The following is a 55,778-nucleotide window of genomic DNA, read 5'->3' as shown; positions in this document are numbered from 1 at the left end:
AAAATCAATCCTACATTGTAGCAGAAGATTCTTATATTGCCGGTGGCCTGATGGATTCTCGGGTCAAGGCTGGGTCGCGACCCGGCTCTGGGGCGACCTCCTTGACCGCTATGTTGAGGGCGAATCCGGGCGCTTCAAGCCCCGGCGGCGCTATTTGGGCAGGTCGAACCGCTGCAACTGCTGGGTAAGACGGGCGAGCTCGGCGCGTTGTTCCGTTCCGAGTTCGGAACCGGGGCGAGTCAGTTCACGAATTCGCAATCGATAGTGCTGACGCAGGAGCTGGCGGGCGCAGTCCAGCGCCGTCTGGCGGGTGACCGCTAGCTCGCCGTCGTTGAGCTCCTGGTGGGCCAGGGCCATGAGTCGCTGAAAGTGGCGCTGGTCGCGAAAGCGCTCCAGCAGGCCGGCCGTGTGGCGTCCAGGGCTCTCGTCCAGGGCCGCGAGGACATTGCGCAGGGTCTCGGCGGCCGCTCCGGGCAGCTCGACGACCTGGCGGAACTCGGGCTGTGACCAGTCCAGTTCGGGGTGTTGCAGGACGCGGGCGAGCAGGGCACCCCACAAGGCCGGGGCGCTCTCGCCGCGCGCGGGCGCACGGCCGCCGGGGGTGTCGGGGAGCTCGTGACCCGGGCCCGGTTCAGGGTTGCGGGCAGGCTGGGTTGGCTGTTCCGCCAGGACCTGTTCCAGTCGCTCCTGGCTGAGCCCCGTCTCCTGTCCGATGCGTTCGACCAGCTGGTCACGAAACAGCGGATCGCGGGCGGTGGCGACCAGCTTCATCGCCGCGTGGGCGAAGCGGGTGCGGCCTTCGGCGGTGTCGGTGGGGTGCTCCTCGCGTTGCAGGCGCATCAGGGTCTCGGACAAGGGCAGGGCGCCGGCGAGGCGCTCCTCCCAGCCGGCCAGGCCGTCGCGCAGGACCAGGCTGTCCGGGTCGTCGCCCTCCGGCAGGAACAGCACGCGCACCTCGCGCAGGCCCTGGATCGCGGGCAGCGCCTCGCCCAGCGAGCGCCAGGCGGCGCGGCGGCCGGCGGCATCGCCATCGAAGCACAGGGTGATGCGCGAGACCTGGCGGAACAGGCTGTCCAGGTGGGCGCGGGTGAGCGCGGTGCCCATGCAGGCCACCGCGCGGTGAAAGCCGGCGCGGGCCAGGCCGACCACGTCCATGTAGCCCTCGACCACCACGATGTCGTCCAGCCGGGTGCCGGCCTTGCGCGCCTCGAACAGGCCATAGATCACCTGGCCCTTGTGGAAGACCTCACTTTCCGGACTGTTCAGGTATTTCGGTTCGCCGTCCTCGATCAGGCGCCCGCCGAAGCCGGTGATGCGCCCGCGCCGGTCGCGGATCGGGAACATGATGCGCGCGCGGAAGCGCTCGCGGATACCGCCGTCGTCGCGCCGCGCGGCCAGGCCGGCATCGACCAGTTGCTGCGGAGTGAAACGTGGCTTGAGCGCCTCGATCAGCCCCGCGGGCGGGGCCCAGCCGATCTGGTAGTTGCGTGCAGTGGCGCCGTCGATACCACGGTTTTTCAGGTACTCGACTGCCCTGGGGGTCTGGCGCAGTTGCTGCACGTACCATTCGGCGGCCGCGTCCAGCGCGTCATACAGCGGGGCATGGGCCTCGCGGCGGTCGTCGTCCCCGGCCTCGCGCGGAACCTCGAGCCCGGCCTGTTCGGCCAGCTGCTCGATCGCCTCGGGAAAGCTCAGGTTCTCGTACTCCATCAGGAAGCTGATGGCCGTGCCATGCGCCCCGCAGCCGAAGCAGTGATAGAACTGCTTTTGCGGGGAGACGTAGAACGACGGCGTCTTCTCGCCGTGGAACGGGCAGCAGGCCGCGAACTCGCGCCCGGCCTTCTTCAGGCTGACGCGGCGCTGAATGATCTCGACGATGTCACTGCGTTCGAGCAGATCGTCGATGAACGCCTGGGGGATGAGGCCTGCCATGGGGTCGCTGCGTGTTCCTCGGAGTCGTGCCGGTGGTTGGGTTCGCATGATAGCCCAGCGTCGGGCCGCAACACGTCATTGCGGCACGCCTTGGCCGACGGGGCAAGACCCGGCGGTTTCCAAGGCGGACGCCGGGGTTGCCCGTGGAGATCGCCACGTCGCTTCGCTCCTCGCGATGACGGTGTTTCGCTCTCCCGTCATTGCGAGGAGCCGGAGGCGACGAAGCAATCGTTATCTATGGCCCCCGATTCCGGTGCGGGACGCGGGACTGGATATTACGCGCTGCTCCTTTGCCACGGTCCCTGTTGGGTCCTGTAATGACGGACTTTTACGCGCGCAAACAAAACGGGCCCCGTGAGGGGCCCGAATCGTAGTGCTGCCGGATGGCGGGTCAGGCGGCCTGGCGCAGGTTGGCCAGCAGGCCTCGGAGTTCCGAGGCCTTGGGCTTCACCAGCCAGAACGAGCCCTGGTAGTCGTCGAAGCGTTCCAGGATTTCGCGGCCCCAGGCGCTGTCGGTCTCGTGCACGAATTCCGTGACGAGTTCCTCCAGGTAGTTCCGGTGCGCCTCCATCTCCTCGGTGTCGAGGCGGTGCAGGTCGATCAGCTCGTTGTTGATGCGGTCCGGGAAGTCGTTCTCCCGATCCAGCACGAATGCGAAGCCGCCGGTCATGCCCGCGCCGAAGTTGATGCCGGTATTGCCCAGCACCACCATCACGCCGCCGGTCATGTACTCGCAGCCGTGGTCGCCGATGCCTTCCACCACGGCGATCGCGCCGGAGTTGCGCACGCCGAAGCGCTCGCCACACTGGCCGGCCGCGAACAGCTTGCCGCCGGTCGCCCCATACAGGCAGGTGTTGCCCATGATGGTGGTGTCCTGGCTGGCGAAGCTGGAGCCCTCCGGCGGCCGGATCACCAGCTTGCCGCCGGTCATGCCCTTGCCGACGTAGTCATTGGCATCGCCTTCCAGGTACAGGTGAAGGCCGCCGGCATTCCACACGCCGAAGCTCTGCCCGGCCGTGCCCTTCATGCGCACGGTGATCGCGGCGTCCGCCATGCCCTGATTGCCGTGGCGCTTGGCAATCTCTCCGGACAGCCGCGCGCCGATCGAGCGGTCGGTGTTGGCCACGTCGAAGTGGTATTCGCCACCCGCCTTGCTCTCGATGGCCTGGAGCATCTCCGCGACCATCTTCTCGGCGAGCTCGCCCTTGTCGAACGGTTCGTTCTTCGGCGCCTTGCAGAAACGCGGCTTGTCGGCCAGGTCGCCGCTGGCCAGCAGGCCGTTCAGGTCCAGGTGCTGCTGCTTGGGCGTCTCGCCAGGCAGGATCTCCAGCAGGTCGGTGCGGCCGATCAGGTCGGTCAAGCTGCGCACGCCCAGCTTCGCCATCCATTCGCGGGTCTCGCGGGCGACGAACTGGAAGTAGTGCATGACCATCTCGGGCAGCCCGATGAAGTGGTTCATGCGCAGCACCTTGTCCTGCGTGGCCACACCCGTTGCGCAGTTGTTCAGGTGGCAGATGCGCAGGTACTTGCAGCCCAGCGCGACCATCGGGCCGGTGCCGAAGCCGAAGCTCTCGGCGCCCAGGATGGCCGCCTTGATCACGTCCAGGCCGGTCTTCAGGCCACCGTCGGTCTGCAGGCGCACCTTGTCGCGCAGGTCGTTGCCGCGCAGGGTCGCGTGGGTCTCGGACAGGCCCAGCTCCCACGGGGTGCCGGCGTACTTCACCGAGGTCAGCGGGCTGGCGCCAGTGCCGCCGTCGTAACCGGAGATGGTGATCAGGTCGGCGTAGGCCTTGGCCACGCCGGCGGCGATGGTGCCGACCCCGGCCTCGGAGACCAGCTTCACCGAGACCAGGGCATCCGGGTTGACCTGCTTGAGGTCGAAGATCAGCTGTGCCAGGTCCTCGATAGAGTAGATGTCGTGGTGCGGCGGCGGCGAGATCAGGGCGACGCCCGCATTCGAGAAGCGCAGCTCCGCGATCATCTTGTTGACCTTGTGGCCCGGCAGCTGGCCACCCTCGCCGGGCTTGGCGCCCTGGGCGACCTTGATCTGCAGGACCTCGGCGTTGACCAGATAGTGCGGGGTCACGCCGAAGCGGCCGGAGGCCACCTGCTTGATCTTGGACATGCGCTCGGTGCCGTAGCGGGAGACGGCCTCGCCGCCTTCGCCGGAGTTGGAGCGCCCGCCGAGGCGGTTCATCGCGGTGGCCAAGGCCTCGTGGGCCTCCGGCGACAGCGCACCCAGGCTCATCCCGGCGGAGTCGAAGCGCGGCAGGATGTCGGCCTCGGGCTCGACCGCGTCAAGCTCGATCGGCTCGATGTCGTCGCGCACCTTGAGCAGGTCGCGCAGCACGGTCACCGGGCGTTCGTTCACCAGGTCCGCGTATTCCTTGTAGATCCCGTAGTCGCCGGACTGCACCGCGCGGTGCAGGGTCTGGATCACGTCCGGGTTGTAGGCGTGGTACTCGCCCCCGTGGACGTATTTCAGCAGACCGCCCTGGCCGGCGCTCTTGCGCGGGTTCCAGGCCCGCTTCGACAGCGTCTCCAGATCCGCCTGAATGTCGGCGAAGCGGGTGCCCTGGATGCGGCTGGTGGTGCCCTTGAAGCAGGTCTCCACAATCTCGTCGGACAGGCCGACGATCTCGAACAGCTGCGCGCCGCGGTAGCTGGCAATGGTGGAGATGCCCATCTTGGACAGGATCTTGAACAGGCCCTTGTTGATGCCGCGGCGATAGTTCTGCGCCAGGGTCAGCGGGTCCGCGTTCGGGATCTCGCCGGACTGGCACATGCCGTGCAGCGCGGAGTAGGCCAGGTACGGATAGATCGCGGTGGCGCCGTAGCCCAGCAGCACCGCGAAGTGGTGCGGATCACGCACGGTGGCGGTTTCGGCGACGATGTTCGCGTCGGTGCGCAGCTTGGCGCCGATCAGGGCATGGTGAACCGCGCCCACGGCCAGCGCGGCCGGGATCGGGCGGCGTTCCGGGTCGATGCCGCGATCCGACAGGACCAGCACCACGGCACCGTCGCGCACGGCCTCGACCGCGTGCTCGGTCAGGGCCTTCACGGCGTCCTCCAGCGAGCCGGAATGGACGTCGTAGTTGAGATCCATGCGCTCGATGCGGAAGGCATCCTCGGTCTGGTTGCACAGCTCGCGGAACTTGGCCTCGGACAGCACGGGGGAGTCGGACACCAGGCGGTGGGCGTGGTCCGGGGTCTCCTCGAACAGGTTCTGTTCGCGGCCGAAGCAGGTCTCCAGTGACATCACGATGCTTTCGCGCAGCGGGTCGATCGCCGGGTTGGTCACCTGGGCGAACTGCTGGCGGAAGTAGTCGAACAGCGAACGGGTGTGGCTGGAGAGCACCGCGAACGGGGTGTCGTCGCCCATGGAGCCCACGGCCTCCTGCCCGGCCTCGGCCAGCACGCGCAGGATCTGGTCGCGTTCCTCGAAGGTCACGTCGAACAGTTTCTCGTAGGTCTCCAGGCGCTCGGGCGGCATCGGCTCGCCGGAGAACAGCTGGTTGTCGTCCAGCTGGCTCTTCAGGTGCTTCACGTGCGCGCGCAGCCACTGGCGGTAGGGCTGGCGGGTGCGGTTGATGCGGTCGACGTCCTCGGGCTGCAGCAGCTCGCCGGACTCGGTGTCCACGGCGAGCATCTGGCCGGGCTTCAGGCGCCCCTTGGCGACCACGTCCTCGGGGGCGTAGTCGTACACGCCGATCTCCGAGGCCAGGGTGATGTGGCGGTCCTTGGTAATCACGTAGCGCGCCGGGCGCAGGCCGTTGCGGTCCAGGGTGCAGGCGGCATAGCGGCCATCGGTCAGCACGATGCCGGCCGGGCCATCCCAGGGCTCCATGTGCATGGAATTGTATTCGTAGAACGCGCGCAGGTCGGAGTCCATGTGCGCGACGTTCTGCCACGCCGGCGGGACCAGCAGACGCATTGCGCGGAACAGATCCATGCCGCCGGCGAGCAGGACCTCCAGCATGTTGTCCAGGCTCTGCGAGTCGGAGCCCTCCAGGTTGACCAGCGGTTCCAGCTCGGCCAGTTCCGGCAGCTTCTCGGTGGCGAACTTGTGCTGGCGCGCGACCGCCCAGTTGCGGTTGCCCTGCACGGTGTTGATCTCGCCGTTGTGGGCGAGGAAGCGGAACGGCTGCGCCAGGCCCCACTGCGGGAAGGTGTTGGTGGAGAAGCGCTGGTGGAACACGCAGATTGCCGTCTCCAGTTCCGGGCGCTTCAGGTCCGGGTAGAACACCGGCAGGTTGGCCGGCATCACCAGACCCTTGTAGGAGAGTACGTGCGCCGACAGGCTGGGCACGTAGAACACCGGGTCGTCGCCCATCGCGATCTCGGCGCGGCGGCGCACCACGAACAGCGCGCGTTCGAAGTCGGCCGCGTCCATCTCCGCCGGGGCATTGATGAACACCTGCAGGATGTGCGGCTGGCTCTTCATCGCCTCGGCGCCGCAGGCCTCTTCCGGATTGACCGGCACTTCGCGCCAGCCGGCAAGCCGGAGCGGGCCGCGCTCGATGGCGCTCTCCACGGCGGCGCGGGTTTCGGCGATCTTGGCCGGGTTGATGAACACGATGCCGGCGGCGAAGCGCTCGGCCAGTTCAATCTTCGACTCGGAGGCGAGGGTGCGCAGGAAGGCCTCGGGGGTCTTCATCAGGAGCCCGCAGCCGTCGCCGGTCTTGCCGTCGGCGGCGATCGCGCCGCGGTGGGTCATGCGTTCCAGGGCCTTGATCGCGGTGTCGACCACCCAGTGGCTGGCTACGCCGTCCATGTGCGCAATGAGGCCGAAGCCGCAGTTGTCGCGCTCGAATTCGGGGCGGTAGAGGGTGCCGTTCAGTTGGTTCTGTCGCATTGGTCAACTCCGGTCGCAGCGCGCGGGGCCGTACGCGGGCGCGGTACGTTGGTCAGGGCCGTCCCTGGAAAAAGAACACGGAAAAAGGCGCAGGAATATAGCCGAACCGTCATTCTCCCGGCAAACCGGGGCCGGTCAAGAAGACACGACATCGACGCAGGTTAAGTCGTGGTGACCAAGCAGCGCGGGGATCAGTCGCGCACGGCGTTCTGGACCGAGCCGATGGAGCGGATCCAGGGTTCGTCGCGGCGCACGGCGGCGGGCAGGTCCTCCGCGGCGCGCTGGGCGGCGGCCCGGTCGGGGAAGACCCCGGCCAGGATGACCACGAATTCGCGGTTGTTGACGCGCGTTGGGATATAGCGGATCCCGCCCAGGTCGTGCTGATCGGCATAGGCCCGTGCGGCCCCCATGTTCGGCGCGGCCAGCAGCTGGATGGTCGTGGCGCCTCCGTCCTGGTCGTTCAGCCAGGCGCGGTCGTTGCGCAGGCGCTCGGCGTCGGCATCCTCTGCGGCCGGTTCTTCGGTGGCGAGTTCCGGTTCGGGCGTGGGCTCGGGCGTGGGTTCGGGTGCCGGTTCAGGCTCCGGCTCCGGAGTGCTTTCTGGCTCGGCCGGCGGTTCGGATGCGGGCGCCTGCTCCGCGGGTTCCGCCGCCGTCTCGGGTTCGGGCTCGTCCGCGGCCGGGTCCTGGGGGGCGGTCTCCCGCTCGGTCGGTTCGGCTTCGGCCGGAGGGGGCAGGTCCAGTGGGTCGGCCACGACGACCTCGTCGTCGGTGGTGGCTGCCGGCCCCTCGGGCGCGGGTTCCGGCTCGGCCTCGGTGATGCGCGGCTCGGGCAGGGGTAGTTCGATGATCTCGCTATCGGTCGGCGCGGATTCCGTCTCCAGCAGTTGCCAGGCGACCGGGGCGGCGATGCCCAAGGCCACGGTGATGGCTACCGCCGGGACGAACCAGCGCTGGTTCCAGAAGGCGACGTTCTCCGCCGCCGGCGGCTCCGGGATGCGGTGATCGGCGTCGATGCCGCCCGGCTCGCCCGGCGGCGCCTCGGGGGCTGTCTCGCGGGGCGGGTCGGGGCGCGGAGTGGACGCGGCAAGAGCCTCGGCCGCCGGGGTGAAGCGGTCGTCGTCCGGGTCGCGGCTGGCGCGGATCGTCGTCTCCGAGGGCATCTCGCTCACCGGCTCGGCCTCGCGGGTGGAGGGGGTGATCGCGGGCTCCCCGTCTTGCGGTTCGATGTCGGTGTCTGTCTCGGCCGCCTCGCCCGCGGCCACCCCCGGGGCAGTGCTGCCGGCGGCTGTGGCTGTGGCACCGGTCCGGCGCTCGCTGCGGCACTGGCGTTCGAGGAAGCTGTTGGCTTCGCGGTTGAGGTTGCCGGGCAGGCCCTGACTGGTGGTCTGCAGGTGATGGATGGCGTCTGCATCCAGCAGGCGATCGGGGTCGGCCAGGCCGGCGGCCTGCAGGCGGTGGCGCAGGTAGGCCGCGGTCTGCTCCAGGTTGAACGCGCGCAGGCTGACGCGAGTGACCTGGTCCTCGTCGGAGGGGTCGGGCAGGTATAGGCGGCGGCGCAGTAGCCCACTGGAACCGACCAGGATGATGCGCGGGGCGCGGCCCTGCCTGGCAAGGATCTCGCTGCGCATGCGCATCAGGTTGTTGACGATGTCGGTGCCGACCAGGTGCGCGTCATCCATCGCGATAACCGGGTCGACGCCTTCGGCGACGCGGTCGCCGAGGAGTTCGGTCAGTGGGCGGTCGGGATCGTCCGCGTTCTGCGAGCGCAGGTAATTGCGGATGGTGTTGTCCACCGACTCGAACTGGGTGTTGATGCGCGCACGGAAGGCGATCAGCTCGAACGGGTCGGGCAGCATCGCCAGCAGTCGCATCAGCTGGAGGCTGCGGCCGGAACCGTTCTCGCCGGTCATCAGCACGACTGCGCCGGGGCCGTTCAGGGCAGCCCGCGCGGACTCGAGCAGGCCATCCAGCAGCGGGTCGCTGTAGATGAAGGTCTCGTCGGGCGCGTCGTCAAACGGCGGCGCGTGCAGGCCGAGGTGTTCCAGGCATTGTTCGGAAAGCGCCATCGAATTCCTTTTCAGGTCAGCGTGCCCAGGTCGAACAGGCGGTGGTGTTCACGGATGGCGTGGCGGTCGGTCATGCCGGCGATGTAGTCGGCGATGGCGCGTTGCGGCCCGTGCGCGTCGTGGGTGGCCATCTCGTCGGCATGCCGCTGGTAGTGCTCGGGCATCAGGCGTGGCTCCGACTCGAACGCGGCAAACAGATCGTGGATCAGCTGGCGGGCCTTGTGCATTACCCCGTGGACCTGGTGGTGATGGTAGAGGTTCTCGCGCAGGAAGCCCTTGAGCTCGCGCGCCTGTTCCGCCATCTGCGGGCTGAAGCGGATCAGTGCCTCGTCGGCGCGGCGTACGTCGTCGGGGGTTTGCGGGCGCTCGTGGTCGATCGCGGCCTGGCTGGTCTCGATCAGGTCGCCGACCAGGGCGTCGATCATGCGCCGGACGGTCTCGTGCTGGATGCGACGGGGGTCCAGGTTCGGGTACCGGGCCTGGACCGTCTCGCGGCAGTCGCGGAACAGGGTGACCTCGGCGAGGCGGTCCATGGTGAGCAGCCCGGAGCGCAGGCCGTCATCGACGTCGTGATTGTTGTAGGCGATTTCGTCGGCGACGTTCGCGAGCTGGGCCTCGAGGCTCGGCTGTTCCTTCTGCAGGAAGCGCACCCCGATCTCGCCCAGCTGGCGCGCCTTCTCGGGTGCGCAGTGCTTGAGGATGCCCTCGCGGGTCTCGTAGGTGAGGTTGAGGCCGTCGAAGTCGGCGTAGTGGCGCTCCAGCAGGTCGACGATGCGCAGCGACTGCAGATTGTGCTCGAAGCCGCCGTGCTCGCGCATGCAGGCATTCAGCGCGTGCTGTCCGGCATGCCCGAAGGGGGTGTGGCCGAGATCGTGCGCCAGCGCGACGGCCTCGGTCAGGTCCTCGTTCAGTTGCAGGGCGCGCGCGATGGAGCGCCCGATCTGCGCGACCTCCAGCGAGTGGGTCAGGCGGTTGCGGAACAGGTCGCCCTCGTGGCTGATGAAGACCTGGGTCTTGTACTCCAGCCGGCGAAAGGCGCTGGAATGCACGATGCGGTCGCGGTCGCGCTGGAAATCGCTGCGGTGACGCGGCGCGGCCTCGGCCTGGGCGCGGCCGCGCGAACGTGCGGGGTCGCAGGCGTAGGGCGCCAGGCCCGGTGCGGCAGCGCTGGGGGTGGCCATGGTTTCAGGCGACACGGGCATGCTCGTGCAGGGTGTCGTCCAGGGCGTCCTGATCGAACGCGTCGGTGAGGACGGCTTCGCCAATGCCGCGCAGCAGTACCAGGCGCAGGCGGCCGCTGGCCACCTTCTTGTCGATCGCCATCAGCTCGCGGAAGCGGTCCGGGGTCACCGCCCCCGGCGGTTCCAGGGCCAGGCCGGCGCGCTGGATCAGGGCCTCGGCGCGTTCACGACCAGCGGTATCCAGCCAGCCCATGCGTTCGGACATGCGTGCGGCCATGGCCATCCCGGTGCCCACGGCCTCGCCATGCAGCCAGGCGCCGTAGCCCATGCCGGCCTCGATCGCGTGGCCGAAGGTGTGGCCCAGGTTGAGCAGGGCGCGAATGCCGCCCTCGCGCTCGTCGGCGGCGACGATCTCGGCCTTGCAGGCGCAGGAGCGACGGATGGCGTAGGCCAGTGGCTCGGGTTCCAGTGCGCGCAGGGCGTCGATGTGTTCCTCCAGCCAGGCGAAGAACTCGGCGTCGCGGATCAGGCCGTACTTGATCACCTCGGCCAGGCCCGCCTGGAGCTCGCGCTGGGGCAGGGTCTTCAGCGTGTCGGTGTCGATGACGACGGCGCGGGGTTGATGGAAGGCGCCGATCATGTTCTTGCCCAGCGGGTGATTGACACCGGTCTTGCCGCCAACCGAGGAGTCGACCTGGGCGAGCAGGGTGGTTGGGACCTGAACGAAGTCGATACCGCGCTGGTAGATCGCGGCGGCAAACCCGGCGATATCACCGACCACCCCGCCGCCCAGGGCGACGATGCGGCTGCCGCGATCCAGGCGCGCCTCCAGCAGCCGGGTCAGGATGGTCTCTACCGTCGCGAGGGTCTTGTGCTGTTCGCCGTCGGGCAGTTCGATCCATAGCGGGTCGCTGCTGATGTCGCAGGCGGCGAGGTTCCGGCGCAGGGCGTCGCCATACAGCGGCCCGACCGTGGTGTTGGTCACCACGGCGACGCGCCGGCCGTGCAGCGCCGGCCGGAGCCGCTCCGGTTCGCCCAGCATGCCCGGCCCGATGTGGATCGGGTAGCCGCGTTCGCCCAGTTCTACGTTGAGACTTTCCATGCCCGTCATCATAGCGTGCGGGCCGACGGCGGCGTAAGCCGGGCATTCCGCATGGTGCGGATCGCTTCACGGACTTTTGCAATTGGCGCCGGTTGGATTACCATAGGGAGTTCTGCATGGTCGCCCGGAGTGTTTGGCGGCCGGTTTTGTTATTTTTGATCGAGATGATCCTGCATCCGTTTCGGAGATTGTATGCCGCACGTACGAATTCGTGAGAACGAGCCCTTCGAGGTCGCCCTGCGCCGTTTCAAGCGCACCTGCGAGAAAGCCGGCGTGGTCGCGGAAGTCCGCCGCCGTGAGTACTACGAGAAGCCGACCACCGAGCGCAAGCGCAAGGCCGCTGCCGCGGTGAAGCGTCAGCTGAAGAAGAATTCCCGCGACATGACTCGTCGGGTGCGTTTGTACTGAACCCCGTCCGGGTGGCTGCCCGGACCCGAGGACCCAAAGATGTCGCTCAAGGCCCGGTTGCAGGATGACGTCAAGCAGGCCATGCGGGCCCGGGCCAAGGACCGCCTGGCTGCATTGCGCATGATTCAGGCCGAGGTATCGCAGTTCGAGGTGGACGAGCGGCGCGAGGCCGACGACGACACCGTGCTGGCGATCCTCAATCGCATGCTCAAGCAGCGGCGTGATTCCATCGATCAGTATCAGAAGGGCGGTCGCGAAGACCTCGCCGAGCGCGAGGCCGCCGAGGTCGTCATCATCGAGGAATACATGCCCGAGCCGCTGGACGCCGCCGCGCTGGACCAGTTGGTGAGCGAGGCGATTGCCGAGACCGGAGCCAGTGCCCCGGGTGATATGGGTCGCGTAATGGGGGTCCTGAAACCCCGGGTCTTCGGGCGTGCGGACATGGGCCAGGTGAGCCAGAAGGTCCGCGCCGCCCTGCAGGGCTGACTACGGGCCGGATCCCGGCCGAACTCCCCGGGCCCATCGCGGCCCCTATCCCGATTTCGTCGGAGCGAGTGTTCCATGGCTTCCAATCCGATGCAGTTCCTGGACCTCCCGCGCCAGGACCCCCAGAAGACCCCCGCCGAGATCCGGATCCACGAATTCGGCGAGATCATTGGTCAGTTCGATCCCGCCACGGCCGGTCAGCAGGCCGGCCGTTGCCTGGCCTGTGGCAATCCCTATTGCGAATGGAAGTGCCCGGTCCACAACTTCATTCCCAATTGGTTGAAGCTGGTGGAGGAAGGCAATCTGTTCGCGGCCGCCGAGCTCTCGCACAAGACCAACTCGTTGCCCGAAGTGTGTGGCCGCGTATGCCCGCAGGATCGTCTGTGCGAGGGGGCCTGCACCCTGAACGACGGCTTCGGCGCGGTCACCATCGGCTCGGTCGAGAAGTACATCACCGACGAGGCCCTGAAGGCCGGCTGGCGCCCGGATCTGTCGGATGTCACCCCGACCGGCAAGCGTGTCGCGGTGATCGGCGCCGGGCCCGCGGGATTGGGCTGCGCGGACATCCTGGCGCGCAATGGCGTGCAGGCGGTGGTGTATGACCGCTATCCGGAGATCGGCGGCCTGCTGACCTTCGGCATCCCGCCGTTCAAGCTGGAAAAGCACGTGATCCGCACTCGCCGCGAGATCCTCGAGGGCATGGGCGTCGAATTCCGTCTGAATATCGAGATCGGCCGCGACATCGCGATGGATGCGCTGCTGGAGGAATACGACGCCGTGTTCCTCGGCATGGGCACCTACACCGCGATGCAGGGCGGCTTCCCCGGCGAGGACCTGCCGGGCGTTTATCCCGCCCTGCCGTTCCTGATCTCCAATATCCGCCAGGTGATGAACTGGCCGCAGGAAGAAGGCCACGAGTTCATCGACATGGCCGACCAGCGGGTGGTCGTGCTGGGTGGCGGCGACACCGCGATGGACTGCAACCGCACCTCGATCCGCCAGGGCGCGGCATCGGTAACCTGCGCCTACCGCCGCGACGAAGACAACATGCCCGGTTCGCGCAAGGAGGTGGTGCATGCGCGCGAAGAGGGCGTGCATTTCGAGTTCAACGTGCAGCCGGTGGAGATCGTCGGCGACGGCAAGGTCGAGGGTGTGAAGGTCGTGCGTACCCAGATGGGTGCCCCGGACGAACGGGGCCGCCGCCGTCCCGAGCCGGTCCCCGGCTCCGAACACGTAATCCCGGCCGACCGGGTGCTGATCGCCTTTGGCTTCCGTCCGTCTCCCTCCGACTGGTTTGCCGACTACAAGATCGGCATCGACGAGGGCGGCCGCGTGCAGACCGCGGGCGAGCATGCCTTCCAGACCGGCAACCCGAAGGTCTTTGCCGGCGGCGACATGGTGCGCGGCTCCGATCTGGTGGTTACCGCCGTCTTCGAGGGCCGCGAGGCCGCCGAAGGCATCCTTGAATACCTCGGCGTTTGAGCCTTTCGATGTCCCAGAACCTGAAGAACGACCTCCTGCTGCGAGCCCAGCTGCGCGAACCGGTGGAGCGTCCGCCGATCTGGATCATGCGCCAGGCCGGGCGCTACCTGCCGGAGTATCGCGAGACCCGCGCCCAGGCCGGCAGCTTCATGAGCCTGTGCCAGAACCCGGAGCTGGCCTGCGAAGTCACCATGCAGCCACTGCGCCGGTTTCCTCTCGATGCGGCGATCCTGTTCTCCGACATCCTCACCATCCCCGACGCGATGGGGCTGGGTCTGTATTTCGAGACGGGCGAGGGCCCACGTTTCCGCGAGCCGGTGCGTACGCTGGAGGCGATCGAGAACCTGCCGGTGCCGGATCCGGAGCAGGAGCTACGCTACGTGATGGACGCGGTGCGCCTGATCCGCCGCGAGCTGGACGGCCAGGTCCCGCTGATTGGTTTTGCCGGCAGCCCATGGACCCTGGCGACCTACATGGTCGAGGGCCAGGGCTCGCGCGACTTCGCCGAGACCAAGCGTCTGATGTACGGCGAGCCGCAGGCGATGCACGCCCTGCTGCAAAAGGTCGCCACCGCGGTGACCGATTATCTGAACGCGCAGATCCGCGCCGGCGCCCAGTCGGTGATGATCTTCGACACCTGGGGCGGTTCGCTTACTCCGCGGGCCTATCGCGAGTTCTCGCTGGCCTACATGCAGCGCATCGTCGACGGGCTGATCCGTGAAAACGATGGCCGCCGCGTCCCGGTGACGCTGTTCACCAAGGGTGGCGGCGCCTGGCTGGAAATGATGGCGGATACCGGGGCGGATGCCCTGGGGCTGGACTGGACCATCGAGATCGCCGAGGCCAGCCGCCGGGTCGGCGATCGCGTTGCGCTGCAGGGCAACCTCGATCCGTCGGTGCTGTACGCACCCGAGGCGGTAGTCCGCGAAGAGACCCAGCGGGTGCTGGATGGTTTCGACCGCGAAACCGGTCATGTCTTCAATCTTGGCCACGGGATTCATCCGGGGATCGATCCGGAGCGGGTCGCCGCGATGGTGGACACCGTCACCAACTACCGACGCTAGTCCGCCCGGCGCGAGCGTACGGCCCGGTTATTATTCCGCCGTGGCCGCCGCCTCTTCGGCGCCGGCCTCCGCCAGCATCCTCTCTACGTCCGCGCGGGTTGCGCGTTGCATCGGGCGCCCGTCCACCGGCGACGGTGGCGCCTGGCGCAGGCCGTCCAGCGGGAAGACCGTGAGCTCAACATCGGTGTCGTCCGGTCCGCGGAAGGCGAGGAAGGGGATGCGCTGTTCGCGCCCCTGCCGGCTGCGGTAACGGCGCTCGCCGGTCTCGCAGTGAATCCCCCGGTCCCCCATCTCCAGGATGACCTCTTCCACTGTCTCGGCGAAGGCATGCAGGTTGATCAGCGGTTGCGATTCCACTAGCCCTTGAAGGAGTGGGCCGACCAGCCGCGGTTCCAGGTGCTCCAGGCGTTCCATCACGACCAGCGCCGCTTCCAGGCGGCCGCGGTAGGCGGCGCGGCTGGCGGGGCTGGCAAACAGCCGGCTGCGTTCGATGGCGGCGTCCTGGATCTCCAGGTTGCCGGGCATGTCGTGGCGGGCGTCCACGCCCAGGTGTTCCGCGGCTTTCCGCTTGGCCAGGCCGAAGTCCCGGATGCCGTCGTCGAGCATGATGCGAGCGGCTTCCTGGGCCAGCTCCTGGCGCGCGCGCGAGGGGCTGGCCATTTAAAAGACCAGTTCGGGTTGCTGGTTCCCGCTGCTGCCGTTCTCGCCGTTCCCCGGAATGACGTGTCCGCGTTCCGGGATCTGGTGGGGTAGCAGCCACTGGTTGCGCGCGCCCGGGGCGTCGTCGCTGGGGGCGCGCTGGCCGTTCGGCAGGATGGCGACCCGCACCAGGTCGTTGGGGCGCTCCACCGGCCGTTCCGGCTGGTCGGCCAGCACGCTGCCCATGAAGCGGGTCCAGATTGGCAGGGCCGCGCGACCGCCACTTTCGCGTCGGCCCAGCTCGCGGTTGTCGTCGAAGCCGATCCAGGCGGTTGCGACCAGCTCCGCGTTGAACCCGGCGAACCAGGCATCGCGGTAGTCATTGGTGGTCCCGGTCTTGCCGGCCAGGTCGGACCGGCCCAGTTCCATGGCCCGCCGTCCGGTTCCGGATGTGATGACGCTGCGCAGCATGTCGCTCATCTGCCAGGCGACACCGGGATCCAGGACCGGTACCGGATCGGTGTACTGCAACGGGCCACTGCTGGCGACCAGCGGCAGATCCTGGCCCTTCGGGTTTGTGCAGGGCGCCGGGCAGGCTCGTTCGGTCGGTGCCTCGTACAGGGTCTCGCCGTCCGCCGTCTCGATGCGGGCGATGATCCAGGGGCTGTTCAGGCGGCCGCCGCTGGCGAACACGCCATAGGCATTGTTCAGCTGCAGCGGGGTGAGGGAGCCGGTACCCAGGACCATGGACAGATTGTTCGGCTGCCTTTCGAGGTCCAGACCGAAGCGCGTCAGTTCCTGGTGTACGTTTCCGGTGCCCAGGCGGTCGAGCAGGCGAATGGAGGCCAGGTTGCGGGAATTCGCAAGTGCCTCGCGCAGGGTGGTCTCGCCGTGGAAGCGCCGCGAGTAGTTCTGCGGGCGCCATTCGGCCCCCAGGGCGGGGTCGTTGAAGACCATCGGCGCGTCGATCACGGTCCCTTCGGGCCGGTGGCCCTCGCGCAGGGCCAGGGCATAGACCAGCGGCTTGAACGCGGATCCTGGCTGGCGTTGCGCCTGGGTCGTGCGGTCGTAGCGGTTCTCAAAGAAGTCGAACCCGCCGGCCAGTGCCAGGATGGCGCCGTCCTGAGGGGCCTGGGCGATCACGGCGCCGGTGACTTCCGGCTTTTGCGCCAGGCGCCAGCGGCCGTCGGTATAGGGACGTATACGGATCACGTCGCCGCGTTCGAGCGCCGGTGATCCGGCCCATTCGCGGTCTTCCGGCAGGACTTCCAGTTCGCCAATGCGGCCGCCGTCGACGCGCAGTACCCCGGCGTCGCCCTGCTCCAGGACGACGGCCGGGAACAGCAGCCTTCCGTGCACGCCAATGGCCATCAGCGCGCGCTCGCGTGCCTCGGCGTCCTCCAGGGTATTGCCGGGAAGCCGCATTTCGGGACCGCGAAAACCGTGACGCTCGTCATATTCCAGCAATCCTTCGCGCAGCGCCTGGTTGGCCGCTTCCTGCTGGCGGGAGTCGATCGTCGTGTGCACCTGCAGGCCGCGACGGTAGGCGTCGTCACCCCACAGGTTCACGACCATCTGGCGCGCCATTTCGGCGACCCAGTGGGCATCAATCTCGGTGGCTGTGGTGTGGCGTTCCGACAGCACCGGGCGCTCGATGGCGGAGGTATAGGCATCCTCGTCGATCACGCCGGTCTCCAGCATCCGCCGCAGTACGTAGTTGCGGCGGATCTCGGCCCGTTGCGGGTTGCTTACCGGGTTGGTGGTCGATGGCGCCTTGGGCAGGGCGGCGAGTGTGGCAATCTCGTCCAGTTCCAGCGCATCCAGCGAGCGGCCGAAATATACCCGCGAGGCCGCCTCGATCCCGTAGGCGCGCTGTCCCAGATAGATCTTGTTCAAATATAGCTCGAGGATTTCATCCTTCTCGAGTTCCTGTTCCAGGCGGATGGCCAGGAAGATCTCGCGCAACTTGCGTTCGTAGGTCCGCTCGCGCGTCAGGAAGATATTGCGCGCGAGCTGCATGGTGATGGTGCTGCCGCCCTGGCTGCGCTCGCCGCCGGTGGAGATCACATTCAGTCCGGCGCGGGCAAGGCCCATGACATCCACACCCGGATGGTCATAGAAGCGCTCGTCTTCCGCCGCAATAAAGGCATCGCGGACTTGCTGCGGGATTGCGTCGATCGGGACGGGAATGCGCCGTTCTTCCGCGAACTCACCCATAAGGCGGCCATCCGCACTGCGGACCTGCAGTGGAGTCTGCAGGCGCACATCGCGTACGGCGTCGGCCTCCGGGAGGCTCGGCGCGTAGTAAACATAGAGAGCGGCCGCCGCGATGGACAGGCCGATTCCGGCTGCCAGAATCAGGGCCAGCAGCGCCGTAATAATCTTAAGGAGCGGATTCATGACAGCAAAAAAAGTGAGGCCAAGATGAGAAGTCGCTTTCAAAGCGACTTGCAACCCTGAAGTCGCGGTGTATATTGTGAACCAGCTAGCATACGTGATTGTAACGCTACCAGTTACTTTCGTCGGGGTATACAGGGGGATGTGTGCTGAGTCTCGGAAAATCCAAACAAGGGGTCCTGGGCGTGGATATCAGCTCGGCAGCCGTCAAGGTGCTGGAGCTGACGCGACAGGGTAAGGGCTATCGGGTCGAGGCCTTCGCGGTCGAACCGCTGCCCGATGGGGTGATGGTCGACAAGGTCTGTCAGGACACCGAGGCCGTGGGTAATGCCCTCGCCCGGGCGGTCAAGCGCTCCGGCACCCGCCTCAAGCACTGCGCGATGGCTGTGCCGTCCTCCGCCGTGATCACCAAGACCATCCAGATGTCGGCCGCGCTGGGCGATGCGGAACTCGAGGGCCAGGTCTTCGTGGAGGCGGATCAGTACATCCCCTACACGCTTGAAGAGGTCAACCTGGATTTCCAGGTCCTCGGCAAGAACGAGAAGAACCCCGAGATGGTCGATGTCCTCGTGGTCGCTTCGCGCCGCGAGAACGTGGACTCGCGCGTGGCCATTGCCGAGGCGGCCAAGTTGACCCCCGAGCTGATCGACGTCGAGGCATACGCGATCGAGCATACCGCCGAGCGCTTGATGGAGCAGGTCCCCGACCGCGAGAGCAAGCCGATCGTGGCGGTCGTGGATGTCGGTTCTTCGGTGACTGCCGTGTATGTCGTCAGTCAGGACGAGGGCGTGGTTTACACCCGCGAGCAGAATTTCGGCGGCCGCATGCTCACCGAGGAAATCATGCGGCGCTACAGCATGAACTATCAGGAGGCCGGTTCCGCCAAGATGAGTGGCGACCTGCCGACCGACTACGCAAGCTCCATCCTCGAGCCCTTCAAGCAGACCATGGTCGACCAGATCCAGCGGCTGCTGCAGTACTTCTACGTGACCCGCCCGCAGGACACCATCGATCACATCCTCCTGGGTGGCGGCTGTGCGGCCATCCCGGGCGTGGACGAACTGCTCGAGGAGGCCGCCGGCACGCCGGTATCGATCGCGAACCCGTTCCGCGGGATGGCGTTGGCCAAAAGGGTCAACCAGGAACGTTTTGCCAATGATGCCCCGGCGCTGATGACGGCCTGTGGCCTGGCCGTGCGGGGGTATGCGTCATGATTTATATCAACCTCCTTCCCTGGCGCGAGAAGGCACGCGAACAGCGGCGCAAGCAGTTCTTCGCCGCGGTTGGTGGCGCCGCGGTGGTCGGCGTCCTTCTTGCCTTCGTTGGCTATAGTTTTATCGGCGCGTTGATCGACCACCAGCAGTCGCGCAACCAGATGCTGGAAAGCGAGATCCGCGAACTGGATCGTCAGATCGCCCGGATCCGCGATCTCGACGAACAGCGCGAGGCCCTTATTGCCCGAATGGAAGTCATCCAGACCCTGCAGGCGCAGCGGCCCGAGGCCGTGCATCTCTTCGATCAGCTGGTCGAGACCCTGCCCGATGGTACCTACCTCAACGAGGTCCGCCAGGAAGGCGAGAATGTGCGCCTGGTCGGGCGCTCCGAGTCCAACACCCGGATCTCCGCGTTGATGCGCCGGATCGATGGGTCGCCCTGGCTGGGCAGTTCCAATCTGCAGATTATCGAGACCCGCGAGGAGGGTCGCCTCCAGGTGCGTGACTTCCGACTGGATGCCACACAGACCCGGCCGGATGCCGCAGAGGGGGATTCCTGATGGATCTCAATGAACTCAAGCAGGTCGATTTCAACAACATCGGGGAAGCCTCCTGGGGCGTGAAGGGCCTGATCCTGGTCGTGATTGTCCTGGCCATCCTCGGCCTGTCCTATTACCTCTTCATCGGCGATCAGCGGACAGAGCTCGAGCGCGCGGAGAGCCGCGAACTGCAGCTGCGCGGCGAGTTCGAGGACAAGCAGCAGCGGGCTGCCAACCTCCAGGCCTACGAGGACCAGCTGGAGGAGATGGAGCGCATGTTCGCCTCGCTGCTCGAGCTGCTGCCCAGTAGTGCCGAGATCCCCAGCCTGCTGGTCGATGTCTCGCAGACAGGGTTGCAGGCGGGTCTCGAGATCGAGCTGTTCGAGCCGCGTGGCGAGAACCGGCGCGACTTCTACGCCGAGGTTCCGATCCGTTTGCGCGTCCGGGGCGATTACGAGGATCTCGCGGAGTTCGTCAGCGGTGTCTCGGCCCTGCCGCGCGTGGTCACCATGCACAACATGCATATCCGCCCGGGCGATTCCGACAACGACCTGCTGATGGATGCGGTCGCCCGCACCTATCGCTACCTGGAGGAGAACTGATGAGGCATTCTTCCATGCGAGCGGTATGGCCCGGACTGGCCATGGTCCTGATGGGCGGGATCCTGCTGTCGGGCTGTACTCAGGACAACCGTGACCTCGAGCAGTACATCGCCGAGGTCAAGGAGCGCCCGGGGAGCGGGATCGAGCCGATCCCCACCCTGGAGCCGCACGAGCCCTATCTCTATCCGGGGCATGCCCGGTCGCCTTTCGACTCGTCGGTAATCGCCCAGCCGGAGCTCGCCGCGGCCGAGGGGCAGCCAGGAGACGCCGAGATTGATCCTGACCGCCCGCGCGAGTTCCTCGAGGGCTTTCCGCTGGATTCGCTGCGGATGGTCGGGTCGCTGGAGCAGCATGGCGTGCGCTACGCCCTGGTCCGGACCCCGGATCGAGGGGTTCAGCGCGTCACTGCGGGCAACTATATGGGCCAGAACCACGGGGAGATCATCGAGATCACGCCGACCCAGATCCGGCTGGTCGAGATCGTGCCGGATGCCTTCGGCGGTCACGTGGAACGTGAAAACTCGGTGGCGCTGACCGACTAGCGGTTGGGGGGGAGAAGAAGATGATGACGAGCATTCGCCGCAAGGTCGGCACAACCAACAGGGGATTCAACATGGGTTCTTCCATGCGCGCTTTCGCAGGCACGGTCGTTGCGGGCCTGCTGTTCATGGTGTCCCAGGGGGTGGCTGCCACCGAACTGGAAGAGATCCGGGCCGGCAGTCTGAGCGGTGACCGGGTGCAGGTGAACCTGCGTTTCTCGGAGACGCCGCCCTCCGATATTCGCGCCTTTGCGATTGATTCACCGCCGCGCATCGCGTTGGATCTGCCCAATGTCGGCAATGCATTGCCGCGGCGCGAGACGGACCTGAATGTGGGCCCGGTGCTGCGGGCGAGCACGGTCGAGGCGGGCAACCGCACCCGCGTGGTGCTGAACCTGACTCAGGCCTCCGAGTACCAGACTCGAGTCGAGGGCAATAATCTCATCCTTACGCTGGGCCGCGGGGTTTCCGAGGCGGATGCACGCACCCAGCAGGTCGTGGATCGTGCGGGTGAACCCGCCGCCACGACCCGCAGCGCCCGACCCATGGAGATCACGGGTATCGATTTCCGGCGGGGCAGCGAGGGCGAAGGTCGCGTCGAGGTGGATCTCTCCCGCTCTGGTGCCGAGATCAACGTTCGCGAGCAGGCCGGCCGCATCGAGATGACCTTCCCGCGCGCCATGGTCGACGAGTCGCTGGAACGTCGCCTCGACGTGGTCGATTTCGCCACCCCGGTGCATACCATCGACACCGTCGCCGAGCGCAATCGTGTACGCATGGAGATCGAGGCGCGCGGCGAGTACGAGATCATTTCCTACCAGAGTGATCGCCAGTTCGTCCTCGAGGTCGCCCCGATTTCCGAGGCCGAACGCCAGGCCCGCGCCCGCGAGGAAGAGGAGTACGCCGGCGAGCGCCTGTCCCTGAATTTCCAGGACATCGAGGTGCGCTCCGTTCTGCAGTTGCTGGCGGATTTCACCGATCTGAACATCGTGGTCAGTGACACGGTGGGGGGCAACATCACCCTGCGCCTGAACAACGTCCCCTGGGACCAGGCGCTGGATATCATCCTGCGTGCCCGCGGGCTCGACAAGCGAATGGACGGCAATGTCCTGTACGTCGCCCCCAGCGAAGAGATCGCGGCGCGTGAACGCCTGGAGATGGAGGCTCAGCGCGATCGACAGGAGCTGGAGCCCCTGCGCACGGAGTTCGTGCAGATCAATTTCGCCCAGGCCGAGCAGATCGCGTCCCTGATTCGCGGCGGTGATGGCGGCGAATTCCTCTCGGAGCGTGGCAGCATCACCATCGACACGCGCACCAACACCCTCCTGGTGCAGGATACCCAGAGCCGGATCGAGGACGTCCGTCGCCTGGTCTCCACACTGGACGTCCCGGTGCAACAGGTCCTGATCGAGACCCGCATCGTGATCGCGGAGGATACCTTCAACCGTGAGCTGGGCGCCCGTTTTGGGATCTCCGGGACGCGGGGTGACCGCCGAACCCGGGTTGGTGGTGCCGGGTCTATCGAGGGCGCGGATGCGGCTCGGGATGCCACCACGGGGGGCATTGGTGGCATCGCTATCGGAGACCGCCTGAATAGCTCGCTGCCGGCCGGTGGCAATGCCGGGCAGGCGGGGCTGAGCATCCTGCGCAGTGGCGTGTTGCTCGACCTGGAACTGTCCGCGCTGCAGGTTGAAGGCCGCGGCGAGATCATCTCCAGCCCGCGTGTGATCACGGCCAATGGCCAGACGGCGACGATCAAGCAAGGTGAAGAAATCCCGTTCCAGGAAGCCACTGCATCCGGCGCGACTTCGACCCAGTTCATCGAGGCCGTACTGTCGACGGAAGTGACGCCGCAGATCACGCCGAACGGCAACGTGATCCTCGACATCAAGGTGACAAAGGACGAGCCCAGCCAGCGTGTGATCCTTGGGGTGCCGGGGATCAACAAGCGCGAGGTGGAGACCCAGGTCTTCGTCGGCAACGGCGAGACCGTGGTCCTGGGCGGTGTGTACGAGATCGACAGCCGCACCAACCTCGAGAAGGTGCCGTTCTTCGGGGATATCCCGTTCCTCGGAAACCTGTTCCGCAACCGCTCCACGGAGAATTCCAAAGCGGAATTGTTGATCTTCGTGACGCCGCGCGTACTCGACTGAGCGCAAGGTGTAGCGTCGGGGCTTGCCCCCGATGGGTTCGATCTCGAAAGCCGGGGCCTGTCCCCGGCTTTTCTTTGGGTGGCCCAGCCAGTAGCCTTGGCGCCCATGCAGAACATCGTACTGGTAGGCCCGATGGGGGCCGGCAAGAGCACAATCGGGCGCGGCCTCGCGGGGCTGCTGCGTCGGCCGTTCTTCGATACCGATCAGGAGATCCAACGGCGTACCGGTGTCGATATCCCGACCATCTTCGAGTTCGAGGGCGAGGGCGGTTTTCGCAAGCGCGAGACGGCGATGCTGGGGTCGCTTCTTGAACAGGAGGGGGCGGTGATTGCCACCGGGGGCGGGATCGTCGAACGCCCGGAAAACCGCGAGCTCCTGCGCGACCAGTTCGTGATCTACCTGCGAGTGCCGGTGGAGGAGCAGTTCCGGCGTACCCGTCGTAACCGCAAGCGCCCGCTGATCGCGGAGGCGGCGGACCCGAAGGCCCGCCTTCAGGAGTTGTTCGTGGTCCGCGATCCGCTCTATCAGGAGGTCGCGGACCTTACGCTGGAGGGCAAGGGGCGGCGGGTGCGCGACGCGGTCAAGGGCGTATGCGCGGCCCTGCAGGTGCAGCGCCCGGATCTTTGCCAGCCGCGCTCCGAAGGCTAGTTGGTAACCATTAAGCGCACGAAGACACCAAGCAAGGGCGCGAGTCATCCACAGTGGCCGGTTGCGGCCCCATGCGTGATTCTAATGGGGTCAACGGGCAGTGGAAGGTCCTGGGCTCCATCGATCTGCCGGACGCCTGGTGGCGGTGGTCACGTGATTTTTTGAACCCCCCGAGGACGGCGGAGCACAGCGAGGCAGTTTCCGGTTGTTCAGGCGCTTCACGACACGCATCCATACCGTTCGCGGATCCTTTTGCCTCGGAACACACCTGCCCCGAACGCCCTTCTCTAGGTGCTCCGTGGTGCACTCGCTTTGGACCTTCTTCGTGCGTTCATGCGCTTCGTGGTCGATCCCACTGCTCGTCAGTGGCGGGTGTTGCCGCCGCCATCGGGGACGAACATGCCGTCCTGCGATGGCGGTGAGCGGCGCCCGTGCGAGGCGTGGTGAAACAGCAGGCGCCAGCCCGTGTCCAGCCAGCGCCAGGTCTGGCTGATCAGGATCGTCCCGGTGGGCGCGACGTCGCCCGGTCGCGTGATCGCCTCCTCGATGACCAGGCTGATGATCTCCCCGGTCTCGTGGCGCCCCACGATCTTCGGTTCGATCCCGATATTCAGTTCACGCGCGAAGACCAGTAGCCAGCTCTCCATCACCTCCGCCACGCCCCGGTGGGCGCGCGGGCTGCCCGGGTGGATGCAGACGATGTCGGGACGCTCGCCCCAGAGGCGCATCATCTGTTCGATATCGGCGGTGCGAAAGGCGGCGTAATACGCCTCGACGCAGCCATCGGCATCCGTCGCCATCAGTGCATGCCCCCGGTGGACCATTCCGGTGCGGGTTCCGGGTCCGGGCTGGCGTGGTGGAGCACCATGCGCCAGCTTTCCCCATCATGCCGGTAGCCATTGGTCGCCAGCATGACGCCGCGGCGTTCACCCTGGACATACAGGTTTTCGCGCAATACGTGGAGGACGAGGTCTTCGCCCGGGATGGCCGTCACCTGGGTCCGGTGTACGATCACCCCGCGCATCCCCGGCAGGATGTCGTCCCAGCTTTCCAGGATGATGTCCGTTCCCTGCAGGCGCTCGCCACCTGGGTGGATGCAGACGCACTCCGCACTGTCGTGCCAGATTTCGCGCATGCCTTGTGCATCGCCTGCCTGAAAGGCCGCGTAAAAGGCGGCTTCGGCGGATTCGGGAGAAGGGAACGTGGCCATACCGGTCGGGGCCTCCTGAGATAGAGGGGGTATTGTCGCAGGAGCATCCGCGGATGACGAATGTGCGAGATGACGTAATGGGCGCGACCCGCCAGAATGGCTCTCCTTCATCACGGGAGCCCGTATGGCACGTATCCTCGCGACTGGCATTGTCACGCTCGACCACACCCTCGATGTTGCAGCCTTCCCGGCCGAGGACGACGAGGTCCGGGCGCTCGCCAGCACCACCCAGCCCGGAGGCAACGCGACCAACACGGCAACGATCCTGGCGCAGTTCGGCCACCGCCCGGGCCTGTCCGCGGTCATCGCCGAGGGTGCGGCCGGGGATGCCTTGAGCGAGTCCCTGGAGGGCCACGGACTGGATGTTCGTCACTGCGTACGCCGGCCCGGAGCGACGCCGACCTCCCATATTCTTCGCTCCAGGGCGACGGGAAGTCGCACCATCGTTCATCACCGCGACCTGCCCGAACTCGGGGTGGAGGATCTCGTGGGCGTACCCTGGCCGGAATATGACTGGCTGCACTTCGAGGGGCGTAACCCGGAGGCCCTTGCGTCCATCCTGCGCGCGGTGCGCGAGAGCATCTTTGACCAGCCGGTGTCGCTGGAGCTGGAGAAGCCCCGGCCGGAGCTCGACGCATGCCTGGACCATGCCGATGTCCTGATGCTCTCGCGCGACTGGGCCGCGAGCGTGGCGGGCACTCCCGAGGCTGCGCTGCAGCAGCTTTCCGAGCGCTTTCCTGATCGCATCCTGACCGTGACCGCCGGGGCCGAAGGGGCCTGGATGGCCGCGCGGGGCGTGATCCACCATTGTGAAGCGACGCCCGGACTGCGGGTGGTCGACAGCGTGGGGGCGGGGGATACCTTCAATGCCGGGTTGATCCACGCGCTGGTCTCCGGGGAGCCCCCGGAGCAGGCCCTGACGGTCGCTGTGCGCCTGGCGGAGCGCAAGCTCGAGCAGGTCGGCCTGGACGGGCTGGGTAACGCGGGCTCCGAGCCGGGAGCGTGGCCCGGATAGCCCCCGCAGGGGGATGGTGGTTGTTGACCGGTGCGGGCGGGACTCGGAGGTTCAGGCCTCTTCGCCGAAACGATCGGCGACCAACTCTGCGAGTGCATCCAGCGCCTCCGGCGCATCCTTGCCTTCGGCCTCAATGGTGATCTCGCTGCCCTGGGCGGCGGCCAGCATCATCACGCCCATGATGCTCTTGCCATTCACCTCCTGCTGGTTGCGGGAGACGGAGACGTCCGCGGCGAACTTGCTGGCCAGGCTGACGAACTTGGCCGCGGCGCGCGCGTGCATCCCCAGGCGATTAACGATGGGGACTACGCGCTGCGGCATCGCTGCACTCCTGATCGCAGAGGAGAATCCCGTCATGGCCGCCCGAAAGGGCCTTGTTGACCAGTTCGGTCAGGGGGAGGTGTTGATAGTTGAGCACGCGGATGAGCATCGGCAGGTTGGCGCCGGCGATCACGCGGGCATTTGCACCCCGGGCGACACGAATCGCCACGTTGGAAGGCGTGGAGCCAAACATGTCGGTCAGAACGAGCACCCCCGAGCCGCTGTCGAGGGTCGCCAGGCGCTCGCGGGCGCGGGCCAGGACCTCGTCGGGGTCGTCGTTCTGGGACATCGCCATGGACTCGCAGTCCTCGGGCAGGCCCCCGAGCATGCTCTGCGCGGTCTGCAGCAGGGTATCGCCCAGGTTTTGATGCGTGATCAGAATGAGACCAACGCCCATGGATCTGCTCCGATTGCGGGTTCCAGAAGGCCCTCGTCCCGCGTCCAGTGGTTACTGTTTCCCCAGCTCGCGGTGACGGGTGCTAACAGTAACATGTTCCCGATCCTGCCACGCCTCCGCAAGCCGCTCCACCAGATACACCGAGCGGTGTTGCCCGCCGGTACAACCGATGGAGACGGTTATGTAGCTGCGGTGATCGTCCAGCAGGCGCGGCAGCCACTGCGACAAGAAGCCCTGGATGCTGTCGAACATGGCCGCGACCTCCGCGTGCCGCTCAAGGAACTCGCACACGGGCGGGTCGCGACCGGTCAGGGCGGCCAGATCGCTTTCGTAGTGCGGATTGGGCAAGCAGCGCACGTCGAACACGAAGTCGGAATCCAGCGGCGCGCCGTGTTTGAAGCCGAAAGACTGGAACTGCAGGGATAGTTCGTGTTCCCCGCGCTCGCCGATGCGGTCGCGCAGGGTGCGGGCCAGATCGTGCATCGACAGGCGCGAGGTGTCGACCGTCAGGTCGGCCTCCGCGGCCACATGGCCCAGCCACTCGCGTTCGCGGTCGATGGCCTCGACCAGTGGCACGCCGTCGCGCGCCAGCGGGTGGCGCCGGCGGGTCAGGTGGTAGCGCCGCAGCAGCACCTCGCTGGCCGCCTGCAGGAACAGGACCTCCACCTGCACCCCGTCCGCCCGTAGTTGCGCCAGGAGATCGGAGAACCCCTCCAGGGCCTCCAGGCCGCTGCGCACATCCACGCCCACGGCCAGATGGCGGTCGGTCTCGGTGTCGTAGTGGCCCTGCCGGACCTGATCGATCAGGTCCGGCAGCAGCGGCAGCGGGAGGTTGTCGACGCAGAAGTAGCCGGCATCCTCCAGGGTGTGCAGGGCCACGGTCTTGCCGGACCCGGACAGGCCACTGACGATTAGCAGGCGCATGGCCGATTCAGCCCTCCGGGTCCGGGTTGGGGACCGTAGTGGCGGGCACCGCGCGATGGTAGGGCGGCTCCTCCGTCTCGCCGCTCATCTGGCGGCGCTGGCGTGCGCGCAGGTCGTCGCCAGCGATATAGCCCTGCATGTGCAGCATGTGGTTGCGCACGGCCGCCTCGATCATCACCGCGATGTTGCGCCCCGGCGCGATCGGCAGGCTGATCAAGGGGACGCGCAGGCCGAGGATATCGATCTCGCCGCGGCGCCCGTTCAGCCGGTCATCGGGGACCGGCGAGGGTTCGCCATGATCGCGCAGGTCGATGATCAGGCGCAGGTACTTGCCGCCCTTGATCGCGGAATCGCCATACATGGCGCGGATGTTGAGTACCCCAAGACCGCGCACCTCGAGCAGGTCCTGGAGCAGGGCCGGGCAGTGGCCGCGGACGATGTCGGGCGCAATGCGCGCGAACTCCGGGGCATCGTCGGCGATCAGGCGATGCCCGCGCGAGATCAGTTCCAGTGCGACCTCGCTCTTGCCGACGCTGGAGGCGCCGCTGATCAGCACCCCGATCCCGAGGATCTCCATGAACACGCCGTGGCGCACCTCGAAATGGGCCAGGCGCTGCTGCAGGAAATAGCGCAGCAGCGAGATGATCTCGTGACTGCTGGTGCTGGAGCACAGGATCAGCGGCAGCGCCTCCTGCGGGGCGTCGGGCATCTCCGAGAACGGACAGGTGTCCTCGGCGAAGATCACCGCGGTGGTCCCGGTGCGGGCCATCTCCAGGATCAGGTCGTTGCACTGGGTGGCGCTGAGGCTGGAGATGTAGCGGGCCTCGAAGTCGCCGATGATCTGGATGCGGTTGGGCCGGATCAGGTTGAGATGGCCGGCCAGCGGCAGGTCGTCCCCGTCGTCGCCGACCAGCTTGCGGTCGGGTGCTGCATGTTCGCCGTGCACGAAGCGAAGATCCAGGCGGTTTCCCATGGCCTGGATCAGGCTCTCCACGTTGATGTCGCGGGCGATCCCGCCTTCTCCCAGCGCCTCGTTCATGGCAGACGCTGCGCGCCGGAATCGCGGCTGGAGGCGGGTTCCACGGGCTTAGTCCTCGCTGAAGCGGCGCACGAGTTCCTGTTCCAGGGCCGTCGCATCCCCGGCCCGGCGCAGCGCTCCGATGGTGTCTGGCTGCGACAGGCCGCGGGCGAGTTGGGCCAGCAGGTCGAGGTGGTCGCCGGTGGCGGCCTCCGGGACCAGCAGTGCGATCAGGATATCGACCGGCTCGTGATCCATGGCGTCGAAGTCGACGCCCTTTTCCAGGCGCAGCACGGCCACGCGCGGCGCCTCGAGATCGGCCAGGCGGCCATGGGGAATCGCAACCCCATGGCCGAGACCGGTGGATCCGAGTTTTTCGCGTGCGGACAGGGCCTCGAAGATCGCATTGCTTCCTGGTCCCGTGCCGTCACCTCCGCCGGCGAGGAGGTCCGCCAGGGCCTCCAGGGCCCGTTTCTGGCTGGAGCACTCGGGTTGCAGGCCAATGCGCTCGGAGGTGATCAACTCGGCAATCGTCATGGATCAGGAGGCCTGCTCGCGGTTGCGCTGGGCACCTTCGGCGCGGTGGTGGTCCTTGACCTTTTCCTTGTGCTTGATCAGCTGACGGTCGACTTTGTCGATCAGCGCGTCGATTGCGGCATACATGTCCTCGTGAGAGGCCTCGGCGTGGATGTGATTGCCGCTGACCTGGAGATTCGCTTCGGCCTGGTTGTGCTGATTCCGGGTCTTCTCGTGGGTCAGCACGACGTGGACGTCGATGACCTTGTCGAAGTGGCGCTCCAGCTTCGCGAATTTCTCGTTGACGTAGTCGCGCAGGGCGTCGGTGATGTCCACGTGGTGGCCGGTCAGGTTGATCTGCATGGTCAGGACTCCTTGGTTACTTGCTGCCGGTGGGCATCGAGGCCATCTGCCGGCGTTCGCTGGATGAAGGGATGTGCATCGCCTCGCGGTACTTGGCCACGGTGCGGCGCGCTACGTTGATGCCCCGGTCCGACAGGACCTGGGCGAGCCGGGCATCGCTGAGCGGCTTGTTCGGGGGTTCGTCGCCAATCAATTCGCGAATCATGGCACGGATGGCGGTGGCGGAACACTCGCCGCCATCGTTCGTGCCGACATGGCTGGAGAAGAAATACTTGAACTCGAAGACCCCGCGCGGGGTGTGCATGTATTTCTGCGTGGTAACCCGCGAGATGGTCGATTCGTGCATCTCCAGGGTCTCGGCAATGTCGCGCAGGATCAATGGCTGCATCGCGACGTCGCCATGCTCGAGAAAGCCCTGCTGGCGGTGGACGATCGCCTCGGCGACCCGCAGCAGGGTGTCGTTGCGGCTGTGCAGGCTCTTCAGGAACCAGCGTGCCTCCTGCAGCTGATCGCGCATAAAGGCGCTGTCGCGGGCATCCGAGACCTGGCGCACCATGCCGGCGTAGAGGTCGTTGATGCGGATGCGCGGTGCGATCTCCGGGTTTAGATCCACGCGCCAGCCCTCGGTGGTGTGGCGCACGTAGACATCCGGGACCACGTATTCCGAGGTGGCGGAGCTGATCTGTGCGCCGGGGCGCGGGTTCAGGGTGCGGATCAGATCCAGTGCGCGGGCCAGTTCGTCCGGGTCGCGTACGCCGGACTGGCGCTGCAGGGCCTTGTAGTCGCGCTTGCCCAGGCTGTCCATGCCGTGTTCCAGGATCGCCCGTGCGGCCTCGCGGGCCGGGGCGTCCGGGGCCAGTTCGCGTAGCTGGATCTCCAGGCACTCCCGCAGGTTGCGCGCGCCGACCCCCAGCGGGTCGCACTGCTGAATCCAGTGGAGCACTGCCTCGACCTCGTCGACGCCGACGGTTTCATCCTCGCCTCGGCTGATGGTCTCGGCCAGGGTTTCCAGGTCACCCTCGAGATAGCCGTCGGGGCTGATGGCGTCAATCAGGGCCGCCCCGATGCGCTGGTCGCGCGGTGTCAGATGGCTCAGATGCAGCTGCCACAGCAGGTGATCCTGCAGGCCCTCGCCGTCGTCGTCGCTGGTGTTTTCCAGCGGGTCGCGGTCATCCACGCCCTTGTTGGGTGTCGGGGCCGGTTCGTAGATGTCGTCCCAGCGGCTGTCGGTGGTCAGTTCCTCGGGGATCACGTCATCGCTGGTGGTGGTGGCCTCCATGCGATCGCCTTCCACCAGCTCGCCGTCCTGGTTCAGGCGCTCGGTGTCGGCCTCGGCCTCTTCGTCCTCGACCTGTTCGAGCATGGGGTTGCTCTCCAGCGCCTGCTGGATCTCCACCTGGAGCTCGAGCGTGGACAGCTGCAACAGGCGGATCGCCTGCTGCAGTTGCGGGGTCATGGTCAGCGTCTGACCCAGCTGCAGATTCAGGCCGGGTTTCAGCATCGCGTATTCGGAGCGAGGGTGGGCATTGGTGGAATCTTAAAGCCTGCCTTGTGGTTTGTGCACCGACCGGGCCGCATGTGGGGCGCTTTCACAGGCGGAAGTTCTCGCCGAGATAGACCCGGCGCACCTGGGGATCGGCCAGCAGCTCGTCCGGTGTACCGGCGGCCAGCAGGCGTCCCTCGCTCAGAATATAGGCCCTGTGGCAGATGCCGAGGGTCTCGCGCACGTTGTGATCGGAGATCAGTACGCCGATGCCGCGCTGGGCGAGATGCCGAATCACGTCCTGGATGTCGCCCACCGAGATCGGATCCACCCCGGCGAAGGGCTCGTCCAGGCAGATGAACTGCGGATCCCCGGCGAGGGCGCGGGCGATCTCGGCCCGGCGACGCTCCCCACCGGACAGCGCGATGCCCGGGCTGTGGCGCACGGTCTCGAGCTGAAACTCCTCGATCAGGGCGTCGCCAATGCGGCGGCGCTCGTGGCGATCCAGCCCGGGGCGCAGCTCGAGCACGGCCTGCAGGTTGTCCCACACGCTCAGGCGGCGAAAGATCGAGGCCTCCTGCGGCAGGTAGCCGAGGCCGGCGCGCGCGCGTACGTGGATGGGGGCGCGGGTGATGTCGCGCTCGCCCAGGGTGATGCGCCCGGCATTGGGACGGATCAGCCCGACCAGGCTGTAGAAGCAGGTGGTTTTGCCGGCCCCGTTCGGGCCCAGCAGGCCGACCACCTCGCCGGGCGCGAGGTCGACGTCCACCTGGTCCAGCACCGTGCGCTGGCCGTAGCGCTTGGTCAGCTCGCGTCCGATCAGGCGGTCGTTGGTTTGTGCCGGTGTGGCGGATGGGCTGGGGGCGGTGGCGTTCATTCGTCGTCGCGCGGCTGGATGGTGATGCGCACGCGCTCGCTGTCGCCTTCGCCGCGTTCGGCCTCGATCACGTCGGTCGTCAGGTCGTAGGTGATGCGCTTGCCGCGCGCCTCCTCGCTGGTGGTGATCACATGGGCCTGGTCGGTGAGGATCATGCGGTCCTCGTTCAGCAGGTAGTCGATGCGCAGGGCGGTGGCAATGCGCATCTCTCCGGTTTCCGGATCGGGTGATTCCAGGCGTGCCGGCTCGCCGTGGGCCTCCATTTCGTAGGGGCGGCGATCGCGGGTGCGCACGTAGACCTTGTCGGCCTCCAGGGTCATGTCGCCGCGGATTACGATCACGTCGCCGGTGTAGGTCCCCAGCCCCTGGCGTTCGTCCATCTCCGCGCGGTCGGCAGTGATCTCCACCGGCAGTGCCGGGCCCGCCGAGCCCTGCTGGGCGAGCGCGGGCGTGGCCAGCAGGGCTAGCAGCAGGAGCGCCGCCAGGCGGGCACCCGGTTGGCCCGGACGGTGGCGAAGGCTATGGGGATTCGGGGTCATGCGCGGGATCCTCCTCGCTCGTCTCGCTGTAGAGCGAGTACACGTCATGGAACAACTCTATGGTATCCCCTCGCGAGTCCACGCGCAGACCGGTGCCGCGCTGGAACAGGCCCGGCTGGTTCAGGGTGGAAAGGGCATCCGAAGTGGCGACCATGGTGTCGGTGGCGACGCGAACATCCCGCGAATCGATGATGGTCTCTACGCGTTCGCCGCGGGGCGGCTGTACGCCGTGGGTGGGGCCCACCAGGTCCAGGGTCACGGCGGCCGGTTGATGCAGTGCGGCGGGGGCAGTCCAGCGCCATTCGATACCGCCTTCGGCGAACAGGTCGAGGTCCGGGTCGTCCACCCATTGGGGGCCGTCACGTCCAAACTCGCGCAGGCGGGTGCCGCGCAGACGATGGCTCAGTTCGCCGTCGTCGCCGGTGGCATGCAGGGTGAAGCCGTCAATCTGCAGCGTGACCTCGCCCTCGGGCGGGCTTACCTCAGCCTGCGCCAGGGGCACGGTCGCGAATGCGAGCACGGCCAGGGTCCATCCGAGTCGGCTGCGAATCCTGCGTCTCATCCGTTCAGGTAGGTCTCGAACAGCGCGTCGAGCCGGTCCTGCGCGGCCAGCAGGCCCTCGCAGGCCTCGCGCACGGCCCCGCGCCCACCATGGGCTTCGGTCACCCACTGGGCATGCTGGCGCACCAGCGGGTGGGCGTCGCCGACCGCGATCCCGAGCCCGACCCGCTGCATCGCTGGAAGATCCACGATGTCGTCGCCCATGAAGGCCGCTTCGGCGGGGTCGTGACCGGTGCGCTGCAGCAGTTCGTGCAGGGCTTCGCCCTTGTCGCGGCGGCCCTGGATCAGATGCTCCACTCCCAGGTCGCGCATGCGGTGCTCGACGACCCCGGAGGTGCGCCCGGTCAGGATGGCGATCTCGATGCCGCCGTCCAGGGCCAGACGGATACCGTGGCCGTCGCGGCTGTTGAAGGCCTTGTACTGCTCGCCGCCGTCGCCGAGGAACAGGCTGCCGTCGGTCAGCACGCCGTCCACGTCCAGGATCAGCAGGCGAACGGCCTGCTGGTGGGTGCGCAGAGTGGTGGCATCCAGGTTCATCACGCCACCCCGGCGCGCAGCAGGTCGTGCATGTTGATCACGCCCACCAGGCGGTTTTCGGCGTCGGTGACGGGCAGGGCGTTGATGCGCCGGCTCTCCATGGCCTCCAGGGCCTCCACCGCCAGCCAGTCGGGCTGCGCGGTGTGGCCGCCGGTGGTCATGGCCTCGCCGATGGTCAGGCCGTCCAGGCTGTGCCCGGCATCCAGGGTGCGCCGCAGGTCGCCATCGGTGAACACGCCCTGGATGCGATCGTCACCGTCGGTGATGATCACCAGCCCCAGACCCTTGCGGGTGATCTCGAACAGGGCGTCCTTGAGTGGGGCGTCCGGGGTGATGCGCGGGATCGCGCCTCCGGTATGCATGATGTCGGCGACATGCACCAGCAGGCGCCGGCCAAGGCGGCCGCCGGGGTGCGAGCGGGCAAAGTCGTTGGCGGTAAAGCCGCGTGCATCCAACACCGCGACGGCCAGGGCATCGCCCATCGCCAGCGCGGCGGTGGTGCTGGAGGTGGGAGCCAGGCCCAGCGGGCACGCCTCGCGCTCGACGCTGACATCCAGGTGTACGGTGGCATCCGCGCCGAGGCGCGAGCCGGGGTTGCCGGTCATCGCGATCAGCGGTACGCCCAGGCGCCGGATCAGCGGCAGGATGGTGATGATCTCGTCGGTCTCGCCGGAGTTCGACAGCGCGATGACCACGTCCTCGCGGGTGATCATGCCGAGATCGCCGTGACTGGCCTCGCCCGGATGCACGAAGAAGGCCGGCGTGCCGGTGGAGGCCAGGGTCGCGGCCAGCTTGCTGCCGATGTGCCCGGACTTGCCCATGCCGGTGACGATCACGCGGCCCTTGCACGCGAGGATGCAGCGGCAGGCCTCGAGGAAGCGGTCGTCGATGCGCCGGGCGAGGTTGCGTACGGCCTCGGCCTCGTCATTGAGGACGGCCAGGGCGAGCTTGCGGGTCGTTTCGGGGTTGAAGTTCATGCGGTTGCCGTGATTCCCAAATAGACAAGGTAGCTTGCGAAGGCGATGAGGAGAAGGGCGCCCTGCCAGCGCCGGATCTGTCCGCGGCGGCCCAGCGCGATCAGGAACAGGGCCACGGTCAATGCCAGCATCACCGGATAGTCGCGCGTCAGCACATCGGCGTCGATTGCCAGCGGCGTGATCAGGGCCGGAACGGCCAGTACCGCGAGCAGGTTGAACAGATTGGACCCGACTACATTCCCGATCGCCAGCCCGGCCTCGCGGCGGAAGGCGGCGACCACCGAGGTCGCCAGTTCCGGCAGGCTGGTTCCCACCGCGACAATGGTCAGCCCGATGACCAGGTCGCTGACCCCCAGTTGTTCGGCGATCTCGACGGCCCCCCAGACCAGGGCCTGGCTGCTCGCCAGCAGGAGCAGCAGCCCGAACACGAGCCAGGCGATCGCGGGCCCCAGTCGGTCGCCCTCTGGGATCGTCTCGACCATGCCGCGCACCACCTCGGGGGTGTCGTCATGGGGGGCCGGGCGTGCGCGCCGGGCGCTGATGGCCATCCAGGCAGTGAACAGGACCAGACCGGCCAGCAGCGCGATGCCCTCCAGCCGGCCCAGTTCGCCATCCACCAGCAGGAGCAGCACGCCGAAGCTGACCAGCAGGAGGATCGGCAGTTCGCGCCGAACCATGCCGCGCCCGATCGCCAGCGGCGCGACCAGGGTCGCGGTCCCCAGCACCAGCGCGATGTTGGCGATGTTCGAGCCGATCGCGTTGCCCACCGCCAGCCCCGGGTTGCCCTGCAGGCTGGCGAGGACCGAGACCACGATCTCCGGTGCCGAGGTCCCGAAGGCGACGATGGTCAGGCCGATGATCAGCGGGCTGACGCCCAGGCCGCGGGCCAGGGCCGAGGCGCCGAACACGAAGCGGTCGGCACTCCAGGTCAGCAGGATCAGGCCGCCGATGATGGCGACAACGGGTAGCACCATGGACAGTCGGGTCCGGGAGGGTCAGGCCCGGGATTGTAGCCGATTGGGTAGTGGTTTCAGCAGCGCAGACGTTCCAGGCACCCGGCGGTGGTCACCTGCGGTGTCCAGCCGAGCTGCTCGCGGGCGCGGGTGCAGTCCAGTACCAGCGGGCCGTCCAGCCCGCGGACCCAGCCGGGGTCCCCGGCGCGGGCGGTCAGGCGCCAGGCCAGCGGGTGCAGGGTGCGGATCATCCGCAGTGGCACCGGGATCCCCCAGCGCCGCTGGTGGCGCGCCATCGCCCGTAGCGACCAGGCAGGTTCGGCCCCCAGGTTGAAGATCCCCGCAGTGCGAGTTGTGATGCTGCGCACGATCGCGGCGGCGGCATCGTCCTCCCACAGGATCTGCACTGGCTGTTCGCCCCCGGCGGGATACAGCCGTCCGCGGGCGATCTGCAGCAACAGCGGGTGGGCGTTCGGGCCGACGATCGCGGGCGGGCGCAGGAGGGTCACCTGGCACTCGGGGTGTTCCCGGGCAAGCGCGAGCAGGGCCTGCTCCACGGCGACCTTGTCTTCGGCATAGGGGAAGCGCGGCCGGGTGGGATGGTCCTCGCGGAGCGGCTGCGGGCTGTCCGGCCAGGGGCCGTAGACCGCCGCGCTGGACAGGAACACGATGTGGCGCACACCGGCGGTCACCGCCGCGTGGAACACCTGCTGGCTCAGGGCCACATTCTGCTGGCGGACCCAGGTGCGGTCATGCCGGCGGCGGCCCCCGTGACCGCCCATCAATTGAAAGGCGAGGTGCACCAGCGTGTCCACCCCGGCCAGGTCCTCCGGCTGGAGCTGCGCCAGGTCGAGTACCCGGGCCTCGATAACGGTGCCGTTTTCGGGGGGAGGCAGCGCCGGCGCGGCCCGGTCCAGGGCGAGGATGTGTTCAATCGTCGGCGCGCGTGCCAGGGCGGGCAGCAGGACTTGCCCCAGGCGCCCGGCGGCGCCGGTCACGGCGACGTGCATCCGTGTTTCGCTCAGGTCGCGGTGCGGGCGACGGTGGCCGGGGCGGGGTCGGCAAACGCGGGCATGACCTCTTCCGCGAAGCAGTCCATGGACTCCTCGGCCAGCGCATGCGGAACAGCTCCGGCGCCGAAGGCCAGCAGGACCTGGTCGACCCCGGCCGCGCGCAGGCCCTCGATGCGTTCACGGCATTCGGCGGGGGTGCCGACGAGCGTCATGCCCAGCATGTCGAGGACCTTCAGGTTGATCCCGGCCTTGACCAGGTGACGGAAGCGGCCGAGCGAGCGGTAATAGTCGTAGCCCTCGATCAGGCGTTCCAGCACCGGCAGGGTCTGCTGGAACATGTGGCGATAGAACCACTCGAAGGCCGGCTTGGCCTCGCGCCGGGCGCGCTTGCCGTCCGGCAGGCACAGGACCCCAAGCGTCATGCCGACCCGGGGCGGGTGGGCGACGTCCGTGCGTGTCGCGTCCCAGGCCTCGTGATACAGGCGGATGTCCTCGCGGATCATCTGCCAGGGCTTGAACGGCCCGGCCAGCGCGCCGATGCCCTGCTGCGCCGCCCATGTGAAGGACTCCGGGCTGACCGCGGCGGTCCAGATCGGCGGGTGCGGGGCCTGTACCGGGCGCGGCATCACGGGCACGTCGTCCAGGTGATGGAACGGCCCGTCCTGGGTGATGCGGCCGGTGGCGAAGGCCTGGCGCAGCGCATCCAGCCCGGCATCGACCCGCGCGCGGGACTCGCTCATCTCGGCCCCGAATGTGGCATATTCGCGCGGCGAGAAGCCGCGCCCGATGCCCAGATCCAGGCGCCCGCCGGAGAGCTGGTCGAGCATGCCGACGCGCTGCGCCACTCGCAGCGGATGGTGGTAGGGCAGCGGCACTACGCCCAGGCCCAGGCGCAGGCGTTTGGTGCGCTGGCTGGCCGCGGCCAGCACCAGGTCCGGCGCGGTGGAGTGGGAAAACTCCGGCATCAGGTGGTGCTCCACCAGCCAGGCGGTGCCGAAGCCGAGATGATCGGCGCGCTCCCACAGGCGCAGGGTGTTCTCCAGCACCTCCGCTTCGGAGGTCTGCAGGAAGTCCGGTACCGAGAGCTCGTGGAACAGGTCGAAACGCATGGCGCCAACTGTGCCGCGCGCTCGCAGGTGATACAAGCAATCCGCGCAAAGCTGCGGTTACGTCGTGGAGGTTGAGGCATGTCGCAGGATCAGGAAGCGCCGGTATTGCAGGCCGCCGGGGTGGCGGGCCCCGGAGAGGACTGGTGGGACGACTTCTTCCCCGAGGACCTGCCGCAGGACTGGCAGCTGGAGTACTACACCCATTACCACAGCCGTTTGTTGCTGCCCGCCCCGGTGTGGACCGAGGCCGGGGCGCCGGCCTTCGGCGACTGGGCCGAGGCCGTGCCACCCGCGCTGCGGCTGACACTGGACTGGCCGGTGGAGCTGGGCCTCGAGACGGGTGCGACGCGGGCGCGCGCGCTGGCCGAGGCTGTCGGCGACGGCCTGCAGGCGGTGGCGCCGGGGCCGATGGGGCCGGCGCAGGTGCAGGCGATCCGCGCGGCGCTGGAGGCGGCCGGACTGGGGCGCCTGATGGTGTACGGCGCCGGCGAGGAGCGGGTGCTCGCGCGAGCCGAGGCGGCCTGGTTTCATCCCGCCCCGGCGCCGAAATCGGCGGCGCTTGCCGGGGGCGGGGCCTGGCAGGTCAACCCCGAGGCAGGGCTGGATGCGCCGGGCTGGCGCGCGCTGGTGGAGGCCCTCGGGCAGGCCGGTGGCAGCGGCGAGACCCCGGTGTTCCTGCGCGCGCGTCCGGAGCGGCTGTCGGATTTCCGCACCATCGCCGCATTGCTGGGATTGGGATGAGCACCGCACCCGCCCGTTTGACGGTCTCCCGGCCTGCGCCCAGACTTCGGGGTTCTGTGGGCCTAAGGAAACACTGATTAATGTACACCCTCGCGTTGGTACCCCAGGTTTTCCGAGCCAAGGCGCGGCGCGCAGCCGGTAGTGGGTCTACCGGCCCGTTTTTGACCGATTGGGGCCGCAACGCAGGATCGGGGAACCTGGGGTGCCAACCCCGAAGGGGCTCGGCCGCCCGTTGTCATCAAAAACGGGCGTGCGCACGGCGTTGCGGCTCCCTTGTGCAGAATGACTGCACGGCGGTCACCGCGCCTTGTTGGCACGCAAAAGCGGCTCGAGCGCGAGCGTGTACATTAATCAGTGTTTCCTTAAGGGCGAGGAGCGCGCGTGGCTGACCCGGCAGTGGAAGACAGTCCGCATATCGTGATCGAGAACCTGTGCTTCCGGCGCGGGCGCAAAATGATCTTCGATGACCTGTCGATGCGCATCCCGCGCGGGCAGGTGACGACCGTGATGGGGCCCAGCGGCAGTGGCAAGACCACGCTGCTGCGCCTGGTCGGCGGTCAGTTGCGTCCGGACAAGGGCCGCATCTGGGTGGATGGCCAGGAGGTGGCGAGGCTCTCCACCCGGCGGCTGTACGCGCTGCGCAAGCGCATGGGCATGCTGTTCCAGAGCGGTGCGCTGCTGACGGATCTCTCGGTATTCGAGAACGTCGCCTTCCCGCTGCGCGAGCACACGGATCTGCCGGAGGACGTGCTGCACGCGCTGGTGCTGCTGAAGCTGGAGGCGGTGGGCCTGCGCGCGGCGCGCGACCTGGACCCGGCCACCCTGTCCGGTGGCATGGCGCGGCGCGTCGCGCTGGCGCGGGCCATTGCGCTGGACCCGGACCTGATCCTGTACGACGAGCCGTTCACCGGGCTCGATCCGATCACCATGGGCCAGATCGTCAGCCTGATCCGCCGGACCAATCAAAGCCTGGGGCTTACCAGCGTGCTGGTCTCGCATGACGTGACCGAGGCGATGGCGATCTCCGATCAGGTGGTGCTGATCGCCGATGGCCGGGTAGTGGATGCCGGGCCGCCGGACGAACTGGAGGCGCGCGCTTCCGACTGGAGCGCGCAGTTCCTGCAGGGTCGCCCGGACGGGCCGGTGCCGTTTCATTACCCGGGCGCGTCCTACCGCGATGACCTGCTGGGGCAGGGGGAGCGCCGCGATGACTGATTCGATTGCCGCGCTGGGTCGGACCACGATCAATGCCCTGACGGTGTTCGGCCGGGCGTTCATCTTCCTGATCCGGATGCTGGCGAGCCTGGATATCGTCTTTCGCCGCTTCGGCCTGACGCTTGTTCAGGTGTATTCGGTGGGGGTGCGCTCGCTGCTGATTATCGTCGTGTCCGGGCTGTTTGTCGGCATGGTGCTGGCGTACCAGGGCTACATCACGCTGGTGAACTTCGGCGCGGCCGAGGCCCTGGGCGGGGTGGTTGCGCTGTCGCTGGTACGCGAACTGGGGCCGGTGGTCACCGCGCTGCTGTTCGCCGGGCGCGCCGGCTCCGCGCTGACCGCGGAACTGGGGCTGATGAAGACGACCGAACAGCTCTCGGCGATGGAGATGATGGCGGTGAACCCCTATCGCCGGATCTTCGCGCCACGCTTTGTGGCCGGGTTCCTCTCCATGCCGCTGCTGGCCGCGATCTTCAGCGCCGTGGGCGTGATGGGCGGCTACCTCGTCGGGGTGGGGCTGCTGGGCGTGGACAGCGGCGCCTATTTCTCGCAGATGCAGTCGGTGACCGACTGGAACGAGGATGTGCTCTCCGGCGTGATCAAGAGCATCGTGTTCGGCTTCGTGGTGACCTGGATCGCGGTGTTCCAGGGCTTCAATGCGCAGCCGACGTCCGAGGGCATCTCGCGCGCCACGACCCAGACGGTGGTGGTGTCGTCGCTCGCGGTGCTGGGCCTCGATTTCATCCTGACCGGGCTGATGTTCGGCGCGGGCTGACCAAACAGTGTTTACCCAGGACAGGTGGCAATAATGAAGGTACGTTTCTTCGAACTGGCGGTCGGTGTCTTCGTGCTCCTGGGTATCGGGGCGCTGTTCTACCTGGCGGTGCAGGTGAGCAACGTGACCGACTACCACGACCGTGACACCTATACGGTGAGCGGATACTTCGACAACATCGGGGGGCTCAAGACGCGTGCCCCGGTCACGGTGTCGGGTGTGCGCATCGGGCGAGTGGCGGATATCCGTTACGATCCGGAACGCTTTCGCGCCGAGGTGACCCTGGCGATCCGCTCGGAGCACGACTACCTGCCGATGGACACCCAGGCCGCCATCCACACCGCGGGGCTGTTGGGCGAACAGTACATCGCGCTGGAGCCGGGTGGTGACTACGACACCCTGCAGGAAGGCGACGAGCTGATGTTCACCCAGTCGGCACTGGTGCTGGAGAACCTCATCGGTCGCTTCATGACCAACATGGGTAGTGACTGATCTACCCAAACCGGGAGCAAGAGACATGAAATGGTTGCATGAACGAATCCTGATCCTGCCGCTGGCGCTGCTGGTCCTGATCCTGGCGGCTCCCGCCCAGGCCGAAGAAAACCCCGCCGAGCTCATCAAGCAGTCGATCGACGCGGTCTACGAGAAGCTGCGGGCAAACGAGGCGCGTGCGCAGGAAGATCCTGACTTCGTGATTGGCGTGATCGAGGAGGAGATCCTGCCCGGCGTGGATGTCAACGGGATGGCCCGCCTGGTCCTGGCACGTCACTGGCGCGATGCCAGCAGCGAGCAGCAAGACCGCTTCGCCGAGGCCTTCAAGAACACGCTGCTGCAGGCCTACGGGGTGCAACTGGCCGATCATCTGGACAAGGACGTGCGCGTCATCGAGCGGCGCTCGCGCCAGGACGAGCGCATGGCCGTGGTCGCCACCGAGGTGGTGATGGGCTCCGGCCAGTCGAACATCCAGGTCAACTACCGTCTGCGTCCGGTGAACGGCGAATGGAAGGTCTTCGACGTCGAGGCCGAGGGGCTCAGCTTCGTCGGCAACTTCCGCACTCGCTTTAACGAGGAGATTAACCGCGATGGCCTGGAGGCGCTGATCGAGCGCCTGGAAGATGGCGACGAGGCGTTGATCGAGGATGCCGTGGGCGACGTGACCCCCGACAACGGCGCCGCGGACCGGTGAGCGACGCACAGATCCGGGCGGATGAAGGCGGTCTGGTCGTCAACGGGCCACTGACCTTCGCGACGGTGGCCGGGCTGGAGGCACGGGCCCGCGGGCTGACGGCGCATCTCCCGGAACACGCTCGGGTGGACCTGACGCAGGCGGGTCGTATCGACAGCGCCGGCGTGGCGTTCCTGGTCATCCTCTGGCGTCGCGCCCGCGAGCAGGGCCGCACCCTGGTCTTCGAGCCCCTCCCCGAGGGGTTGCGCCCGTTACTGGAGTTGTACGACCTGGAGTCGATTATCACCGACTCCGCCGCCCGTTCCGTCGCCTGAGTCGTGCCGGCGGCGGGCGAACGGGCGAGCCCGGCGCGGATTCGTTATCATGGCGCGTTTCGCCGAACCACGGTCGGTTCGGCGGTCAATCCGGGCATCCCATGGACAAACTGATCATTACCGGAGGTCGCCGACTCGAGGGTCAGGTCTGGATCTCCGGGGCCAAGAACGCCGTGTTGCCGATCCTGTCCGCCACCTTGCTGGCGGACGGGCCGATGACCATTGGCAACGTCCCGCATCTGCAGGACGTGACCACCACCATGGAACTGCTCGGCCGCATGGGCGTCAGCCTTACGGTTAACGAGCGCATGCGCATCGAGGTCGACCCGACCACGCTGACCCAGTGCGTCGCCCCGTACGACCTGGTCAAGACCATGCGCGCCTCCATCCTGGTGCTGGGGCCGCTGCTGGCCCGCTTCGGCGAGGCCGAGGTTTCCCTGCCGGGTGGCTGTGCCATCGGTTCGCGTCCGGTGAACCTGCACCTGCGGGGTCTTGAGGCCCTGGGGGCCGAGATCGAGGTCGAAGGCGGCTACATCCACGCTCGCGCGGATCGCCTGAAGGGCGCGCGCGTGGTCTTCGACCAGGTGACGGTAACCGGTACCGAGAACCTGTTGATGGCCGCCACCCTGGCCGAGGGCGAGACCCTGATCGAGAACGCCGCGCGCGAGCCAGAGGTCATCGATCTGGCGGACTGCCTGACCGCGATGGGCGCGAAGATCCAGGGGGCCGGCACCGACACCATTCGGGTGCAGGGCGTGGAGCGCCTGCACGGCTGCGAATACGATGTGATGCCGGACCGTATCGAGACCGGCACCTTCCTGGTCGCCGCCGCGGTCACCCGTGGGCGCGTGCGCTGCCGCAATACCCGCCCGGAGCTGCTGGACGCGGTGCTGGCCAAGCTGGTCGAGGCCGGCGCTCGCATCGAGACCGGGCCGGACTGGATCGAGCTGGATATGGAGGGCCGCCGACCGAAGGCGGTGAACCTGCGCACCGCGCCGTTCCCGGCCTTCCCGACCGACATGCAGGCGCAGATGATGGTGCTGAACACCGTGGCCGAGGGCACCGGATCGGTAGTCGAGACGGTGTTCGAGAATCGCTTCATGCATGCGCTGGAGCTGCAGCGCATGGGCGCGCACATTACCATCGAGGGCAATACCGCGATCGTCGAGGGCGTGGAAAAACTGGTCGGTGCGCCGGTGATGGCGACTGACCTGCGTGCCTCGGCGAGCCTGATCATCGCCGGCCTGGTGGCCGAGGGCGAGACCGAGGTGGACCGCATCTACCACATCGATCGCGGCTACGAATGCATCGAGGAAAAACTGAGCCAGATCGGCGCGACCATTCGTCGCGAGCCGGTCTGAAGCTGCGACTCACACGGAACCGGACGAACGCCTGACCCATGATGGATCCCAACGCCCTGACCATCGCCCTGTCCAAGGGCCGCATCCTCAAGGACACCCTGCCGCTGCTTTCCAGCGCCGGGATCGAGCTGCTGGAGGATCCGGACGAGACGCGCAAGCTGATCCTCGACACCAACCGCGAGGACGTGAAGATCGTGGTGGTGCGCGCGACCGACGTGCCCACCTACGTGCAGCACGGCGCGGCGTCCATCGGCGTGGCCGGCAAGGACGTGCTGATGGAACACGGCGCGGCCGGGCTGTACGAACCGCTGGATCTGCATATCGCCGAGTGTCGTCTGATGCTGGCGGGGCGCCCGGGCCAGCAACCGGACCCGCAGCAACGCCTGCGCATCGCCACCAAGTTTGTGAACATCACGCAGAACTACTTTGCCCAGCAGGGCCGCCAGGTCGATATCATCAAGCTCTACGGCTCGATGGAACTGGCACCGCTGGTGGGCCTGGCCGACTACATCGTCGACTTGGTGGATACCGGCAACACCCTCAAGGCCAACGGCCTGGAACCGCTGGAACTGATTACCCCCATTAGTTCCCGGTTGATCGTGAACCAGGCAGCCATGAAGATGCGACATAGAACCATTCAAAATCTCATCGAGGGCCTGCGGGAGGCCGTCACCCCCGCGACGACGTAATCGAGAACACCATGACCGCCGATACCGACGACCTGCGAATCCGCGAAATCCAGGAGGTGTCCGCCCCGGACACCGTACGCGATGAACTGCCGATCACCGATGCGGCGGCCAACACCGTGTTCGAGGCCCGCCAGGCCTGCCATCGCATCCTGCGCGGCGAGGATGACCGCCTGCAGGTGATCGTCGGCCCCTGCTCGATCCACGACGTGGACGCCGCGCTGGACTATGCCGATCACCTGAAGACCCTGCGCGAGGAGCTCTCCGACGCGCTGCATATCGTGATGCGGGTGTACTTCGAAAAGCCGCGTACCACGGTTGGCTGGAAGGGTCTGATCAATGACCCCGATCTGGATGGCAGCTTCCATATCAACAAGGGCCTGCGTGTGGCGCGCGGACTGCTGCGCGATCTGGCGGTGAAGGGCATGCCGGCGGCCACCGAATACCTCGACCTGATCAGCCCGCAGTACATCGCGGACCTGGTCGCCTGGGGCGCGATTGGGGCGCGCACCACCGAAAGCCAGGTGCACCGCGAGCTGGCCTCCGGTCTGTCCTGCCCGGTGGGCTTCAAGAACTCGACCGATGGCAGCCTGCGCGTGGCGATCGACGCGATCCGTTCTGCCTCGCGCCCGCATCACTTCCTGTCGGTGACCAAGTCGGGCCGCTCGGCAATCTTCTCCACCACCGGCAACGACGACTGCCACATCATCCTGCGCGGCGGGAAGCAGCCGAACTACGACGCCGCGAGCATCGAAGAGGCCTGCAAGGAACTGCGCATGGCCGAGCTGCCGGAGTCGGTGATGGTGGACTGCAGTCACGCCAACAGCCGCAAGGACCCGAAGCAGCAGATCGAGGTCGCGCGTGTGCTGGGCGAACAGATTGCCGGCGGCGATCGGCGCATTATGGGCGTGATGCTGGAGAGCCACCTGACCGGTGGTCGCCAGGACATCCTGCCCGGCAAGCCGCTGCAATATGGCCAGAGCATCACCGATGCCTGCATGGGCTGGGACGACAGCGAGGCCACCCTGCGCCTGCTGGCCGATGCCGTGCGCGCGCGCCGCAAGGCTGCCGTACCCGCCTGAACGAGGAGCCCGACATGCCATCCATTGCCCGACTCGATACCCAGCAGCCCGATTTCGATCAGGCCCTGGAGAACCTGCTGTCCTGGGAATCCGTTGCCGACACCAGCGTGCGGGACGCGGTGGACGAGATCCTCGGCGCGGTGCGCACCGAGGGCGATGCCGCGGTGTTGCGCTACACCGCCAAGTTCGACCGGCTCGACCGCGCCGCAGTCTCCGATCTTGAGATCCCCCGCGACCGCTTGCAGGCCGCCCTGGAGTCGATCCCGGCGGAGCAGCGCAAGGCCCTGGAGATGGCCAGCGCACGCATCCGCCGCTACGCCGAGCACCAGCTCATGCGGGACTGGGACTTCACTGACGAGGACGGCACCGTTCTCGGCCAGCGCGTGACCGCTCTGGACTCGGTGGGCCTGTATGTCCCCGGGGGCAAGGCGGCCTATCCGTCCTCCGTGCTGATGAACGCCATCCCGGCCAAGGTCGCCGGCGTCGAGTTGCTGGTCATGGTCGTGCCCGCCCCGGGCGGTGAGCTGAACGATCTGGTGCTGGCCGCGGCCGCCGTGGCCGGCGTGGATCGCGTGTTTACCGTGGGGGGCGCCCAGGCCGTGGCCGCGCTGGCCTATGGCACCCAGACCATCCCGGCGGTGGACAAGATCGTTGGTCCCGGCAATATCTTCGTGGCTGCGGCCAAGCGCGAGGTGTTCGGCACCGTCGGCATCGACATGATCGCCGGTCCGTCCGAGATCCTGGTGGTCTGCGACGGCGAGACCGACCCCGACTGGATCGCGGCCGACCTGTTCTCTCAGGCCGAGCACGACGAGCAGGCCCAGTCCATCCTGCTGTCCTGGGACGACGCGTTCCTGGATCGCGTGGCCGAGGCCATGGACCGCCTGCTGGAGGAGATGCCGCGCGCCGAGATCATCCGCACCAGCCTCGACAAGCGCGGCGCGCTGGTGAAGGTGCGCGACTCGGCCGAGGCCGTCGCGGTCGCCAACCGCATCGCCCCGGAGCACCTGGAGCTGTCGGTGGCCGACCCGCAGGCGATGCTGGATGCCGGGCTGCGCCACGCCGGCGCGATCTTCATGGGCCGCTATACCTCCGAGGCCCTGGGCGACTACTGCGCCGGTCCCAACCACGTGCTGCCGACCTCGCGTACCGCGCGCTTCTCCTCGCCACTGGGCGTGTACGACTTCCAGAAGCGTTCGAGCATCATCCACTGCTCGGCCGAGGGCGCGGCCAAGCTGGGCGAGACCGCCGCGGCGCTGGCCCACGGCGAGGGCCTGACCGCCCACGCGCGCTCCGCCGAACTGCGCAGTCGATGACCGCCCGCGCGACCCGGACCCCGGACGCCCTGATGCGCCCGGAGGTGCTGGCGCAGCCGGCCTACCAGGTGGCCGACGCGACCGGCCTGATCAAGCTGGACGCGATGGAAAACCCGCATCCCTGGCCGGGGGAGCTGGAAGACGCCTGGCTGGCGGCCCTGCGTGATCCGCAGCTGAACCGCTATCCCGACGCCCAGGCACTGGGTCTGGCCGCTCAGGTGCGCGCCGCCCACGGCGTGCCCGAGGCCGCCGGACTGTTGTTCGGCAATGGCTCCGACGAACTCATCCAGATCCTGATCACGGCGGTGGCGGGTTCCGGGCGTCCGGTGCTGGCGCCGGAGCCGACCTTCGTGATGTATGGCGTGCTGGCCCGAGCGCTGGGGGTGCCGTTCATCGGTGTCCCCCTGAACGCGGACTTCACCCTGGACCTCGAGACGATGCGCGCGGCGCTGGCCGAGTCCAACCCGGCGCTGGTGTTCCTCGCCTACCCGAACAATCCGACCGGGACGCTGGACGATGCCGCGACGGTAGAGGCCATCGTCGACGAGAACCCCGGTGTCACGGTGGTCGACGAGGCCTACGCCCCGTTCGCGGCGCACAGCTTCCTTCCGCGCGTCGGAGAGGATGACGGCCTGATGGTGATGCGCACGGTCTCCAAGCTGGGGCTGGCCGGCGCGCGACTTGGCTATCTGGCGGGCACGCCGGCCTGGATCGATGCGCTGGATCGCCTGCGTCTGCCATACAACATCAACACCCTGACCCAGCGCTCGGTGGCCTTCGCCCTGGAGCACCGCGAGGCGCTGGACGCGCAGGCGCGCGGAATCGTCGAGGAACGCGACCGCCTGAGCGAGCGTCTGACCGCGACGACGGGGGTCGAGCAGGTCTTCCCCAGCCAGGCGAATTTCATCCTGTTCCGGGTACGCGCCGGGGCGGGGCATGCGACCTTCGCCGCCCTGCGCGACGCCGGGATCCTGGTCAAGGACGTCGGCCGGGCGCATCCGCTTCTCGCGGACTGTCTGCGCGTGACCGTCGGTCGCCCCGACGAGAACGACGCCTTCCTCGCCGCGCTCGGGCAGGCCCTCGCCGCCTGACGCTTTTTCCGGCGCCACGCCTTTTGGTTGCACCACCGAGGGCACGGAGAAATGCGCGGAGTGGTTTCCTTCCGGAACAGGCTAAGCGGGTCGCACAAGGGGTCTTGCCATCGCGGAAGACGCGGCGAGATCGGATGAAGGCGGGGCACCAGGCCCGGTTTTCGTTCGCCCTGTCCCGAACTCGGAAAACCGGAGGTCATCCCGGCCGCAGCGTAGCGAAGAGCCGGGATCTCCGACGTAATTCCTGGCCTCCAGCGTTCGGCCGGCCACACCGCGAAGATCCCGGATAACCGCTGCGCGGTTTCCGGGATGACAAGGGGGCGCTGCCGGGCCGGTGCGCAAGAGCGGCGGTACCCCCTGACAGCCCTGCGCATTTCTCCGTCTCCTCCCGTGCCCTCTGTGGTGAAGAGCCTTTCCTGGCTCTTTCCCGGTGCGGCGTCTCAGCGGCGACCGGCGGGCGGTTCCAGACGCAGACCGCGGACCTCGCCCATGGCACCGCCAGCGCGCAGGGCCTCCGTAAACGGGGACTGGCGGGCGGGTTCGCCGTTGATGCTCTCGATGGTGATGCCGCGGCGTTTGGGCAGCCAGCGGCTGCCGGCGAGCTGGCGGATGGCGTCGGTCACCAGGGCGGCGTGTTCCTCCGCGGTGTCGATGCCGGGGATCGCCTCCCAGACGAACAGCTGGCGGCCGGAGGCGGCGAGATAGAGCAGCGGCTGGCCGCCGGCCAGCGCGACCAGGGCCCCGGCCACGCGGCGCAGGCGGCCCTCGGCGGCCTCCGGCGGCTGTGGCCAGGGCAGGAGCTGGCCCCAGGGGTTGGCCGGGTCGACGCTGGCCAGCCACTGCGGCTCGGGGGTGGCGTCGGCCGTGCGTTCCAGCGCGCGCAGGCGGTCCACCGCACCGGCGCGTGCGAACTGGGCGCCGGTCAGGCCCTCGACGAAGTGGCCGCGGCGCAGCTTGCCGGCGTCCTCCATCGCACGGTAGACGGGGTACACGCGGCCGAAGCCGCCCGGCCGCCCCTCGGCGCGCGCCATCTCGCGGCTGACCACGCCGTAGCGTGCCAGCAGGTTCTCGGCCTGTTCGCGAGCGCGTTCCGTCAGCGACACGCCGGGATCGATCAGGTCGGCCACCCGGGACCAGCGCCCGCCGGCCAGGCCCTGGCCCGGGCGCCGCCGGCCGCGCGAGCTGGGCTTACGCTGGCCCAGGCTGCGCAGCGGGGCAAAGGTGTCGTTGGTGATCTGCCCCGCCCAGACCCGATCCCAGATCGCGGCCTCGATCATGTCCTGGCGGGCGTCCGGCTGTGCCTCGCGGGCCGCGCGTTCCAGCTCCATGTAGAAGCAGGCACCGCGTCGGTTCAACGTCTCCAGGATGGCTTCGGCCAGTGGGTCGTCGCCGGCCGGTGTCTCCGCCTCGGGTGTGTCCGGCTCCAGCAGCATCATCGCCTGCTCGCGGCGCAGGAAGCGGATGCGCCCGTCACGCTGGCCCAGCGCGCCACTGCCCACCCAGACGAACTCGCCGGACGCGGTGATGCGGTCCAGCGCGTCCAGCGAGAAGTCGCGCACCCGCATCGTCAGCACATGGGCGGTCCAGGCCGACCAGGGCAGGGCGACGCCTTCGAGCTGCGTGAGCACTTCGCGCAGGGTGCCGATGCCTGACCCGGGCTCGCTCAGGCCCTGCCAGGCGGGCAGGAAGCGGCCCAGCGCGCGGGCGTCCACCGCCGCCGCCTCGTCGCGCAGGCGGGCCAGGGTGCGGCGCTTCAGCCGGCGCAGGATGTCCAGTTCGCACCAGTCCTCGCCCTGGCCCTGCGGGCGGATCTCGCCGCGCAGCAGCACGCCGGCACCCTCTAGCGTCTCCAGCGCCGGAAGCAGCGCGCCGGGCGCGAGGCCGTAGCGAACGCCCAGGTCCTCGACGCGGAATGGCCCATGCGTGCGGGCGTAGCGGCGCAGCAGCTGTTCCAGCGGGCGTTGCGGCGGCTCGAGGAAACCGGCGGGCAGGCCGGGTGGTGGCACGACCCCGAGCGCGTCGCGAAAGAGGGCCGCGTCCTCGGCGGCGATCCAGCGCGGCTCGCCGGCGATCCGGACCTCGACCGCACGCAGCCCGTCGGCCAGGGTCTGTAGCCAGGGTGTGGGGTTTTCGGCCGCTGCGGCTTCGATCTCCTGCCGCGTCAGGTCGCCGCGCCGGCGCAGTAGGTCATGCAGCTCGTCGGCGTCGCGGACCTGTGTGGCCTCTGTGGTGTGCGCCAGTTCGGCCTCGAGTTCGGCCAGGGCATCGGGGTCGATCAGCTCGCGCAGCTCGGCCTGGCCCAGCAGCTCGGCCAGCATCCCGCGATCGAGCGTGAGCGCCTGTGCCTTGCGCTCGGCCATCGGCGCGTCCTGCTCGTAGATGTAGGCGGCGACGTAGGCGAATACCAGGCTGCGGGCGAACGGCGAGGCCCGTGGCGTTTCCACCTCGTGCACGCGGATGTGGCGCTCCTGCACCCCGCGCAGGATCTCGCGCAGGGCGTCCAGATCGAACACGTCGGCCAGCACCTGGCGGTAGGTCTCCAGCACCACCGGGAAGCTCGCGTACTCGCGCACCGACGCGAGCAGCTGCTGCGACTTCAGGCGCTGGGCCCACAGCGGCGTGCGCTGGCCCGGGCGGTTGCGCACCAGAAGCAGGGCGCGGGCCGCGTTCTCGCGGAAGGCGCTGGCGAACAGGGTGGAGTTCCCCAGCTCGCGAGTGACCGTCTCCTCCAGTTCCTCCGGGTCGGGGAACAGGCTGTCCAGCTCCGGCAGGTCCTCGCTGTCCGCGAGTCGCAGCAAGATGCCGTCGTCGGTGTACATCACCTGTACCTCGAAGCCGGAGGTGCTGGTCAGCGCCCCCTGCAGGGCCAGCGCCCAGGGGGCGTGCACGCGGGCGCCGAACGGGGTCAGGATGCACACGCGCCAGTCGCCGACCTCGTCGCGGAAGCGCTCGACCACGATGCGCTTGTCCGACGGGAGCTGCCCGGTGGCCTCGCGCTGTTCGTCGATGTAGTCGCCGAGGGTCTCGACCGCCGCCTCCGACAGCGGGGCATGCTCCTTGAGCCAGGTCGCGCGTTCGGCGCGGTCCATGCGCGCGAGGCGTTCGGTGGCGGCGCCGATTGCGCGCCCGAGTTCGATTGGGCGGCCGGGGCCGTCGCCATGCCAGAAGGGCAGCTTGCCGACCTCGCCGGGGGCGGGGGAGACCAGCACGCGGTCGCGGGTGATCGCCTCCACGTGCCAGGTGCTGGCGCCCAGGGTCACGTTCTCGCCGGTCTTCAGCTCGAACACCATCTCCTCGTCCAGCTCGCCGATGCGCGGGCCGCCCTCGCCGACATGCACGCCGTACAGGCCGCGGTCGGGGATGGTGCCGGCGTTCAGGCGCGCGGCCAGCGCCGCGCCCCGGCGCGGGGTCAGCTCGTCGCGGGCGCGGTCCCAGGCGAGCCACGGGCGCAGGTCGGCGAAGTCGGTGCTGGGGTAGTGGCCGGAGAGCATATCCAGGGTCGCCTCCAACAGTGGGCGCGACAGCTCGCGCCAGGGTGCGGCGCGGCGTATCAGCGCGTGCAGCTCGTCCACCGTGCGCGGGCGTTCGCAGACCATCATCGCGACGAGCTGCTGGGCGAGCACGTCCAGCGGGTTGTGCGGGGCATGGATCGGTTCCAGCGCGCCGACCTGCATGCGCTCGCCAATCACCGCGCATTCCAGCAGGTCGCCGCGAAAGCGCGGCAGCAGCAGCGAGCGCGAGACCTGGCCGACTCCGTGCCCGGCGCGTCCGGCGCGTTGCAGGCCGCGCGCAACCGAGCCGGGCGATTCGACCATGATCACCAGGTCCACCGCACCCATGTCGATGCCCAGTTCCAGCGAGCTGGTGGCGACGATGCCGCGCAGGCGCCCGGTCTTCAGTCGCCCCTCGATCTCCGCGCGGCGCTCGTGGGAGACGCTGCCGTGGTGAGCGGCGACCAGGTCTTCGGGCTTTTTGGCGTCCTCGGGATGCTGTTCGCGCCAGGCGTCGTTGATGCGCTGGACCAGGCGTTCGCACAGCCCGCGGCTGTTGACGAACACGATGGTCGAGCGGTGTTCCAGGATCGCCGCCAGCAGGCGCGGCTCCAGGCGCGCGGCGCGGTCGCCGCCCCCGCCCGGGAGTGGTCCGGTGCCCTGGCCGTAGACCGCGCCGAGGATGGAGCCGGACGGGATGGTTTCCGCGCCTTCGGACGCTTCGAGGGTGGGAGGTGCGTGTGCCGCTGGCGGCTCCTCCGGGGCGAGGATCTCGAGATCCAGGCGTGGGGCCTCGGCGGCGTCGATCACCTCCACCTCGCGGTCGCCGCCGAGGAAGCCTCGCGCGACCTCCATCGGATGCACGGTCGCGGAGAGCCCGATGCGTTGCGGGTCCTCGCCACAGCGCTCGGCCAGGCGTTCCAGCGACAGGGCCAGGTGTGCGCCGCGCTTGTTCCCGGCCAGGGCGTGCACCTCGTCGATGATTACCGTATGGACGGATTCGAGGTTCTCCGCGGCCTTCGAGCCCAGCAGCAGGTAGAGCGACTCCGGCGTGGTCACCAGGATGTCGCCGGGTTCGCGCGCCTGGGCACGGCGCTCGGCCTGCGGGGTGTCGCCGGTGCGGATGTGCACCACGGGTTCGCGGGCCGACTCGTCGCCTAGGCGCACGGCGGTCCGGGTGATGCCGGTCAGCGGGGCGCGCAGGTTGCGCTCGATGTCGGTGGCCAGTGCCTTCAGGGGCGAGATGTAGAGTACCGAGTAGCCGGTGCGGGGTTCCGGGGCCGGCTCGCCGGTCAGGCGGTCGATTGCACTCAGGAACGCGGCAAGGGTCTTGCCGCTACCGGTCGGGGCGATCAGCAGACAGTGGCGGCTGGCCCGGATCGCGGGCCAGCCGCGGGACTGGATGGGAGTGGCCTGCTCGAAGGCCTCGCGAAACCAGGTGTCGGTCGCGGGGCGAAAGGGCGTGACCGGCATCGGCTGGGGCCCCGAGCTGGCGGGTCAGGCGTGGCCGACGGTGCTGTCGGTGGTGGAGTGGAAGTAGTCGCTGTCGCGGGCCAGTTCGTCGATCAGTTCGTGCAGCATGGCCAGCCGGCTCTCGGCATCCGCGAACGGGGCGCAGTCCTCGCACAACGGGTCGCCGCACGGTTGGCGGCTGTACAGCCAGAAGTGGATCGCACCGGCCAGCAGGCCGTCGGCAACATCACCGGTCTCGTCGGCCTGGCCGTCATCCGCCAGGCGGTTGGCCAGCTCGATCAGGTGCTGGGCGGCGTTGTTGTAGGTCTGGTCGGTGGTGTCGTTCATGGGGTCTCGGGACAGTCTTGTTTAGCCAGCGCCAGTCGGTTTGACCGGCACAGAACCCGGCAGTTTACCGCGACTGGCCGATATTCCGAAGAAACAGGGGAATATGCCGTTCCTCCGGGGACAGGCCGCCGTGGGCGCCAACAAAGAACGGCCCCTCGTCATCGGCCGGCGGGTCCACCAGGTAGGCGTCCTCGACCGGCAGCAGCAGGTAGTCGCCGGCCCGCGCGCGCAGTTCCGGGTGTTGCGGCTCGGGGCCGAGGGTCCCGTGGCCCAGCCACTCGGCCTGCGGGATGGCCAGGACGTCGTCACCGAACGCCCGCTCCAGTGCCTGCAGGAAGTCAGCGTGCTGTCCGGTTCGGATGTGGGCGAGGGCGGCGCGTGGCTCGCCGGTCAGACGGTGGCGCAGGCAGGCCTGTACCGCCGGATGCTCGCGGAGGTCCAGGCGGCGTTCGACCGTGCGCATGCCGTGGTCGGCGGTGGTCAGGAACACGCTTTCCTGACGCTGGATCTGCGCGCAGGTGGCGGTGTAGGCCAGGTCCAGCTGTTTCAGGTGGCGCTCCACCTCCGGGCTGTCCGGGCCGTATTCGTGGCCCAGATGGTCCAGCTCCGACCAGTAGACGTAGGTGAAGTGGGGTCCCGGCGTCGCGTTCACATGCGCGGCCACCCGCGCCGGCAGCTCGGAGAGGTCCTCGAAGCCAATGAAGTCGGCGCCGCGGCTCATCATGCGGTTGTAGGGCGTGCCGCCGATCCATTCCGGGCCGATGAAGGTCATGCCGCAGTCAAGCCGGTCGCCCAGGCGGTCGGGCTGCACGCGGCCGGTCAGCTCGCGGTAGCCGAGCGTGGCCGGGTGGTCGTCGGCGCCGCGCTCCTGGCCCATCAGTACCGTAAGGGTGCGTTCGGCGGCCGCCAGGCGGGTATGCCAGCCGAGCAGGCCATGCCGTGCGGGGTGGCGCCCGGTCAGGATGCTGGTGATCGCGGTGGCCGTAGTGCTGGGAAACACAGTCTCCAGATCGGTCACGTGGTCCGCGCCCAACAGCGGCGTGTGGCGGCGGTAACGGGCGGCAAAGCCGTCGATGAGCCACAGCACGATATGGCGGTCCGGGCCCAGGTGCTCGGAGACACCCGCGAGCGGCGGGTGCGAGGCCGCCGCGTTCAGGCTCGCCTCGATCTGGCCGAGCAGGTCCATCAGCCCGGGGGATTCCAGCCGCGCGCGCAGAATGGCGTCCACGGCCGAGTGGGCCGTGGGGGTGGCAGTGACCGACAAGACCTCAGGCCTTCGCGCCGCCGTCGCCACCCATGCAGGGCGGGGAATCCGCGACCTTTCCGGCGCGCTCGAACCACTGGTCCGGGTCCAGGGTGTGCAGCGCCAGGGCGTGGATGCCGCCGGCCAGCTCGTCGGCCAAGGCCTGGTTCACCAGACGATGCCGCGCGATCAGCTTCTGGTCGCGAAAGGCCTCGGATACCACGGTTACCTTGAAGTGCGACTCCGAACCCGGCGGCACGTTGTGCATGTGGCTCTCGTTCACCACCTCCAGATGCTCGGGCGCAAAGCGTTCCTCCAGCTTCCGGCTAATGGTCTCCTGCATGGTCATCGACGACTCCAGTGCTTCGAATGGTGGGTCAACCAACATGTCCAGTCTGCCGTGTCGGCAACGCATGTCCAGATCCTCTGTGGGTCGCATGGCTGCCGTGCCCGGAAGGCCGGGATTACGCGCCCGGTGCGCGGGTCTTCCAATAGTCCGGATCACGATGCAGGTGCATGATGGCGAGGATCAGAACAGCGTCGTTCAAACCGGTGCCATATCTTCTCGAAGACCTGCTCGCCCGGAATGGCCGCGACCGTGCCCGACCGGATCTCTTCCAGGCGTTTTCGGGAGACTTCCGCCCATTTTCGGTCTACACCCGCATCGGGCGGGTTCAGGCTACGCAGGAGAGAATCGACTACCAGGGCGCGGTCCTCCACGGGTAGGGACTCGGCTTCGTCGATGAGGTCTTTGATCTTCATGTCATCATCCTCGTGACATCGCTGTGGGCGATGGCCGGAGCAAGGTGTCTGCTCATACTGGCATGGTAGTGCGAGAGGGCGCCATTGTGGCCGGCATGAAGCAGGTGGTTCCCGCTCCCGGGAGGTGATGATGCGACAGACACTGGCGTTCGATGTGTACGGGACGCTGATCGATACGCAGGGGATTGCGGCGACGCTCGAAGGCTGGATCGGCGAGCGGGCACCTGTGCTGGCGCGTGCCTGGCGCGAGAAGCAGCTCGAATACACCTTCCGGCGTGGGCTGATGGGGGCGTATGCGGACTTCGATACCTGTACCGAGCAGGCGCTGCGCTATTGCTGCCAGGCGTTGGATATCGAGCTCGACCCTGAGCAGGAGGTGGCGTTGTTGCTGCGCTATCGCCAGCTCCCCGCCTTTACCGATGCGGCTCCGGCCCTGGATCGCCTGCGCGCGGACGGCCACCGCCTGTTCGCATTCAGCAACGGCAGGGCCGAGACGGTGGATGAGCTGCTGCGCCACGCCGATCTGGACGATCGCTTCGAGGATGTCGTCAGCGTGGACGAGATCGGCTGTTTCAAGCCGGATCCACGGGTGTACCGGCATTTCCTCCAGCGGGCGAATGTATTGCCGATGGCTGCCTGGCTGATCTCGGGCAACCCGTTTGACGTGATCGGCGCGCAGGCCGCGGGTATGCGCACGGCCTGGCTCGACCGGGCGGGGCAGGGGCTGTTCGATCCCTGGGGCGGGGAACCCACCGCTACCATCCGGGACCTGGACGAGCTGGCCGGCGCGCTGGGTTTGTAGCGGCCGCGACCTCGGCAAGCATTCCCGTTGCAACGCGCTATTCGCACGCGGTGGTTGCGCTACGATGGAGATCGGGCAGCCGCCGGGAGAGGAGCGTGAGCCAGCACGTCAAGCAACGGGTCGCGCCCGCAGTCGAATCGCCCCCGATCCGTCCCGCCACGCTCGAGGATCTGGAGGCGCTGGTGGCGCTGGAACAGGCGGCGTTCGAGGTCGATCGCATCTCGCGGCGGCAGTTTCGCTACCTCCTCACGCGCGGGCATGCGGCCACGCTGGTGGCGGAGGGGCCCGGCGGTGAGGGGCTGCTCGGCTACGTGATGCTGCTGTTCAGCCGGGGTACGTCGCTGGCGCGGCTGTACTCGATCGCGGTCAGCGAGCGTGCGCGTGGCCGGGGCCTGGGGCGGCGCCTGGTGGAGGCGGCGGAGGATGTGGCGCGGGATCATGGGCGCACCGATCTGCGCTTGGAGGTGCGCCGTGACAACGCGGCCAGTCAGGCATTGTTCCGTGGGCTGGGGTATCGCGATTTCGGCACCATCGATGATTACTACGAGGACCACATGGATGCGCTGCGGCTGCAGAAGTCGCTGGCGCCCGGTCCCGATCCGGCGCTGGTGCGCGCACCGTACTACGCGCAGACGCTGGAGTTCACCTGCGGCCCGGCCGCGCTGATGATGGCGATGCGCGCCATCGACCCGGACCTGAAGCTGGACCGGCGCCTGGAGCTGCGCCTGTGGCGTGACGCCACCACCATATTCATGACCTCCGGCCACGGCGGTTGCGGTCCCTACGGGCTGGC

53 protein-coding genes (1 of these 53 only partly in view) are annotated in these 55,778 nt (G+C 67.9%); 24 read left to right on the top strand and 29 right to left on the bottom strand.

Going from position 1 to position 55,778, the window contains the following annotated elements; all coding sequences use genetic code 11:
- Positions 1 to 150: 150 nt before the first annotated feature.
- The 5 genes from dnaG to aroB form a co-directional block, all read right to left on the bottom strand.
- Positions 151 to 1,932, bottom strand: coding sequence for a DNA primase (gene dnaG / locus G335_RS0106220; protein ID WP_018176195.1), 1,782 nt, complete (start codon positions 1,930 to 1,932; stop codon positions 151 to 153).
- Between the two features lie 391 nt (positions 1,933 to 2,323).
- On the bottom strand, positions 2,324 to 6,787 hold the full coding sequence (gene gltB, locus G335_RS0106215) for a glutamate synthase large subunit (RefSeq protein ID WP_018176194.1): 4,464 nt from the start codon (positions 6,785 to 6,787) through the stop codon (positions 2,324 to 2,326).
- A gap of 191 nt (positions 6,788 to 6,978) precedes the next feature.
- Positions 6,979 to 8,853: an SPOR domain-containing protein gene (locus tag G335_RS0106210; RefSeq protein ID WP_020411035.1), complete on the bottom strand. Its 1,875-nt coding sequence runs from the start codon at positions 8,851 to 8,853 to the stop codon at positions 6,979 to 6,981.
- Between the two features lie 11 nt (positions 8,854 to 8,864).
- Positions 8,865 to 10,034, bottom strand: coding sequence for a deoxyguanosinetriphosphate triphosphohydrolase (locus G335_RS0106205; RefSeq protein WP_018176193.1), 1,170 nt, complete (start codon positions 10,032 to 10,034; stop codon positions 8,865 to 8,867).
- 4 nt (positions 10,035 to 10,038) lie between these two features.
- A complete protein-coding gene (gene aroB / locus G335_RS0106200) occupies positions 10,039 to 11,148 on the bottom strand; it encodes a 3-dehydroquinate synthase (RefSeq protein WP_018176192.1) in 1,110 nt (369 codons plus the stop codon).
- Positions 11,149 to 11,328: 180 nt separating this feature from the next.
- Here aroB and rpsU point away from each other — a divergent pair, with 180 nt between their 5' ends.
- From rpsU to hemE, 4 genes are all read left to right on the top strand, one after another.
- A complete protein-coding gene (rpsU, locus tag G335_RS0106195) occupies positions 11,329 to 11,544 on the top strand; it encodes a 30S ribosomal protein S21 (RefSeq protein WP_018144550.1) in 216 nt (71 codons plus the stop codon).
- A gap of 39 nt (positions 11,545 to 11,583) precedes the next feature.
- Positions 11,584 to 12,030, top strand: coding sequence for a GatB/YqeY domain-containing protein (locus G335_RS0106190; protein WP_018176191.1), 447 nt, complete (start codon positions 11,584 to 11,586; stop codon positions 12,028 to 12,030).
- 75 nt (positions 12,031 to 12,105) lie between these two features.
- Complete coding sequence (locus G335_RS0106185) at positions 12,106 to 13,512, top strand: FAD-dependent oxidoreductase (RefSeq protein WP_018176190.1); 1,407 nt, start codon at positions 12,106 to 12,108, stop codon at positions 13,510 to 13,512.
- Between the two features lie 8 nt (positions 13,513 to 13,520).
- Positions 13,521 to 14,576, top strand: coding sequence for a uroporphyrinogen decarboxylase (gene hemE, locus G335_RS0106180; RefSeq protein WP_018144547.1), 1,056 nt, complete (start codon positions 13,521 to 13,523; stop codon positions 14,574 to 14,576).
- Between the two features lie 30 nt (positions 14,577 to 14,606).
- Here hemE and G335_RS0106175 read toward each other — a convergent pair whose 3' ends face one another.
- Both G335_RS0106175 and G335_RS0106170 read right to left on the bottom strand, forming a co-directional pair.
- Positions 14,607 to 15,236, bottom strand: coding sequence for a hypothetical protein (locus G335_RS0106175; RefSeq protein ID WP_018144546.1), 630 nt, complete (start codon positions 15,234 to 15,236; stop codon positions 14,607 to 14,609).
- Positions 15,237 to 17,615 carry a penicillin-binding protein 1A gene (locus tag G335_RS0106170; protein WP_018176189.1) on the bottom strand — a complete coding sequence of 793 codons (2,379 nt, stop codon included), beginning with the start codon at positions 17,613 to 17,615 and terminating at the stop codon, positions 15,237 to 15,239.
- A 143-nt stretch (positions 17,616 to 17,758) separates the two neighbouring features.
- Between G335_RS0106170 and G335_RS0106165 the strand changes: the two genes are divergently transcribed.
- The 6 genes from G335_RS0106165 (at position 17,759) to G335_RS0106140 (ending at position 23,307) form a co-directional block, all read left to right on the top strand.
- Positions 17,759 to 18,826 (top strand): pilus assembly protein PilM, encoded by a 1,068-nt coding sequence (locus tag G335_RS0106165; RefSeq protein WP_038084249.1) that lies wholly within the window; start codon positions 17,759 to 17,761, stop codon positions 18,824 to 18,826.
- Positions 18,823 to 19,386 carry a PilN domain-containing protein gene (locus G335_RS0106160; protein ID WP_018144543.1) on the top strand — a complete coding sequence of 188 codons (564 nt, stop codon included), beginning with the start codon at positions 18,823 to 18,825 and terminating at the stop codon, positions 19,384 to 19,386. Before G335_RS0106165 ends, G335_RS0106160 begins: the two co-directional genes overlap by 4 nt.
- Complete coding sequence (locus G335_RS0106155) at positions 19,386 to 19,967, top strand: type 4a pilus biogenesis protein PilO (RefSeq protein ID WP_018144542.1); 582 nt, start codon at positions 19,386 to 19,388, stop codon at positions 19,965 to 19,967. Before G335_RS0106160 ends, G335_RS0106155 begins: the two co-directional genes overlap by 1 nt.
- Positions 19,967 to 20,509, top strand: coding sequence for a pilus assembly protein PilP (locus G335_RS0106150; RefSeq protein WP_038031938.1), 543 nt, complete (start codon positions 19,967 to 19,969; stop codon positions 20,507 to 20,509). Before G335_RS0106155 ends, G335_RS0106150 begins: the two co-directional genes overlap by 1 nt.
- A 20-nt stretch (positions 20,510 to 20,529) precedes the next feature.
- On the top strand, positions 20,530 to 22,659 hold the full coding sequence (gene pilQ / locus G335_RS0106145) for a type IV pilus secretin PilQ (protein ID WP_018144540.1): 2,130 nt from the start codon (positions 20,530 to 20,532) through the stop codon (positions 22,657 to 22,659).
- Positions 22,660 to 22,764: 105 nt separating this feature from the next.
- Positions 22,765 to 23,307, top strand: a complete 543-nt coding sequence (locus G335_RS0106140) for a shikimate kinase (protein WP_018168284.1) — start codon at positions 22,765 to 22,767, stop codon at positions 23,305 to 23,307.
- 362 nt (positions 23,308 to 23,669) lie between these two features.
- On the opposite strand, the gene G335_RS0106135 is transcribed toward G335_RS0106140, so the two are convergent.
- Positions 23,670 to 24,131 carry a nuclear transport factor 2 family protein gene (locus G335_RS0106135; RefSeq protein ID WP_026304772.1) on the bottom strand — a complete coding sequence of 154 codons (462 nt, stop codon included), beginning with the start codon at positions 24,129 to 24,131 and terminating at the stop codon, positions 23,670 to 23,672.
- On the bottom strand, positions 24,107 to 24,517 hold the full coding sequence (locus G335_RS0106130) for a nuclear transport factor 2 family protein (RefSeq protein WP_018176186.1): 411 nt from the start codon (positions 24,515 to 24,517) through the stop codon (positions 24,107 to 24,109). Before G335_RS0106130 ends, G335_RS0106135 begins: the two co-directional genes overlap by 25 nt.
- 124 nt (positions 24,518 to 24,641) lie before the next feature.
- Here G335_RS0106130 and G335_RS0106125 point away from each other — a divergent pair, with 124 nt between their 5' ends.
- Complete coding sequence (locus tag G335_RS0106125) at positions 24,642 to 25,532, top strand: PfkB family carbohydrate kinase (protein ID WP_018176185.1); 891 nt, start codon at positions 24,642 to 24,644, stop codon at positions 25,530 to 25,532.
- A 51-nt stretch (positions 25,533 to 25,583) separates the two neighbouring features.
- Here the strand turns inward: G335_RS0106125 and G335_RS0106120 are convergent, their stop codons facing one another.
- The 15 genes from G335_RS0106120 to G335_RS0106050 all read right to left on the bottom strand — a co-directional run bounded on the left by G335_RS0106120 (position 25,584) and on the right by G335_RS0106050 (position 37,120).
- Entirely contained in the window at positions 25,584 to 25,853 is a 270-nt protein-coding gene (locus G335_RS0106120; RefSeq protein WP_018144535.1) for an HPr family phosphocarrier protein, read from the bottom strand.
- Complete coding sequence (locus G335_RS0106115; RefSeq protein ID WP_018168280.1) at positions 25,825 to 26,250, bottom strand: PTS sugar transporter subunit IIA; 426 nt, start codon at positions 26,248 to 26,250, stop codon at positions 25,825 to 25,827. The genes G335_RS0106120 and G335_RS0106115 overlap by 29 nt, the downstream gene beginning before the upstream one ends.
- 51 nt (positions 26,251 to 26,301) lie before the next feature.
- A complete protein-coding gene (gene rapZ, locus G335_RS0106110; RefSeq protein ID WP_018168279.1) occupies positions 26,302 to 27,174 on the bottom strand; it encodes an RNase adapter RapZ in 873 nt (290 codons plus the stop codon).
- Between the two features lie 7 nt (positions 27,175 to 27,181).
- On the bottom strand, positions 27,182 to 28,213 hold the full coding sequence (gene hprK, locus G335_RS0106105) for an HPr(Ser) kinase/phosphatase (RefSeq protein WP_018144532.1): 1,032 nt from the start codon (positions 28,211 to 28,213) through the stop codon (positions 27,182 to 27,184).
- Between the two features lie 48 nt (positions 28,214 to 28,261).
- On the bottom strand, positions 28,262 to 28,729 hold the full coding sequence (locus G335_RS0106100; RefSeq protein ID WP_018176184.1) for a PTS sugar transporter subunit IIA: 468 nt from the start codon (positions 28,727 to 28,729) through the stop codon (positions 28,262 to 28,264).
- Between the two features lie 3 nt (positions 28,730 to 28,732).
- Positions 28,733 to 29,071, bottom strand: a complete 339-nt coding sequence (gene hpf / locus G335_RS0106095; protein WP_018144530.1) for a ribosome hibernation-promoting factor, HPF/YfiA family — start codon at positions 29,069 to 29,071, stop codon at positions 28,733 to 28,735.
- Between the two features lie 16 nt (positions 29,072 to 29,087).
- Entirely contained in the window at positions 29,088 to 30,572 is a 1,485-nt protein-coding gene (locus G335_RS0106090; protein WP_018176183.1) for an RNA polymerase factor sigma-54, read from the bottom strand.
- Between the two features lie 88 nt (positions 30,573 to 30,660).
- Complete coding sequence (lptB, locus tag G335_RS0106085; RefSeq protein WP_018176182.1) at positions 30,661 to 31,431, bottom strand: LPS export ABC transporter ATP-binding protein; 771 nt, start codon at positions 31,429 to 31,431, stop codon at positions 30,661 to 30,663.
- Entirely contained in the window at positions 31,428 to 31,970 is a 543-nt protein-coding gene (gene lptA / locus G335_RS0106080) for a lipopolysaccharide transport periplasmic protein LptA (RefSeq protein WP_018176181.1), read from the bottom strand. Before lptA ends, lptB begins: the two co-directional genes overlap by 4 nt.
- On the bottom strand, positions 31,951 to 32,532 hold the full coding sequence (lptC, locus tag G335_RS0106075) for an LPS export ABC transporter periplasmic protein LptC (RefSeq protein ID WP_255349371.1): 582 nt from the start codon (positions 32,530 to 32,532) through the stop codon (positions 31,951 to 31,953). The genes lptA and lptC overlap by 20 nt, the downstream gene beginning before the upstream one ends.
- Positions 32,529 to 33,068, bottom strand: coding sequence for an HAD family hydrolase (locus tag G335_RS0106070; protein WP_018168273.1), 540 nt, complete (start codon positions 33,066 to 33,068; stop codon positions 32,529 to 32,531). The genes lptC and G335_RS0106070 overlap by 4 nt, the downstream gene beginning before the upstream one ends.
- Positions 33,068 to 34,045: a KpsF/GutQ family sugar-phosphate isomerase gene (locus G335_RS0106065; protein ID WP_018168272.1), complete on the bottom strand. Its 978-nt coding sequence runs from the start codon at positions 34,043 to 34,045 to the stop codon at positions 33,068 to 33,070. The genes G335_RS0106070 and G335_RS0106065 overlap by 1 nt, the downstream gene beginning before the upstream one ends.
- Entirely contained in the window at positions 34,042 to 35,019 is a 978-nt protein-coding gene (locus G335_RS0106060; RefSeq protein WP_018168271.1) for a calcium/sodium antiporter, read from the bottom strand. Before G335_RS0106060 ends, G335_RS0106065 begins: the two co-directional genes overlap by 4 nt.
- A 56-nt stretch (positions 35,020 to 35,075) precedes the next feature.
- Positions 35,076 to 36,008 (bottom strand): NAD-dependent epimerase/dehydratase family protein, encoded by a 933-nt coding sequence (locus tag G335_RS0106055; protein ID WP_018176179.1) that lies wholly within the window; start codon positions 36,006 to 36,008, stop codon positions 35,076 to 35,078.
- Between the two features lie 11 nt (positions 36,009 to 36,019).
- On the bottom strand, positions 36,020 to 37,120 hold the full coding sequence (locus tag G335_RS0106050) for an LLM class flavin-dependent oxidoreductase (RefSeq protein WP_018176178.1): 1,101 nt from the start codon (positions 37,118 to 37,120) through the stop codon (positions 36,020 to 36,022).
- 78 nt (positions 37,121 to 37,198) lie between these two features.
- Here G335_RS0106050 and G335_RS0106045 point away from each other — a divergent pair, with 78 nt between their 5' ends.
- The 11 genes from G335_RS0106045 to hisC all read left to right on the top strand — a co-directional run bounded on the left by G335_RS0106045 (position 37,199) and on the right by hisC (position 46,887).
- Positions 37,199 to 37,861, top strand: a complete 663-nt coding sequence (locus G335_RS0106045) for a hypothetical protein (protein WP_018176177.1) — start codon at positions 37,199 to 37,201, stop codon at positions 37,859 to 37,861.
- A 381-nt stretch (positions 37,862 to 38,242) separates the two neighbouring features.
- Positions 38,243 to 39,076, top strand: a complete 834-nt coding sequence (locus G335_RS0106040) for an ABC transporter ATP-binding protein (RefSeq protein WP_026313092.1) — start codon at positions 38,243 to 38,245, stop codon at positions 39,074 to 39,076.
- Entirely contained in the window at positions 39,069 to 39,851 is a 783-nt protein-coding gene (mlaE, locus tag G335_RS0106035; RefSeq protein ID WP_018144518.1) for a lipid asymmetry maintenance ABC transporter permease subunit MlaE, read from the top strand. The genes G335_RS0106040 and mlaE overlap by 8 nt, the downstream gene beginning before the upstream one ends.
- Before the next feature lie 33 nt (positions 39,852 to 39,884).
- Positions 39,885 to 40,343, top strand: coding sequence for an outer membrane lipid asymmetry maintenance protein MlaD (gene mlaD / locus G335_RS0106030; RefSeq protein WP_018144517.1), 459 nt, complete (start codon positions 39,885 to 39,887; stop codon positions 40,341 to 40,343).
- A gap of 25 nt (positions 40,344 to 40,368) precedes the next feature.
- A complete protein-coding gene (locus G335_RS0106025; RefSeq protein ID WP_018168265.1) occupies positions 40,369 to 41,037 on the top strand; it encodes a phospholipid-binding protein MlaC in 669 nt (222 codons plus the stop codon).
- A complete protein-coding gene (locus G335_RS0106020) occupies positions 41,034 to 41,351 on the top strand; it encodes a lipid asymmetry maintenance protein MlaB (protein WP_018144515.1) in 318 nt (105 codons plus the stop codon). The genes G335_RS0106025 and G335_RS0106020 overlap by 4 nt, the downstream gene beginning before the upstream one ends.
- Positions 41,352 to 41,452: 101 nt before the next feature.
- Positions 41,453 to 42,712 (top strand): UDP-N-acetylglucosamine 1-carboxyvinyltransferase, encoded by a 1,260-nt coding sequence (murA, locus tag G335_RS0106015; RefSeq protein ID WP_018144514.1) that lies wholly within the window; start codon positions 41,453 to 41,455, stop codon positions 42,710 to 42,712.
- A gap of 38 nt (positions 42,713 to 42,750) precedes the next feature.
- Positions 42,751 to 43,401, top strand: a complete 651-nt coding sequence (hisG, locus tag G335_RS0106010) for an ATP phosphoribosyltransferase (protein ID WP_018144513.1) — start codon at positions 42,751 to 42,753, stop codon at positions 43,399 to 43,401.
- Positions 43,402 to 43,412: 11 nt separating this feature from the next.
- On the top strand, positions 43,413 to 44,480 hold the full coding sequence (locus G335_RS0106005) for a 3-deoxy-7-phosphoheptulonate synthase (protein WP_018168264.1): 1,068 nt from the start codon (positions 43,413 to 43,415) through the stop codon (positions 44,478 to 44,480).
- A gap of 14 nt (positions 44,481 to 44,494) precedes the next feature.
- Positions 44,495 to 45,796, top strand: coding sequence for a histidinol dehydrogenase (hisD, locus tag G335_RS0106000; RefSeq protein WP_018176176.1), 1,302 nt, complete (start codon positions 44,495 to 44,497; stop codon positions 45,794 to 45,796).
- The gene (hisC, locus tag G335_RS0105995; protein WP_018176175.1) at positions 45,793 to 46,887 is read left to right on the top strand and encodes a histidinol-phosphate transaminase; all 1,095 of its coding nucleotides are present in this window, start codon (positions 45,793 to 45,795) and stop codon (positions 46,885 to 46,887) included. The genes hisD and hisC overlap by 4 nt, the downstream gene beginning before the upstream one ends.
- A 440-nt stretch (positions 46,888 to 47,327) precedes the next feature.
- On the opposite strand, the gene G335_RS0105990 is transcribed toward hisC, so the two are convergent.
- The 5 genes from G335_RS0105990 to G335_RS13820 form a co-directional block, all read right to left on the bottom strand.
- Positions 47,328 to 51,851 carry a DEAD/DEAH box helicase gene (locus G335_RS0105990; protein ID WP_018176174.1) on the bottom strand — a complete coding sequence of 1,508 codons (4,524 nt, stop codon included), beginning with the start codon at positions 51,849 to 51,851 and terminating at the stop codon, positions 47,328 to 47,330.
- Between the two features lie 24 nt (positions 51,852 to 51,875).
- Complete coding sequence (locus G335_RS0105985) at positions 51,876 to 52,178, bottom strand: hypothetical protein (protein WP_018144508.1); 303 nt, start codon at positions 52,176 to 52,178, stop codon at positions 51,876 to 51,878.
- Between the two features lie 64 nt (positions 52,179 to 52,242).
- Positions 52,243 to 53,442, bottom strand: coding sequence for an alkaline phosphatase family protein (locus tag G335_RS0105980; protein ID WP_018176173.1), 1,200 nt, complete (start codon positions 53,440 to 53,442; stop codon positions 52,243 to 52,245).
- A gap of 4 nt (positions 53,443 to 53,446) precedes the next feature.
- On the bottom strand, positions 53,447 to 53,770 hold the full coding sequence (locus G335_RS0105975; RefSeq protein WP_018176172.1) for a BolA family transcriptional regulator: 324 nt from the start codon (positions 53,768 to 53,770) through the stop codon (positions 53,447 to 53,449).
- Positions 53,771 to 53,922: 152 nt separating this feature from the next.
- Positions 53,923 to 54,183, bottom strand: coding sequence for an addiction module protein (locus tag G335_RS13820; RefSeq protein WP_077276981.1), 261 nt, complete (start codon positions 54,181 to 54,183; stop codon positions 53,923 to 53,925).
- A gap of 130 nt (positions 54,184 to 54,313) precedes the next feature.
- Here G335_RS13820 and G335_RS0105965 point away from each other — a divergent pair, with 130 nt between their 5' ends.
- Positions 54,314 to 54,985 carry a haloacid dehalogenase type II gene (locus tag G335_RS0105965; RefSeq protein ID WP_018176170.1) on the top strand — a complete coding sequence of 224 codons (672 nt, stop codon included), beginning with the start codon at positions 54,314 to 54,316 and terminating at the stop codon, positions 54,983 to 54,985.
- Positions 54,986 to 55,080: 95 nt separating this feature from the next.
- On the top strand, positions 55,081 to 55,778 hold the 5' portion of the coding sequence (locus G335_RS0105960) for a GNAT family N-acetyltransferase/peptidase C39 family protein (protein WP_018176169.1). It continues 472 nt past the right edge of the window; only the first 698 of its 1,170 coding nucleotides appear in the window; it begins with the start codon at positions 55,081 to 55,083; the stop codon falls past the right edge of the window.

This window comes from Thioalkalivibrio sp. AKL8 (genome assembly GCF_000380525.1).
GTDB classification, from domain to species: Bacteria; Pseudomonadota; Gammaproteobacteria; order Ectothiorhodospirales; family Ectothiorhodospiraceae; genus Thioalkalivibrio; species Thioalkalivibrio versutus.
The sequence above is the reverse complement of the archived record's forward strand: the minus strand, read 5'-3'. Positions and strand labels throughout refer to the sequence as shown.

Excerpts from the sequence above, each read along its gene's own strand:
- G335_RS0106130 (WP_018176186.1), bottom strand. The coding sequence starts at position 24,517 with ATGGCCACGTTCCCTTCTCCCGAATCCGCCGAAGCCGCCTTTTACGCG.
- G335_RS0106070 (WP_018168273.1), bottom strand. The coding sequence starts at position 33,068 with ATGAACCTGGATGCCACCACTCTGCGCACCCACCAGCAGGCCGTTCGC.
- G335_RS0106100 (WP_018176184.1), bottom strand. The coding sequence starts at position 28,729 with ATGACGATTGCCGAGTTGATCACCTCCGAGCGCATTGGCCTGCAACCC.
- G335_RS0106025 (WP_018168265.1), top strand. The coding sequence starts at position 40,369 with ATGAAATGGTTGCATGAACGAATCCTGATCCTGCCGCTGGCGCTGCTG.
- rpsU (WP_018144550.1), top strand. The coding sequence starts at position 11,329 with ATGCCGCACGTACGAATTCGTGAGAACGAGCCCTTCGAGGTCGCCCTG.
- G335_RS0106005 (WP_018168264.1), top strand. The coding sequence starts at position 43,413 with ATGACCGCCGATACCGACGACCTGCGAATCCGCGAAATCCAGGAGGTG.
- G335_RS0106065 (WP_018168272.1), bottom strand. The coding sequence starts at position 34,045 with ATGAACTTCAACCCCGAAACGACCCGCAAGCTCGCCCTGGCCGTCCTC.
- G335_RS0106155 (WP_018144542.1), top strand. The coding sequence starts at position 19,386 with ATGGATCTCAATGAACTCAAGCAGGTCGATTTCAACAACATCGGGGAA.
- G335_RS0106150 (WP_038031938.1), top strand. The coding sequence starts at position 19,967 with ATGAGGCATTCTTCCATGCGAGCGGTATGGCCCGGACTGGCCATGGTC.
- dnaG (WP_018176195.1), bottom strand. The coding sequence starts at position 1,932 with ATGGCAGGCCTCATCCCCCAGGCGTTCATCGACGATCTGCTCGAACGC.
- lptA (WP_018176181.1), bottom strand. The coding sequence starts at position 31,970 with ATGACCCCGAATCCCCATAGCCTTCGCCACCGTCCGGGCCAACCGGGT.
- lptB (WP_018176182.1), bottom strand. The coding sequence starts at position 31,431 with ATGAACGCCACCGCCCCCAGCCCATCCGCCACACCGGCACAAACCAAC.
- G335_RS0105990 (WP_018176174.1), bottom strand. The coding sequence starts at position 51,851 with ATGCCGGTCACGCCCTTTCGCCCCGCGACCGACACCTGGTTTCGCGAG.
- lptC (WP_255349371.1), bottom strand. The coding sequence starts at position 32,532 with ATGAGACGCAGGATTCGCAGCCGACTCGGATGGACCCTGGCCGTGCTC.
- G335_RS0106205 (WP_018176193.1), bottom strand. The coding sequence starts at position 10,034 with ATGGCCACCCCCAGCGCTGCCGCACCGGGCCTGGCGCCCTACGCCTGC.
- murA (WP_018144514.1), top strand. The coding sequence starts at position 41,453 with ATGGACAAACTGATCATTACCGGAGGTCGCCGACTCGAGGGTCAGGTC.
- G335_RS0106055 (WP_018176179.1), bottom strand. The coding sequence starts at position 36,008 with ATGCACGTCGCCGTGACCGGCGCCGCCGGGCGCCTGGGGCAAGTCCTG.
- G335_RS0106175 (WP_018144546.1), bottom strand. The coding sequence starts at position 15,236 with ATGGCCAGCCCCTCGCGCGCGCGCCAGGAGCTGGCCCAGGAAGCCGCT.
- G335_RS0106135 (WP_026304772.1), bottom strand. The coding sequence starts at position 24,131 with ATGGTCCACCGGGGGCATGCACTGATGGCGACGGATGCCGATGGCTGC.
- pilQ (WP_018144540.1), top strand. The coding sequence starts at position 20,530 with ATGATGACGAGCATTCGCCGCAAGGTCGGCACAACCAACAGGGGATTC.
- gltB (WP_018176194.1), bottom strand. The coding sequence starts at position 6,787 with ATGCGACAGAACCAACTGAACGGCACCCTCTACCGCCCCGAATTCGAG.
- G335_RS13820 (WP_077276981.1), bottom strand. The coding sequence starts at position 54,183 with ATGAAGATCAAAGACCTCATCGACGAAGCCGAGTCCCTACCCGTGGAG.
- G335_RS0106120 (WP_018144535.1), bottom strand. The coding sequence starts at position 25,853 with ATGCCGCAGCGCGTAGTCCCCATCGTTAATCGCCTGGGGATGCACGCG.
- hisG (WP_018144513.1), top strand. The coding sequence starts at position 42,751 with ATGATGGATCCCAACGCCCTGACCATCGCCCTGTCCAAGGGCCGCATC.
- hisD (WP_018176176.1), top strand. The coding sequence starts at position 44,495 with ATGCCATCCATTGCCCGACTCGATACCCAGCAGCCCGATTTCGATCAG.
- G335_RS0106160 (WP_018144543.1), top strand. The coding sequence starts at position 18,823 with ATGATTTATATCAACCTCCTTCCCTGGCGCGAGAAGGCACGCGAACAG.
- G335_RS0106140 (WP_018168284.1), top strand. The coding sequence starts at position 22,765 with ATGCAGAACATCGTACTGGTAGGCCCGATGGGGGCCGGCAAGAGCACA.
- G335_RS0105965 (WP_018176170.1), top strand. The coding sequence starts at position 54,314 with ATGCGACAGACACTGGCGTTCGATGTGTACGGGACGCTGATCGATACG.
- aroB (WP_018176192.1), bottom strand. The coding sequence starts at position 11,148 with ATGATGACGGGCATGGAAAGTCTCAACGTAGAACTGGGCGAACGCGGC.
- mlaE (WP_018144518.1), top strand. The coding sequence starts at position 39,069 with ATGACTGATTCGATTGCCGCGCTGGGTCGGACCACGATCAATGCCCTG.
- G335_RS0106170 (WP_018176189.1), bottom strand. The coding sequence starts at position 17,615 with ATGAATCCGCTCCTTAAGATTATTACGGCGCTGCTGGCCCTGATTCTG.
- G335_RS0106115 (WP_018168280.1), bottom strand. The coding sequence starts at position 26,250 with ATGGGCGTTGGTCTCATTCTGATCACGCATCAAAACCTGGGCGATACC.
- G335_RS0106090 (WP_018176183.1), bottom strand. The coding sequence starts at position 30,572 with ATGCTGAAACCCGGCCTGAATCTGCAGCTGGGTCAGACGCTGACCATG.
- G335_RS0106190 (WP_018176191.1), top strand. The coding sequence starts at position 11,584 with ATGTCGCTCAAGGCCCGGTTGCAGGATGACGTCAAGCAGGCCATGCGG.
- hpf (WP_018144530.1), bottom strand. The coding sequence starts at position 29,071 with ATGCAGATCAACCTGACCGGCCACCACGTGGACATCACCGACGCCCTG.
- G335_RS0106060 (WP_018168271.1), bottom strand. The coding sequence starts at position 35,019 with ATGGTGCTACCCGTTGTCGCCATCATCGGCGGCCTGATCCTGCTGACC.
- G335_RS0106185 (WP_018176190.1), top strand. The coding sequence starts at position 12,106 with ATGGCTTCCAATCCGATGCAGTTCCTGGACCTCCCGCGCCAGGACCCC.
- hprK (WP_018144532.1), bottom strand. The coding sequence starts at position 28,213 with ATGAACGAGGCGCTGGGAGAAGGCGGGATCGCCCGCGACATCAACGTG.
- G335_RS0106210 (WP_020411035.1), bottom strand. The coding sequence starts at position 8,853 with ATGGCGCTTTCCGAACAATGCCTGGAACACCTCGGCCTGCACGCGCCG.
- G335_RS0106050 (WP_018176178.1), bottom strand. The coding sequence starts at position 37,120 with ATGCGTTTCGACCTGTTCCACGAGCTCTCGGTACCGGACTTCCTGCAG.
- G335_RS0105985 (WP_018144508.1), bottom strand. The coding sequence starts at position 52,178 with ATGAACGACACCACCGACCAGACCTACAACAACGCCGCCCAGCACCTG.
- G335_RS0105975 (WP_018176172.1), bottom strand. The coding sequence starts at position 53,770 with ATGACCATGCAGGAGACCATTAGCCGGAAGCTGGAGGAACGCTTTGCG.
- mlaD (WP_018144517.1), top strand. The coding sequence starts at position 39,885 with ATGAAGGTACGTTTCTTCGAACTGGCGGTCGGTGTCTTCGTGCTCCTG.
- hisC (WP_018176175.1), top strand. The coding sequence starts at position 45,793 with ATGACCGCCCGCGCGACCCGGACCCCGGACGCCCTGATGCGCCCGGAG.
- rapZ (WP_018168279.1), bottom strand. The coding sequence starts at position 27,174 with ATGCGCCTGCTAATCGTCAGTGGCCTGTCCGGGTCCGGCAAGACCGTG.
- G335_RS0106125 (WP_018176185.1), top strand. The coding sequence starts at position 24,642 with ATGGCACGTATCCTCGCGACTGGCATTGTCACGCTCGACCACACCCTC.
- hemE (WP_018144547.1), top strand. The coding sequence starts at position 13,521 with ATGTCCCAGAACCTGAAGAACGACCTCCTGCTGCGAGCCCAGCTGCGC.
- G335_RS0106045 (WP_018176177.1), top strand. The coding sequence starts at position 37,199 with ATGTCGCAGGATCAGGAAGCGCCGGTATTGCAGGCCGCCGGGGTGGCG.